Origin of the sequence: Glutamicibacter sp. BW78 (assembly GCF_002332245.1) — a bacterium.
Classification (GTDB): domain Bacteria; phylum Actinomycetota; class Actinomycetes; order Actinomycetales; family Micrococcaceae; genus Arthrobacter_H; species Arthrobacter_H rhombi_A.
This window is the reverse complement of sequence record NZ_NRGU01000006.1, coordinates 55,986-113,310: the sequence shown is the minus strand read 5'-3', so window position 1 is coordinate 113,310 and position 57,325 is coordinate 55,986. Positions and strand designations below refer to the sequence as shown.

Sequence of the window (57,325 nt, the reverse complement as noted above, 5' to 3'; positions counted from 1 at the left end):
TGCGCATCGAGTGCTACGACATCTCCCACGTCTCGGGCACCAACGTCGTCGCCTCCATGGTGGTGGTCGAGGACGGCATGCCCAAGAAGTCCGAATACCGCAAGTTCTCCATCAGCGGTGAAGCGGCCCGGGATGACACGGCATCGATGTATGACGTCATCACCCGCAGATTCCGCCACTACCTCGAGGACCAGGCGGCCATGGCCCCGGTGATTTCCGGAGAGATCAGCATCGAGGAACAGGGCGAGAAGGCCCCGCCGAAAAAATTTGCCTACCCTCCGTCCCTCGTCGTGGTCGACGGCGGTCCGCCACAGGTTGCAGCTGCCGTCCGGGCGCTCGAAGACCTGGGAATCGATGACGTCTATGTCGCCGGTTTGGCGAAGCGCCTCGAGGAGCTGTGGCTGCCCGAGGATCCCTTCCCGGTGGTCTTGCCACGGGCATCCCACGGGCTGTATCTGCTCCAACGCATCCGCGATGAGGCCCACCGTTTCGCGATCACCTTCCACCGGCAGAAACGCAGTTCCTCGATGATCTCCTCCCTGCTGGACCAAGTGCCCGGCTTGGGGCCGGCCAAACGCCAAGCGGTGATCAAACATTTCGGTTCGCTGAAGCGTATGCGGGCTGCGACCGTCGAAGATTTCACCGAGGTGAAGGGCGTCGGGGCAGTACTGGCCGGACACCTCGTCGAAGCGTTGGCCCCGCCTCAGGACCCCGACAACACCCCGGAGGACGACGACGGGGCCACCCCGGCGGTGAACACCACCACCGGCGAGCTGCTCGACTGAGAACGAGCGTGTCGGAACACGACTAGACTGGAACCATGAGTATCGAGCTGAGCCCCGTCAAGCCCGAAGAATCAGAAATGCTGGTCGTGACCGGCATGTCAGGTGCCGGCCGCACCACGGCAGCACACGCCTTGGAGGACCAAGGCTGGTACGTGGTGGAGAACCTCCCGCCGCAGCTGTTGGGAACCCTCACCGACCTGGTGGCCCGCAACCCCGGGTCCATCCCGAAGCTCGCCGTTGTCATGGACGTGCGAAGTCGGGAACTGTTTGCCGCACTGCGGGAGAACCTGGGCCAACTCCGTGCCGCAGGCGTTGAATACCGGGTGTTGTTCCTCGACGCCAGCGATGAGCTGCTCATCCGCCGCTTCGAACAGGGACGTCGACCCCACCCGTTGCAAGGCGACGGACGGATTTCAGACGGCATTGCCGCAGAGCGCGAGGTCTTGAAGGAAATCAAGGACCACGCAGAGATCGTCATCGACACCACACCCTTGAACGTTCATGCCCTCGGGCGGTCGATCATCGAACTCTTCTCCGATTCGGGACCGGTGGTCCTGCGCCTGAACGTCATGAGCTTTGGTTTCAAATACGGGCTGCCGACCGACGCGAACTTCCTGGCAGATGTCAGGTTCATCCCGAACCCGCATTGGGTGCCCGCACTGCGCCCGCATACCGGCCAGGAGAAGGTCGTCAGCGACTACGTCCTCGAAGCCGACGGCACCGCAGATTTCATCTTCCACTATCTTGAAGCGCTCGAGCCGGTCCTCGAGGGGTACCGCCGGGAGAATAAGCACTACGCCACGATTGCCATCGGGTGCACGGGCGGTAAACACCGCTCGGTGGCCGTGACCGAAGAAATGGCCCGCCGACTCCGACAGGTCCCCAACGTCACGGTCATGGTCAACCACCGCGACTTGGGCCGGGAGTAAGGCCATGACGTTCCTCACGGGACAGATGCCGATGCTCCCACCCCGCCCGGTAGGGGCGGGAGACGAGATGACGACCATGCGAGTCGCCGCCCTCGGGGGAGGCCATGGACTTTCAGCTTCCCTATCGGCTCTCCGACGACTGACGAACGACATCACAGCGATCGTCACCGTGGCCGACGACGGGGGATCCTCCGGCCGGCTCCGCCGCGAGCTCGGCGTGTTGCCGCCCGGGGACCTCCGGATGGCCCTGGCCGCCCTGTGTGACGAATCAGATTGGGGCCGTACCTGGCGCGACGTCATGCAACACCGTTTCGTCGGCTCCGAAGGAGTCGAAACGTCGCTGGAAAACCATGCGGTGGGAAACTTGCTGATCGTGACCCTCTGGGAGCTGTTGGGCAATGCCGTGGCGGGACTGCGCTGGGCTGGTGCCTTGCTCGGCGCTCGGGGCGCCGTGCTGCCGATGAGCACCGTGCCACTAAATATTTCGGGAGAAGTCCTCACCACTACCGAAGGCGGAAGCCTATCGCGGCGGCGGATCCACGGTCAGGCGGCGTTGGCCGAAGCCGGGAACGACACCCTGGTCAGCAATGTTGCACTGTCGCCCTCCGACGCACCGGCCTGTCCCGAGGCGCTGGACGCCATTGAATTGGCTGACTGGGTCATCCTGGGGCCCGGCTCCTGGTACACCTCGGTCCTTCCGCATCTGCTGCTGCCCGAAATGCGCGATGCACTGCAGAACACCCCCGCTCGGCGACTCTTGACGATGAACCTGGTCACTGACACCCAAGAGACCTCGGGAATGACCGCTGCCGCTCATCTGGACGTGATTGCGCGGTACGCTCCCGACCTGAGAATTGACGCTGTTCTGGCCGATCCTTCATCCGTCGACGACGAACAGGCCTTCAGGGCGGCAGCCCGCAGACTGGGTGCCGAGTGCTTTTTCGGTAAGGTGGCTACTGGGCATGACCGTGCCGTCCACGAGCCCCTGCGGCTCGCGGCGGAGTATCAGGATGTCTTTGAGGCGTTTGCCCGCAATACAACGCGACGTGAGGAAGAATAGCCATGGCACTGACCGCTTCGGTCAAGGACGAGCTGTCCCGGCTGGACGTCAAGAAGTCCTCCGTACGTAAAGCCGAAGTGTCGGCGACCCTACGTTTCGCCGGGGGACTGCACATCATTTCGGGGCGCATCGTCATCGAGGCGGAAGTCGATCTAGCTGCGACCGCACGCCGCCTGCGTCAGGCCATTTCAGAGGTCTACGGGCATACCGCAGAAATCATCGTCGTCTCCGCTGGGGGACTGCGCCGGGGAAGCCGGTACGTCGTCCGGGTGGTTCGCGACGGGGAATCGCTGGCACGCCAGACCGGTTTGCTGGATGGTCGAGGACGCCCCGTGCGAGGCCTGCCGTCAGTGATCGTCAATGGTTCCACCGCCGACGCGGAAGCCGTCTGGCGCGGGGCCTTCCTCGCCCATGGTTCGCTGACCGAGCCCGGCCGTTCCTCGGCCCTGGAAGTGACCTGCCCGGGACCCGAGGCGGCCCTGGCCCTCGTGGGGGCGGCCCGACGGCTGGATATCGTTGCCAAGGCACGGGAAGTACGCGGAGTGGACCGCGTCGTCATCCGGGACGGCGATTCCATCGCTGCGTTGCTGACCCGTATGGGAGCCCACGACACCTTATTGGTGTGGGAGGAACGCCGCATGCGCAAGGAGGTCAGGGCAACCGCCAATCGTTTGGCGAACTTCGACGACGCCAACCTTCGCCGCTCCGCCCAAGCCGCGGTGGCTGCGGGCGCCCGAGTTGAACGGGCCTTGGAGATTTTGGGGGACGATGTCCCGGACCATCTGCAATACGCAGGTGCACTGCGGGTGGCCCATAAACAGGCCAGCCTGGACGAGCTCGGCCATCTGGCCGACCCGCCGATGACCAAGGACGCCATTGCCGGACGGATCCGTCGGTTGTTGGCGATGGCTGACCGCCGTGCCGCCGAGCTGGGAATACCCGGCACGGAGGCCAGCGTTACCGCAGATATGCTCGACGGCTGATCAAGCCGCTGGATTTCCGTCGCCGCGAGGCACGGGAAGCACTACCCACCATCATGCCCGTTGAACGGGCATGTGAGAGATAAATGGAGGAGATCATGGCGAAGTACGAACTTCCTGACCTGCCGTATGACTACGCGGCGCTGGAGCCGAACATTTCCGCGCGCATCATGGAGCTGCACCACAGCAAGCACCACGCGACTTATGTTGCAGGAGCCAACACCGCGCTGGATAAGCTGGCTGAGGCCCGCGAGAAGGGCGAGTACGGCAACATCCCCAAGCTGTCCAAGGATCTGGCGTTCCACCTCGGTGGGCACACCAACCACTCGATCTTTTGGCAGAACCTGTCCCCAGAAGGCGGAGACAAGCCCGAGGGCGAGCTCGCAGCAGCCATCGACGACGCCTTCGGCTCGTTTGATGCCTTCCGCAACCACTTCACCAACGCCGCGCTGAGCCTGCAGGGCTCGGGTTGGGCGCTGCTGGCCTTCGAGGGCCTCGGCGAAAACCTGGTCATCGAGCAGCTCTACGACCAGCAGGGCAACGTCCCGGTGGGTACCACCCCGTTGCTGATGCTGGATATGTGGGAGCACGCCTTCTACCTGGACTACGTCAACGTCAAGGCCGATTACGTCAAGGCGTTCTGGAACATCGTGAACTGGGCCGACGTATCGGCTCGGTTCGCGGCTGCGCGCTCCGGCGCGAAGTCACTGATCGTTCCGGGAAAGTAGCAGGTTTTCCCCGGGTCCGCGGACCCGGGGAAACGAGCAGGTAACTTTCCTCACACATCGGACGCCTCATGGCGTAAGATGTTACCAACGGCTCGAGCGGGCCCCGTATCCGGTTTTCCCCGGGACGGGAGCCCGCTGAACCGGCCGGCCCACAGGCCGAAGACACAACGGGGTGTCGCAAAATTTCCATTGCCATCCCCGCGTCTTGATCTCCTTAACCCGGAGCACGGTGATGGCTACCTTCCGGCAAGGAGAATATTCACGTGACTACCCGTGTTGGCATCAATGGCTTCGGACGTATTGGCCGCAACTACTTGCGCGCCGCGCTCATGAACCAGGCAGATATCGAGATCGTCGCCATTAACGACCTGGCAGATATCGACAGCCTGGCCATGCTCTTGAAATACGATTCGGTCCTCGGCCGACTCTCCGAAGACGTTTCCGTCGATGGTGAAGACCTCGTCGTCGGTGAACACCACATCCGCATCCTCGCCGAGAAGGATCCTGCCAACCTGGGCTGGGGCGAACTCGGAGCAGACGTCGTCATCGAATCGACCGGCCGCTTCACCAAGGCCGAAGGCGCCCGCAAGCACCTCGAAGCCGGAGCCAAAAAGGTCATCATCTCCGCACCGGCCAAGGGCGAAGACATCACGATCGTGATGGGTGTCAACGACCACCTCTACGAGCCGGCGAACCACGACATCATCTCCAATGCCTCCTGCACCACCAACTGCCTCGGCCCCATGGTCAAGGTCCTCAACGACCAGTTCGGCATCGTCGACGGGCTCATGACCACCATCCACGCCTACACCGCCGATCAGAACCTGCAGGACGGCCCCCATAAGGACCCACGCCGGGCCCGGGCCGCAGCGCTGAACATGATCCCCACCTCGACCGGTGCCGCCAAGGCCATCGGCCGGGTCCTGCCCGAGCTCAAGGGCAAGCTCGACGGCTACGCCATGCGCGTTCCGGTCCCGACCGGATCCTCCACCGACCTGACGGTCACGTTGGCCCGCGAAACCACCGTCGAGGAAGTCAACGCGGCCTTCCGCGCTGCTGCCGAGGAGGGGACGCTGGCCCCCTACCTGAAGTACAACGAAGATCCGATTGTTTCCAGCGATATCGTCACCGACCCGCATTCGACGATCTTCGACGCACCGCTGACCAAGGTCATCGGCAGCACCGTGAAGGTCATCGGCTGGTACGACAACGAATTCGGATACTCCAGCCGTCTGGTGGACCTGACCGAATACGTCGGATCGAAGCTGGCATAGTCACGACGATCCGATAGCCTGAAGTCATGACTTCCAACACTCTCGACGATCTGCTCGCCGATGGTGTCCGTGGGCGGCACGTTCTGGTCCGTAGCGACCTGAACGTGCCGCTTGATGGCTCCACCGTCACCGACGACGGACGCGTCCGCGCGTCCCTTCCCGTCCTCGCGAAACTCTCCGAGGCCGGTGCCCGGGTCTTGGTGATGGCCCATCTGGGTCGTCCGAAGGGCGCCCCGGATCCGAAGTACTCCATCCGGCCTGCGGCGGACCGGCTGGCCGAGCTCGCCGATTTCGACGTCGAGGTCGCCCAGGACGTCGTGGGTAGCAGCGCCCGCGAACTCGCTGCCGGGTTGCAGGACGGGGCCGTTCTGATCTTGGAGAACGTCCGGTTCGATCCTCGCGAGACCAGCAAAAACGACGACGAACGGGCCTCCTTCGCTCGTGAACTGGCCGATTTGACCGGTGCTCATGGCGCCTACGTGGATGATGCCTTCGGTGCCGTGCACCGCAAGCACGCCTCCGTGGTCGATATTGCCCAGCTACTGCCCGCGTATCAGGGAGATCTGGTCAGGACCGAGATGGAAGTCCTCCGCCAGCTCACCGAAGCTCCACAGCGGCCCTACGTCGTCGTCCTGGGCGGTTCTAAGGTCTCTGACAAACTCGCGGTGATCGACCAGCTCCTCGGGCGCGCCGACCACCTGCTCATCGGTGGGGGCATGGCCTTCACCTTCCTCGCGGCCATGGGCTACCCGGTCGGGAAATCCCTGCTGGAGGAAGACCAACTGGAAACCGTGCGTGGATACCTGGCGCGGTCCAAGGAAACCGGCTGCGACATCATCCTGCCCACCGACGTGGTCGTCGCCTCTAAATTCGGCCCGGATGCCGAACACGAGGTACTTCCCGCCGATGCAATCGACAGCGGACGATTCGGTGCCAGCGGACTGGGCCTCGATATAGGCCCGGCCTCGGGTGAGGCATTCGTCAGCTACATCCGCTCCGCGAACACCGTTTTTTGGAACGGCCCCATGGGCGTCTTCGAACTCGAGGCCTTCTCCGGGGGAACCCGTGCCGTGGCTCAGGCTTTGGCCGATTCCGAAGCCTTCTCCGTCATCGGCGGAGGGGACTCCGCTGCGGCCGTACGTACGCTGGGCTTCAGCGACGATGACTTCGGCCATATCTCCACCGGAGGCGGGGCCAGCCTCGAATACTTGGAGGGCAAGGAATTGCCCGGACTTACTGCGCTCGAAGGGAACTAGCCACCTATGACCACCTCCACCAACGGCCAATTCGACCGAAAGCCGCTGATTGCCGGCAACTGGAAGATGAACATGGACCATGTTCAAGGCATCACGCTGCTGCAGAAACTGGCGTGGACGCTCGAGGACGCCAAACACGACTTCAACCGGGTCGAGGTCGCCGTCTTCCCTCCCTTCACCGATCTGCGCGGCGTCCAGACCCTGGTCGCCGGCGACGACCTGCCGGTCGTCTACGGGGGCCAAGATCTTTCACCCGAAGATTCCGGAGCCTTCACCGGGGATATCTCAGGGGCTTTCCTCTCCAAACTCGGGGCACGGTATGTCCTGGTCGGGCATAGCGAACGCCGGGCCATCCACGGCGAAACCGATGAGCTGTTGTCCCGCAAGGTTGCGGCAGCCTACAGGCATTCGATGGTGCCGGTGCTCTGCGTCGGTGAGGGGCTTGAGGTCAGGCAGGCCGGACGCCATGTCGAGCACACGCTCGAGCAGTTGCGTTCATCCCTGGCCGGGCTGGATGCCGCCCAGGCCGCCCACCTCGTCGTGGCCTACGAACCGGTGTGGGCCATCGGTACCGGAGAAGTCGCCGGTCCCGAGGATGCCCAGGAGATGGCCTCCGCGCTCCGCGCCGAGCTCGTCAAGATCTACGACGCCGACACGGCAGCAGGTATCCGCCTGCTCTATGGTGGCTCAGTCAAGGCCGCGAATGCCGCCGCAATCATGCGTGGCGCCGATGTCGACGGGCTGCTCGTGGGGGGTGCCAGCCTGGACGCCGCGGAATTTGCTAACATTATTAGGTTCGAGCATCATCTGGTGACGGACTAACCGGCTGCGGCCGTTCTCGACCGAAAGGTAGTAGTGGACACACTCAAGATTGTCCTGCAGGTGGTGTTGGGTCTCGTGAGCCTGTTGCTGGTCATGCTGATCCTGCTCCACAAAGGGCGCGGAGGCGGCATGTCGGACATGTTCGGCGGCGGTATGACCACCAGTCTCGGGTCCTCAGGCGTGGCCGAAAAGAACCTCAACCGGATCACTGTTGTCCTTGGCGTGTCCTGGGGTGCCGTCATCATTGCTCTGGGCATCATCATGCGCTTCAGCTCGGAGCTCTAGGACACCGAGTCCCTGCGGTGGCATCCCGTCCCCAGGACCGGTGCTGAGCGCCATAAAAACCATGAAGAGGCGGCTTCCCCACGGGGAAGCCGCCTCTTCGGCATTCTCTGGTTCGCCGTCCCGCTCAGCGTTCGCTGGCGGTCACGGAGCGTAGGTTGGTTTGGGCCAGGCCTTCACGCAGGACCTCGCCGAGGACTTCATCGGGGTCCAGACGACGGAGTTCTTCCGAGAGGCAGGCGGAGGTATTGCGCCGCGGCAGGGAGACCCGCTGGACCGCTTGTCCCGGCTGATACAGCTCAGCCACGTCGTCATGCGGGCGGGTCAGCACGACGTCGCCGTCGTCCCGCGAGAAACGTACGCTGCGCACTCCTGTCCCGTTGGACGAGGAGGCGATCGTGACCGGAATATCCAGGCGGAGCGTCAACCAGGCGGCCAGGAGCAGGACGCTGGGACTCGACGAGGAACCCTTGACCGTGGCGGCCGTCAGCTGTCCGGCGTCGAGTTGATCCAGCACCGCCGCCAACTGGGCCCGCCAGAGGGTTAACCGGGTCCACGCCAAATCGGTATCGCCGGCCACATGGCTTTTCGCCAACGCGAAGAGTGCCTTTTGGGGCTCATCCGCTGTCCGGCTATCGGTGATCCTGCGGTGGGCGATTTTACCGATGGCCGTTTCCGACGCGCATTCGGGCATCCCATGGGGCCACCAGGCGACGATGGGGGCGTCGGGCAGCAGGAGTGCGTTGACCAGTGATTCGTTGGCCGTGGCCAGTTCGCCGTCGGCATGGAGGACGATGACCTCCGAAGCGCCGGCATCTCCACCGACCCGAATCTGGGCGCTGAGGCTGGTGGGCGCACCCGTGGCACCCTCGACCACGACAATAATGCGGCACGGGTGTTCACGGCTGGCCAAATTGGCCGCGGCGATGGCCTCCTCCTCGAACCCCGACTGGGTCACGACCACCAGCGTCAACACCCGGCTTAAGGCGACGACGCCGCCGGTTTCACGCAGGTTCATGACCTTCTTGGCCACCTTCGAAGTGGTGGTGTTCGGCAGGTCTACGATCATGGCCGCCGCCACGTCCTTCCATCTCGTGCCAGCAGTTCATCGGCCGAACTCGGCCCCCAGCTTCCGGGGGCATAGGGTTCGGGTTGTTCATTCAGCCCGGCCCAGTATTCCTCGAACGGGTCGAGGATCTTCCAGGACAGCTCGACCTCCTGGTGCCGCGGGAACAGGGGCGGCTCGCCCAGGAGCACGTCAAGGATCAGGCGCTCATAGGCTTCGGGGCTCGACTCCGTGAAGGAGTGTCCGTAGCCGAAGTCCATGGTGACATCCCTGACCTCCATCTGGGTGCCCGGAACCTTCGAACCGAATCGGATGGTGGCGCCTTCGTCGGGCTGCACACGGATGACCACTGCGTTCTGACCGAATTCTTCCGAAGCATTGTCCCGGAAGAGCAGGTTGGGGGCACGTTTGAAGACGACGGCGATTTCGGTCACCCGTCGGCCCAGACGCTTGCCAGCCCGGAGGTAGAAGGGCACTCCCGACCAGCGGCGGGTGTTGATGTCCACACGGATGGCCGCATAGGTTTCCGTTTGCGAGTCAGGGTTGAAACCCTCCTCGTCGAGGAATCCGGTGACTTCTTCGCCCCCCTGCCAACCGCCGGTGTATTGCCCGCGGGCGGAATGACGTGAGAGATCCTCGGGAAGTTTGACGGCTGCGAGGACCTTTTCCTTTTCGGCCCGCAGATGTTCGGCGTTGAAGGAGATCGGCTCTTCCATGGCGGTCAGGGCCAGGAGTTGGAGCAGGTGGTTCTGGATGACATCGCGGGCGGCACCGACGCCGTCGTAGTAGCCTGCCCGGCCCCCGATACCGATGTCTTCGGCCATGGTGATCTGCACATGGTCGACGTAGTTCGCGTTCCACAGCGGTTCGAACAGTTGGTTGGCGAAACGAAGTGCCAACAGGTTCTGGACGGTTTCCTTGCCCAAGTAGTGGTCGATGCGGAAGACAGCATCGGGCGGAAAGACCGACTCCACGATGGTGTTCAGTTCGCGAGCCGATTCGAGATCATGACCGAAGGGCTTTTCGATGACCACGCGGCGCCAGGGGGCCTGCTCCTCGGCTGAGTCCGTGAGGATTTGCTCGTCCTGGGCCAGACCATGGCGGGAGAGCTGTTCGCAGACCTGCTCGAAGGAGTTCGGGGGGATCGAAAGGTAGAAGACGTGGTTCCCACGGGTCCCGCGCGAAACCTTGAGCTCATCCAGGGTTTCCCCGAGACGTTCGTAGGCCTCTTCATCTCCGAAACCACCGGTGACGAAGCGGAAACCTCCGGAGAGCTGAGCCCAGACCGTTTCGTTGAAAGGGGTCCTGGCGCTGGCCACAACCCATTCCCTGGCCTGGGCGACGAAGTCTTCGGGTGACCAGTCGCGGCGACCGAAACCGACGACGGCGAAGCTGGGCGGGAGGAGCCCGCGGTTGGCAAGGTCGTAGACGGCGGGGATGAGCTTCTTGCGGGCGAGGTCGCCGGTGACACCGAAGAATACGAGGGCAGATGGCCCGGCAATTCGGTTCAGGCGGCGGTCCCGACGATCGCGCAGGGGGTTATGCGCGCTGGTATCTGCCATGGGGTGCTTTCTGTGGTGAAAGAGCGGGGGAGCGGGCGGCCCTCAGGGGCCGCCCGCTGTCCCGATGCTACTGGTGGATTCCGGGCAGTGCGCTGATCGCGGCACGCAACTGGCGGATTCCTTCGTCCCGGGACCCCAAATGCAGGCGCAGGACCGGACGGCCGTTGTCAGCGAGCACTTGGGCGTCACCGGTGGCCTGGGCGGCGATCAACTCACCGAACGTAAACGGACGATCGGGAATGCTGATATCGGTATCCGAGTCGGCGGTGATCTGCAGGTACACCCCGATGCGGGGTCCTCCCTTATGGAACTGTCCGGTGGAGTGCAGGAAACGTGGTCCCCAGCCGAACGTCGTCGGACGGTTCGATGCCACCGCCAGGTCCTCACGCAGGGTCGCCAGATCGGCGTGACCGATGCGATCCACATACGCTTGGATGCTCAGGTAGCCATCGGCAGGCAGTGCGGCGAGCAGGTTAGCCACGGCATCGGTGACACCTGCCGCCCCTTCGAGCAGGCCCTCGGTAGCCCGAAGCTCGATATCGCCATCGACCAGCTGGGCGGCCTCCGGTTCGGGGGTAGCGTCGAGCAACCCACGGGCAGCGATCTTCGCCGCCTCCACATCGGGCTGGTCGAAGGGGTCAATACCCAACAGTTTGCCGGCGACGACCGTGGCATACTCCCACAACAGAATCTGGCTTCCCAACGAACCAGCAACATACACATGGTGTCCTTGGGTCGCGATGACCGGGTCTTCATCGTCGGAGACCAGATGGACGAGCAATACGTCGTCGGCCTGGTGGACTGTCTCCTCGGCGCCGGGTTCCACGACAACCGGCAGCAGCCCGGTCCCGTGCTTGCCGGTGGACTCGGCAATGAGCTGTTCGGCCCAATCGGCGAAGCCGACGATTCCGGAGCCCTCGTCGACGAAGACGATCTTATTGCGCAGCGGCGTGGTTCCGGCCAAGGCGGCACCCAGTGCTAGACCCAGATTGTCTTCGTCGTCGTCCGCCAGGAACTCCGCGGCTTCCTCCGCCTCGTCGAGCAGGGTCGCGATGTCGACACCGGCCAGCCCCGAAGGAACGAGTCCGAACGCCGTCAGCGCGGAATACCGTCCACCCACGTTGGGATCGGCGTTGAAGACCGCACGGTAGCCAGCCTTGCGGGAGGCTTCGTCCATCGGCGAACCCGGGTCGGTGACCACGATGATGCGCGATGCCGGATCGATGCCGGCGTCCTCGAACGCCTGCGAGAAGACACGGCGCTGGGAATCTGTTTCGACGGTCGAACCGGATTTGGAGGAGACCACCAGGGCCGTGGTCGCCAGCCGATCGGTCAGCGCATTCCCGACCATCTCGGGGTCGGTGCTATCCAAGACGATCAGTTCCACGTCGGCGGTGGCGGTGATGACCTCTGGTGCCAAGGAAGAGCCGCCCATGCCCGCCAAGACGATGCGGTCGATCCCGTCGGCCTGCAATTCTCGGCGCAAGTCCAGGATCGGCTCAACCAGGGGACGAGAGGTCTCGGCCAGATCGACCCAACCGAGGCGTTTGGACGCCTCGGACTGGGCATCGGGACCCCAGAGGGTGTCGTCCTTGGCTGCGATCCGAGAAGCGACCTTCTCGGCGACCAGGCCCGGCACATGGGCCTGGATGGCAGCTTGGGCGGCTCCGGTGGCCGTGAACCCTAGGGCGCTCATGCCGATGCCTTTCCTGCTGCTTCCAGTGCGTGGCGGACATCAGCGAGCAATTCAATCCAGGCCGCCTCGAACTTTTCCACTCCTTCGTTCTCCAGCAGGAGCACCACATCGTTGTAGTCGATGCCCAGGCCCGCGAGGGAATCCAAGACCTGGTTCGACTCGTCGTAGGTGCCGGTGATCGTGTCGCCGGTGACCTCGGCGTGGTCCGATGCGGCGTTCAAGGTCTTCTCTGGCATCGTGTTCACGACTTGCGGTGCCACCAGCCCGGTCACATACAACGTGTCCGGCAGCGAAGGATCCTTCACCCCGGTGGAGGCCCACAGCGGCCGCTGCGGCCTTGCACCGGAAGCAGCCAGGACGCTCCAGCGTTCGGAGGAGAAGTCCTCTTCGAAGACCTGGTAAGCCAGCCGGGCGTTGGCCAAACCGGCCTTGCCTTTGAGCGCGGTGGCCTCCTCGGTTCCGATGGCGTCGAGACGCTTATCGATTTCGGTGTCGACACGCGAGACGAAGAAGGAAGCAACGGAGTGGAGTTTGGAGAGATCGTGGCCGTTCTCCTTCGCCTGCTCCATGCCCGAGAGGAAGGCGTTGATGACTGCACGGTACCGTTCGAGCGAGAAGATCAGCGTGACGTTGACGCTGATGCCGGCGGCCAGCGTTGCCGTGATGGCCTCAAGTCCTTCGAGCGTGGCAGGAATCTTGATGAAGACGTTCTCGCGATCCACCTTGGCGGAGAGCTTTTTGGCTTCGGCAATGGTGGCTGCCGCGTCATGCGCCGAACGCGGGTCGACCTCGATCGAGACCCGCCCATCGATGCCCTTGCTGGCGGTGGCCACCGGGGCAAAGAGATCGCAGGCTTGGGTGACGTCCTGGGTGGTGATCTGGAAGACGGCTTCCTCGACGTCGGCGCCCGCAGCGGCGAGTTCGGCCACCTGCTCGGTGTAATCGGCATCGCCCTTGGACAGGGCAGCGGCGAAAATCGAGGGGTTCGTGGTCACGCCGACCACATTCTGTTCGCCAATGAGCTTCTGCAGCGATCCCGAGGTCAGGCGGGAGCGGGAGAGGTCATCGAGCCAGATGGAGACTCCGGCGTCGGAGAGGGCCTGGGTGTTGGGGTTGCTCATGAGATGGATCCTTCCAGGAGGGAAATGAGGTTTTGGGCCGTTCCTGCGGGTTCGGGTCACGGGAACGGAAACCGGTCGGCCACTTTTTCGTGACCGACCGGCATCGGGTTATTTCGCTGCGCTGATCGAGTCGCGGGCAGCCTGTGCCACCGCCTCGGCGGTGATACCGAACTCGGTGTAGAGGCGCTTATAGTCGGCGGAGGCACCGAAGTGTTCCAGCGAGACCATCCGGCCGGCGTCGCCGACCAGTTCGCGCCAGCCCTGGGCCACGCCTGCCTCGACACTGACTCGGGCCTTCACCGATGGCGGGAGGACCGAATCGCGGTAGGACTGATCCGTACGGTTGAACCACTCCACACAGGGCAACGAGACCACGCGGGCGGCGATGCCTTCTTCGGCCAGCGCCTCGCGGGCATTGACGGCGAGCTGGACTTCGGATCCGGTGCCCATCAGCACCACATCCGGGTCCACGACCTGACCGTCGCGCATGGCGTCAACGAACACGTACCCTCCCTGTGCAACGCCGGAAGCCGGGGCGAATCCTGGCTGGCTCCTGTCGTAGACCGGCAGTCCTTGACGTGAGAGCACCAGTCCTGCGGGGTTGGAGGTGTTCTCCAGAACCGTCTTCCAAGCCCAAGACACTTCGTTGGCATCTGCCGGACGGACCACGTCGAGGTTCGGGATGGCCCGCAGGGAGGCCAGTTGCTCGACCGGCTGGTGGGTCGGCCCGTCTTCGCCCAGACCGATGGAATCGTGGGTCCACACGTAGATGGACGGCACGCCCATCAGTGCCGAGAGACGGATGGCCGGACGCTGGTAGTCGGAGAAGATCAGGAATGTCCCGGAGAACGCGCGGGTCGGCGAGGCCAGGGTGATCCCGTTGACGATCGCTGCTGCGGCGTGCTCGCGGATGCCGAAGTGAAGGACACGTCCGTAGGGGTCGCCCTTCCATGAATCGGTCTGCTTGGTTTCGGGAATGAACGACGGCGCGGATTCGATGGTCGTGTTGTTCGAGCCGGCCAAGTCGGCCGAACCGCCCCAGAGCTCCGGCAGGACATCGGCGATGGCATTGATGACCTTGCCCGACGCTGCTCGGGTGGCCAGATCCTTACCTGCTTCGAACTCCGGGAGGTTCGCGTCCCACCCTTCGGGTAGTTTCCCTGCCTGGATGCGCTCGAGCAACGCGGCATTCTCCGGGTTGTCTGCCTTCCACGCGTCGAAGCCCTTCTGCCATTCGGCGTGGGCGGTGGCGCCGCGATCGGCGACCTCTCGGGCGTGGGCGAGCACCTTGTCGTCGAGGGCGAAGTGGGCGGCCGGGTCGAATCCCAGTTCCTTCTTCAGCGCTTCGAGCTCCTCGGTGCCCAGCTTTGAACCGTGGATGCCGCCGGTGTTCTTCTTCGTCGGCGCCGGCCAACCGATGATGGTGCGTAGCGAAATGATCGACGGGCGACTCGTTTCAGCCTTGGCCTCGTTGATGGCCAGATGCAGGGCTTCGATGTCTTCGACGTAGTTACCGGTCCGGGTCCAATCCACCCGCTGGGTGTGCCAGCCGTACGCGGAGTAACGGCCAAGCACGTCCTCGGTGAAGGAGACGTCCGTGTCGTCCTCGATCGAAATGTGGTTTTCGTCATAGATGACGACCAGGTTACCCAGTTCTTGGTGTCCGGCCAGTGAGGAAGCCTCGGAAGTGACACCCTCCTGCAAGTCGCCGTCGGAGGCGATCGCGAAGATGGAGTGGTCGAACGGGCTGGTACCAGCTGCCGCCTGCGGGTCGAGCATGCCGCGCATGCGACGCTGGGCATAGGCGAAACCGATGGCGGAGGACAGGCCCTGCCCCAACGGTCCGGTGGTGATCTCCACGCCGGCGGTGTGGCCGACCTCGGGGTGGCCGGGGGTGAGCGAACCCCACGTGCGCAGCGACTCGATGTCCTTCATTTCCAGCCCGTAACCGGAGAGGAAAAGCTGGAGGTAGAGCGTCAACGAGGTGTGGCCGGGGGAGAGGACGAACCGGTCACGGCCGATCCACTGCGGGTCGGCCGGGTCATGGCGCAGGTGTTGCTGGAAGAGGAGATAGGCCGCCGGGGCCAAGCTCATCGCCGTACCGGGGTGGCCGCTTCCGACCTTTTCCACCGCATCGGCCGCCAGGACGCGGATGCTGTCCACCGCCTGCTGATCCGATTCCGTCCACGACAATTCCCGAACATCTGACTGTGGCGCCACGAGGCGGCCCCTCTCTCTGGTCCTGTATTGGCGGTCGGTGCCGAAGAGTGGAGTCGGAGGAAGCGCAGATGCTGCACGCCCACGTAAGAATACTGAGCTCCAGCGCTCCGGCACATCGCTTCAACCATAACGCTTCACGGGTGTCCGTGGCCTGTTTGTTCCGATAATTTCGGGTCCGTTCGCGGCTGGGGGAATGATCTCTGATTTCTACAGCCGGTAAAAGGGTAGGATAGGACTTGTCTGTGTAATTCCCGCGAAGAACTGAGTGGCATGTCCGTGAAGACCGTACCGACCGACGTAGAGCTCGCACCTCGTGCGTCACGTCAAACCGATGAACCCCTGGGTGGTTTCATCGGACGCAAGGCCCGGGCCTATGTGGCCCTGACCAAGCCGCGAGTCATCGAACTGCTTCTGGTCACCACGCTGCCGACCATGATTTTCGCGCAGCGTGGATTCCCCGATCTGGTGACCATCGTGGCCACCCTTGTCGGTGGTGCACTGGCCGCCGGGAGCGCCGGTGCCTTCAACTGCTATTTCGACCGGGATATGGACCGGCTCATGCACCGGACCTCGAAGCGGCCCCTGGTGACCGGCGAGGCCACTCCGCGCGAAGCTTTGATCTTCTCCTTCGTGATCGGCCTGGCCTCGATAGCGATCCTGTGGGCTGGAGCCAACCTCTTCACTGCGGTCCTGGGGCTGGCAGCAATTCTGCTGTACGTCGTCTTCTACACGCTGATCCTCAAGCGCCGCACCTCGCAGAACATCGTCTGGGGCGGTATTGCCGGGTGTATGCCCGTGCTCATCGGTTGGGCTGCCGTGACTGGCACCTTGGCGTGGCCGGCCATCATCCTGTTCTTGATCATCTTCCTCTGGACACCCCCGCACTACTGGCCGTTGTCGATGAAGTACGCCGACGACTACAACAACGCCCATGTTCCGATGCTCGGTGCCATCGCCGGTGCCCGGACCGTTTCCGTCCAAGTTGTCTTATACGCCTGGGCTACCGTCGCCTGCTCCTTGCTGCTGGTTCCGATGGGCGACGCCGGCATCGTCTACACGGTCTTGGCAGCAGTTTCCGGTGGTTGGTTCATTTTCGAATCGCATGTGCTCTACCGCGAAGCACAACGTGAACACCTTCCCCGTGACATGAACCGCAAGGCGATGAAGGTCTTCCACATCTCCATCAGTTATCTCACGATCCTGTTCGTTGGCCTGGCCATCGACCCGTTCGTCGGGACACCGATCTTCGGCTAAACCTTCTGCTCAAAGGCCGGCCCCCGCACTGTGGGGGTCGGCCTTTTCGACTCTGACTTGCCACGCTGGACGGCAGGCGTCGTCTTGCCCGCGGCGGTTCAGGGCGTTGGTCTGCATGTTTTCCTTGTGAACGTCGGGGGCCGTGGGCGCTGTGGCGGTTTTCGCAGACCACTGCAGGTGCTGGATCACAGTGCCACGTGTGCGCTGACGACTGTGAGCAACTCATTGTTCGAAGTCGAGCCCAGATAATGTCAGAAGTGAACAGCACAGAATGTCAGGGGTTGTCGTGGTTTGCGTTGCGCAGCTGCCCGCGTGCGATGGCCCGATAGACAGTGGAGCGACCGACGCTAAACAGCTCAGCCAGCTCGGCCTTGCTGTGTTTCCCCGCGATGTGCAGTTCGAGGAGGTGCTCTTCCTGCTTCGCTGAGAGTTTGGGCTGCTTGCCCCGAAGCCGCCCCTTGGCCTTGGCAACCTTCATTCCTTCGCGGGTGCGCATCCGAATAAGGTCAACTTCGAACTCGGAGATCATCGCCAACACGTTGAACAGCAGTTTGCCCATTGGAGCAGAAGGATCATGGACGGAACCGCCGATGCTGAGTTTGACTTCGCGCCTGGCGAGGTCATCGGCAATTTCATGAGCGTCCCGGACGGAACGGGCTAGGCGATCCAGCTTGGTAACGACGAAGGTATCCCCGCGCGGCACGCGGCCAAGGCTCCGCGTAGGCCAGCACGATTCTTATTGGTGCCGGTAAACCCGTGATCAACCTAGATGCGTTCCGGCTCGACGCCGAGGGCTACCAGGGCATCACACAGTGCGGTGAGTTCTTGCTCTTCGGCGGACACTCGTGCATAGCCGGTGATGTTCTCAGACCTGCAGATAAGCGTGTCACATGAGGGCCCCTTCATTGGACAAGGCTGCGGACGGGCCTTACGGAACGATGGCGGCTCAGTGCTCTAGGTAGCTGTCATTCTGAGCGGTGGCCTCCGGAGGGGGACCGGCTTGCGGGCACGGGATCGCCGTCCCGAGGTCTTAGGACGCTCCGTACAATAGACGATGGAAAACGATGAGCCCCTATGCTTGAGCCGAGTCGCAGACAGGAATGCAGCTCTCTAGGCCGTAGCTCAAGGTCATGAAGCATTTGTAGAATAGCCCCACAGGCGGTACCAAGTGGGCAGAAGGGCTGGGAGTAACCATGGAACGAAAAACCACTAACCCAAGGCTAAGGGTTCTAGTCGGTACCTTGGTGGGATCCGCTGTCCTTGCCCTGGTCAGCACTTGGATACCAGCAATCATTGTCGGGATCGTCATTGCCCTTGTCGCTGTCGCTTTATCGGTCCAGATTGCTGTTGTTGCAAGAACCGTGTCACGGGAGTCTGGTGCGGTCCACGCTGGCCCGACTATCCTGGGCACTGCTTGGGTTTCAGCCACGGCTTGTGTGCTTCAGATCGCGTGGTCTTCATACCAGCTCTTGGCCAACGGTGTAGTTCTGGCTGCGGTTTCTGTCTTTGCTGGATTGATCCTTGCGACGGTTCCCCTGAGCGCGCTGAAGAGTATGCCCAGAAGAGACCGTCATTCGGTCGGAACAAACTGATCCTTGCTGCTCGCCCGCTGGGGATTCGCGGATTGAACGACAAGCAGCTGAATCGAAATTGTTGGACGTGTGGCGCCCGCGAGCACCATCCCGCAGTGGGTTCCTCTTGCAGGCACGAGGTCGCAGTCCAGACGACTTTGGAGATTCTGTGCAGTCGTCTTTGACAAAGATGCGGGGAACTACGCCGTAGTCCTACTGCATGTACCATCGAATTATGTCTATTTCAATCGCTCGAATCATCGACGACGACCGGCCCCTGGCGACCGCCTTCGCTCTGATTGGGATCGGATTTCTTTTGAGTCTGGTGGTCGGGCTGGTCGTCGGGTTGCTCGCCGAGGACTTTCGGTCAGCATTCGGATGGACTGGAGCCATCGGGATGTTCATGACGGCCATCACCTTGCCTATCGTCGTGACCAAGAGCCGCAAGTAGTACATCGGCCTTCTGTCATCGCCCACCAGCATGTGGGTCAAGATGCCGCTTCGCTGTTCGGTCCCCTGAAACCGCAATCGGCAGGAGCCTCATCGGGCTGGGCCCTTGCCGTGTTCTCGCCGGCATTCATCACGATGGCCACGGACAATCCGTACCAGCAAGACGATCACGATCACGGTTGCAAGAGCTTGAAATCCGAGGCTATGGCGATCCAGGTTCCACATCACATAGGAACAGCCTGAGTGCCAGACTGATGACCATCAGGACGAGAGCAAGGCAGCTCAACATAGTTTTCGTTCGCCTGGTTGAAACGTCGGCTATGACTCACTGGAGCCATTGCTTCGGGATCAGACTTTGGTTGAGAGCATGGAAGCAGGGGAACGTTGTCAAGGTTGGCCGCCTCCTTTTGTGGACACGTTGAAAGCGTCCGCTTAAGGTTCCCTTGCGGGCGCGGAAGTGCTGGTGAAAAGCCTATCGACACTTGTGCAGTCACGTGTTGAAGGCTGACATATCTTTTGGGAAAGACGTGTATTCCCTGAGGAGCGCCGGCTCAGTTGAAGCCAGCATGAAAAGAAAAGGCCCATCGTGACGATGGGCCCTTCAATTCTTTCTATGCACTACGCTGCCTAATCGAATGGCTGACCATTGACCAGAGGACCGATCCCGTAGTGCCCCTGTAGTCTACTACTTATGCCTGAAGGATTGCCACACGTCAACATTCCCGCGCCAGAACAGGCCGTGGCGTGGCTATCGCAACACCGGTACGAAAAGTATCTGGCTTTAGCGTCCGGTGACCACTTGTTGGCTATGGAAATCTGCGCATGGAACTCTGAACTATCGTCAGCAATCCTCCGCGATCTGGCCCATGTGGAGGTCGCTGTTCGAAACGCCTTTGACGCCCAGCTGGCGCCGGACTTTCCTGGTTGGGCAGCAGAGCCAGAACCTGGTTGGTTGCACCTGGAAAACGGCGCACAGCGAGTTCGTCTCAGGCAACGGAGACTCAACAGCGACGGGTTGAAGCTGCTTCATAGCGCTCAACGCGATATCGGTGCCGCAGCTACCCACGGGATAGTCATGGCCAGACTGTCATTCGGGTTTTGGCAATTCCTGATCACACCAAGGGCACGTGAAAGTACACTCTGGACTCCTTATCTGCACAAGGCATTTCCACGCGGAACAGCCCGGGCCGATGTCGCAAAGTTTCTGGAGTCCGTGGTAAGCCTACGAAACCGGCTGGCCCACCTTGAACCTGTCGCTAGCGCCTCAACCAGCGTCACGAGCCGTCTGGCAGATATGAATTCTCTTTTCATGCTCGTTTCACCAGAAGTCCATGACTGGATCACGTAGATCAGCGACGTTACCGAAATCATCAACCACGCGCCCGTCACCGGACTGATATCCACGAGCATCACGCGAGCCCCATAGAACGGGGCGGACAAATACCGTTCAGCGTGAAAGTTCCATCGCACCCGCAGATTCCAGTTGCACCAGTGGCGAACATTGGCTGCCGTCCAGTTCAAGGTCCCCCTCGGACGGGCTCATCGATCTCTTTCACCCCATAGCGATCGGCATTCAGGCCGTCCGCCCGGAGGACCGGCTTACGGAACCTATGAGTCACAGGAATCCGGGTCACCTTGCGGTGGAATAATTGATGCATGGTTGACGATCAGGCACGTGAATTCTCATCTATCACCGCTTGTTGGAGCGATGGATACGAAGCAGTTGAGCTCGTTGTGGACGGTGCACCTGTTCCGCATCTTGTTCAGCGTCAACGACTGGTCGGCTTGTCGCCCTTCGCGCGCCGTTTCCCCAAGTCCCGCGTCAGGGAGTGGCTGGCCGGCTACCGAGATCCCGGGCTGAGGGCCAACGCAGAATTGTCGAAGGGCGAGCTTGAACTCACCGTCTGTTCGGTCGACGCGGACATTGATTGCGGTTCCTTTGCCGTTTGGCTTGAGCGTGACCACGACCGAGTGACCTGGCGCGGACCGCACTGGGCAGGGGACGATTCTGAAGACCCGCCGTCAGACGATGAGGTCTTGGATTCAGAGATCATCGAGGAAGACCCGCTCGTCTATTTCCCGGAAAAACTGGAGTTTCGAAGCGCGGACTACGACGCGGCCATGGATTCTGTCCAGCAATTGATGGATGCCCACCCTTGGCCGGTCTTTGCTCCAAATCCGACCGGCTGGTTTAGCCGGTTGATGAATCGAGCCAGGGGCAATAAAGGCGAACAACTACATTCCGACGACGATCCTGGGGGGTCATAGAGGGTTCGTTGTGCGGGACTTCTGATGCACGACCCGCGCGTAGACTCGTGGAATGTCAAGTGTGGATGTCGATGCGTTCGTATCTGGACTCGCCGTCGGCTGGCAGCGGGACGCCTGCCTAGTGCTGCTGGAGGAAATTCGTGCGCTGCCGACTCCGCTGGAAGAGAGCATCAAATGGCGCAACCCCTACTTCGACTACAACGGCGCAGTCGTGAAGTGGTACGTAGCTAAGGCGTGGATCAACGTCTACTTCTACAAGGGCTATCTGCTCGAGGACTCGGAAGGCTTGTTCGAGCAAACCGACGACCTCCGGATGAGGACGGTCAAGATTACCCAGGCCCGGCCCTTGGACCGGGTTTCCATTGCCGCGCTGCTGGATGCCGCCGTCGAGCTCAATACCCCGGGCGGGTAGATGGCGCACCGGTGGCATGGCGTCGCACCCGGCGGCCGCGGGGGGCGGATCCGCGCATTCGAAAACCTCTTGCTGAGGTAAATCTGTATCACTAGGCGTTCCCCCTCGGACGGGCTCATCGATCTCTTTCACCCCATCGCGATCGGCATTCAGGCCGTCCGCCCGGAGGACCGGCTTACAGGACAGTGAGAGGCCGCTCATGCGGGACGCCCGTTGCGGGATCAAACAGCCAATCGAGAGTCATTCTGGAAGATCTTTCCCATCCCCGTAGACCGACTGCAACGAAGCGTATCTGCGGGGATGGAAGGTTGTGCGTGATTCGCTATTGCAGAATTTCCGACAGTTCTTCCGCGCTCAACCGTCGATCTGCATAGACAAGTCGAATCGCGTTCGGATCTGGGTTTCCAGCATCGCTGTCCCGATGTATTAGGGAGAGTCCGACCTTTTCTGCCACCCGCGCTGAAGCCACATTGTGTTCGAGCAAGTACGCCACGATGGGGAGGCCGTGGTGGCTCATCTTCGCCTGCCTGACGGCTTCAAGCGAGAGTTCGGTGGCGAAACCTTGGCCCTGTGCGTCGAAGGCGAAGCGGTATCCCAGATTCCAGAAGGTATCTTGCTTGATGGAACAGCCGCCATAGCCGATAATCGTCTGGCTGGCGGGATTCCTTGCAACCCAGGTGCCCATCCCGTCGCGGTCCCACGCGGCAATCCATCGATCCAACATCACGCGGGTCTGTTCGATTTGGGTGTGGCGAAGGCTTGGAAAATGAGCCCAGACTCGCGGATCGCTACAGATCAAGTGCAAGCCAGCGGCGTCCTCGATCGTCGGGCGGTCCAGTAACAAGCGGTTCGTCTCAGCAATCATTTGGAGATTCTAGTTACAAATCTTTGAACAGTCCCACATAGCGTTCACCGGCGGACCAACGCGGGTAGCTGAACGCGGGGATGGGGGACTGGTTCTGCCTCACGTGTGGCAGCCAATCACGCCACCACCGTCTCAGCTATTCCAACGGTCTAGTGCTTCGCCGCCATCTCGTTCCTTCACGCGTTGGCCCCACCGGACCACGATGAAGGTCACGAACAGTGAAACCAAAATTGCCACAGCCCAACGAACGAGCATCGGCACGTCGGTGTAAACATCCAGCATGGCGTTCATGGCGAATGCGGCAAGCAGGCCCGGAATTCCGATCAGAGAGTCACGCATAATACCCAGCGTTTCATGCTTCACGGCGCACGGCGCACGGCGCAGGGCGCAGGGCGCACGGACACGGGGGTAGCACGCGAACTTGACCGGCTTCGCTTGATGATTCGCGCCCATGAAAAGGTCGGTAGTCCTGCTTTCCGACGAGTCAGGGGGCGTTGAGTTCCTGAACCTCCCGGGCAACATCGTCAGCAAATGCCGCATTTTCCTATACGCAAAGCGTCAGGACTCCATGGCCGGTACTTCGAGGCTTTGTGGTTCCAAGTAGACCCACGAATGAGCAGTGTGTCGCAGAGAATTCCGCAAGCGAATCGGGAGCCGGGGACGTCACGGCCGCCCGATCCGACAATGCGGGAGAATATGCATGCCGATCGCGTTCGGACATGGTCCTTGTGATTTAGATTTGGCCTCGCTCGTCCGCGACGACCTGTTCACGGAGCAAGGTCAACGCTCGCAATGCCGAACTGTGAAGCTCGACGCTGCCTTTGCTGTAGTTGTCTACTGCCTTTTTCAACTCGCCGAAGGTCTTCACGATCACTTCGTCGACTTCGATTCGGTCAATGCCGTCCATCGTCTCTATTCCTTTCGATGTTCGTTCGTTCGCCACCATCGTAGCCAGGCAGGCTGTGCCGACCGGCCTGCAGCCGCGATATCGGACAGTGCCGCCAGCGGGGTCTGTGCCACCCGCTTCGCAGACCGTTGCCAAACGGACACGGACTCGTTGCGCAGACGACTTCCGACTTCCTTGCAGTCGTCGTTGAAAAACGACATCGGGGCAATATTCGCAGTCTCATGGGGCGCCGGGGAGGAGCGGCCAACTGCAGGCCCGGGAACCCGCGGCGTGATTCCGCACCCGACCCGGGGTGGAGACCTGAAGGCCCCGTTCCTGCACCATGGGGAAGGAGCCGGGCAGTCGGCGGGGCGCCGTTATAGCGGAACGACGCCGGTGGAACGGTCCCATACATTGGTTGCGGCCGCTGTCAGGAAGGCTGTGCCGACCATATGCAGAAGCACGACGCCAATGGGCAGTCCGAGGAAGAACTGGGTGTAACCGATGGCGCCCTGTGCCAGTACGGCAACGACCAGGATCAAGTACCCGCGCTTGAGGGCCCGCGCGGCATGGGTCCGGTACACCAGATACAGCCCCAAAACGGCCGCGATGACCAGGAGATAGACGGGGACCACGTGAATACGGGTCACGAGGTAGAGATTGAACCCGTGTCGGGGCGAGGAAGGATCTCCCGCATGCGGCCCCGAACCGGTGACCACTGTTCCCAGAATCAGGGCCAGGGCAGAGGTGATGGCGATGGTCCATCCCAAGGAACGCATGGTGCCGGTGAGCGGACCTGAGGCCACCAGGTCTTCGCCACGGGATTCCCTCCCGGTGCGGTTGACCAGCAATGTCGCCACGGCCACCAACGCGATGGAGGCGAGGAAATGGAAGCTGACCACCCACGGGTTCAGGTCCGTCAAGACGGTGATCCCGCCGATGACGGCCTGAATCGGGATGAAGCACAACAGGGCGATGGACAGCCAGAACACCGTGCGATGCGTATGACGTATGCGCCACACAGAGATAATCATCGCAATCGCCACGGCAGCCAGCACGAAGGTCAGCATCCGGTTGCCGAATTCAATCAGCCCGTGGATTCCCATTTCGGGGGTCGGCGTCATGGTCCCGGGCATGCAGTTCGGCCACTGGGAACAGCCCAGACCCGAAGCTGTCAGACGGACGGCACCGCCGGAGACGATCAGGATCGACTGGGTGATCAGGGAGGCGATCGCCAAGCGGTGGATCCCCCGACCGATGGACAGTGGAAGGCGGTTGTACCCCCGCGTATAGGTGGTTGCCACCGCGCGGGCCCCGCGCCCCAACATCGGCGGTAGCCGGTCGGTCCAATGGCTGGCGATGGGGGTTGTCATAGTGTCTTTCTCCATTCGAGACGCTGGGCGAGTGGCCGTGCGCGCGTCAATTCCATTTGAACCAGCGGGTGGCGGCGAATCCTGCGGCGATCGTCCAGGCCAGCAGGATCAGGATGGCACCCAAATTCATGCTCCCACTAATGAGAGTCTCGCGGAGCGCATCCCCGAGCGCCGACGACGGCAGCACGGCAACGACGTCGGATAACACCCCTGGGAGCCGGGAGCCCGGGATCAGGATGCCACCTCCTGCTGCCAAGAGGATCCACGCCAGGTTGGTGATCGCCAAGGTCGCTTCCGGCCTCACGGTGCCGGCAATCAACAGGCCCAGGGAGGTGAAGGCCGCGGCACCGAGGATCAGCAGGACCACGCCGAGGGGGATGCCTGCCGGCTCGGGACGCCACCCCAGGAACAGTGCCACCCCGCCGATCAGGACAACCTGGACGACCAGCACTGCCAGCACTGCCAACGCCTTGCCGAAGATCAACCCGGCCCTACCCAGAGGGGTCGTGGCCAGAAAGCGCAGGACGCCGTACCGCCGATCGAAGCCGGTGGAAATGCCCTGGCCGGTAAAGGCGGTGGACATCACGCATAGTGCGAGCACGCCGGGCGTGGCTGCGTCGATACGGTGTTCGGCGACCCCGTCGAGGATGCTGGTGAACGTCAACCCGAGAAGGGCCAGCAAGGGCAGTGCCACCGCGAGGACGAGCTGCTCGCCGTTGCTGAGCATGGCGCGGGTTTCGTAACCACCGTGGCGGAAGATGCGCGTGATCAGGCTGGCGGCGTTGCCTGCGGGATGAGCGGTTGCCGGGGCCTCGGGAAGGGGTGACGAGGTTGATTCAGCCACGGTGGCCTCCTTGGGCGATATCCAGGAAGACGTCTTCGAGGTTCTTGGGTTCCATGCTGATCGAGGTCGGGAAGATTCCCTGGGCAGACCACCATGAGGTGATCTCAGCCAATCCGGCGGGGGAGTGCAACCCCTCGACCCGGTATTGGCCAGCCCCCTCCTCGATCAGGGAAACGGCGTCGTGCAGTCGGGGAGGTGTCAGCCCGGGCTCCGCAGTGAAATAGAGGGTGCGGCTATCCGTCGACGAGGTGGCCTCGGCCGTCAGCTCGGCGACCGTACCCTGGGCGACGTTGCGGCCGTTATCGATGATGTAGACGTAGTCGGAGAGGCGCTCGGCATCTTCCATCAGGTGGGTCGTCAAAACGATGCACAGCCCCCGCTCGCGCAACTCTTCAATCAGCTCGAAGACGGTTTGGCGTGATTGCGGATCCAACCCGGCGCTGGGTTCGTCCAAGAAGACGACGTCGGGGTTTCCGACCAGGGAGGCTGCCAAGGCGACACGTTGACGTTGCCCGCCGGAGAGGCGCCGGATGGTGGTGTGAGCAAAGGAGTCAATGCCGAGGCGTTCGGCCAGGGCATCGACGTTGACCGGGCGGGCATACATCCTGGCGACATGCCGCAAAAGGGCCAAGGGTTTGGCGGAGGGTGGCAGGCCGCCGTCCTGAAGCATGACGCCCACGCGGGAGCGCAGCGTGCTTCCTCCGGAGGCCGGGTCGGTCCCCAGCAGGCGAACCGTGCCGCCATCGGGGAGCAGGAGCCCCTGGGCGCAGGCGAGGGTGGTGGATTTACCTGCACCATTGGAGCCGAGCAACGTCGTCACCGCGCCACGGTGGGCCGTCAGTGAGATACCGTTGAGGACCCGGACCATGCGGCCATCTAGTGCGGCGACCGGGCCGAAGTCCTTGCGTAGAGACTCGACGACGAGACTGGGTTCTATAGCTGTCACCCGAGCATTCTACGTCACGTAGAGAAGGTCAGGGGCGTCGTCACGGCGGCACTGATTTACGCTGGACGGGAACTAAGCCACACCTTACTGGCGGAGTCGACGGGATTAGGTCATGATTGTGTTGTGTATTCATCCCAGCTGCCCTCTCAGGAAGCGACCGTAAAGCCGGTCGCACCCCCGGTGGCGCCCGAACCCGAAGAGCGGACCCGTGACCGTGTCCTGCAAGCCGTGCTTCATCAGGGGCCGGTCAGCGCCGCCGAACTAGGCGAAAGCCTCGGGTTCACCCCGGCTGCCGTCCGCCGTCACTTGGACGCCCTGAGTCGTGATGGATTGGTAGAGGTCAAACTCGTGGCCAACCAGCCGGCCGGGGCAGGGCGCCCAGCCAGACGCTATGTATTGAGCCATCGTGGGCAGTCGAAGCGTGGCAACGATTACCTCGACATCGCCACCTCGGCCTTGACCGACCTCGCCAATACGGCCGGCGAAGAAGCAGTCGCTGCCTTCGCCGAACGTCGCTTTGCGGAGATGGAGCGGCGATACCGCCCCATCGTCGAAGCGGCTGGCGACTCCTTGGAGGATCGCGCAGAAGCTCTCTCGGGGGCGCTCAGTGGCGATGGCTTCGTGGCCTCGACACGCGCCGTGGGATTCAACCAGCCGGCCGCCATGTTGCAGAGCATCCAACTCTGCCAGGGACATTGCCCCATTCAGGACCTGGCCCGGGAGTTCCCGGTGTTTTGCGATGAAGAAACCAAGGTTTTTGCCCGCCTGTTGGGTGTCGACGTCCGACGACTGTCGACACTAGCCTCGGGTGGACACGTTTGTACGACCCACATCCCGTTGGGTCGCAACCAGACTCCTCAGCAAGCTGAGAAGAGAACACGAGTCAAACTGACAAAGCAGGAAAGGCCGCGATGACGGATCAGATGGCACAGGAGACCGCCGACCCCGGTGTACTCTCCGAGATTCTGGAAAAGAATCCGGAGCTCGAGGGGATCGGAAACTACGAGTATGGCTGGTCGGATAAGAACGACGCCGGCGCAAATGCGCGCCGTGGCCTGAACGAAGACGTCGTTCGCGACATCTCCGAAAAGAAGAGCGAGCCCGAATGGATGCTGAACATGCGTCTCAAGGGCCTGAAGTACTTTGATCGCAAGCCCATGCCGACCTGGGGTGCAGACCTCTCGGGCATCGACTTCGACCACATCAAGTACTTCGTGCGCTCGACCGAGAAACAGGCCACGAGCTGGGAAGACCTCCCGGAGGACATCCGGAACACGTACGACAAGCTGGGCATCCCGGAGGCGGAAAAGAACCGCCTCGTCTCGGGTGTCGCCGCACAGTACGAGTCCGAGGTGGTGTACCACCAGCTCCGTGAGGATCTCGAAAAGCAGGGTGTCATCTTCTTGGACACCGACACTGCCCTGAGGGAGCACGAAGACGTCTTCAAGGAGTACTTCGGCTCCGTCATTCCCGTGGGCGACAACAAGTTCGGTTCGCTGAACACTGCCGTCTGGTCGGGCGGTTCCTTCGTGTACGTGCCCAAGGGCGTTCACGTTGATATCCCGTTGCAGGCCTACTTCCGCATCAACACGGAAAACATGGGTCAGTTTGAGCGCACGTTGATCATTGCCGACGAGGACTCCTACGTCCACTACATCGAAGGCTGCACGGCCCCGATCTACGATTCGGATTCCCTGCACTCGGCGGTCGTGGAGATCATCGTGAAGAAGGGCGCCCGCGTCCGCTACACGACGATCCAGAACTGGTCCAACAACGTGTACAACTTGGTCACCAAGCGCGCGATCTGTGAAGAGGGCGCCACCATGGAGTGGATCGATGGCAACATCGGCTCCAAGGTCACCATGAAGTACCCGGCCGTCTACCTGGTGGGCGAGCACGCCAAGGGTGAGACGCTTTCGATCGCCTTCGCCGGCGAGGGACAGCACCAGGACACGGGGTCGAAGATGGTGCACATTGCACCGAATACCTCCTCGTCGATCGTGGCGAAGTCGGTTGCCCGTAACGGTGGCCGTTCGGGCTACCGCGGTCTGGTCCAGGTTCGCGAAGGTGCCAAGGGTTCGCGCAACTCGGTCGTCTGTGACGCCCTGTTGGTCGACCAGATCTCGCGTTCGGACACGTACCCCTACATTGACGTCCGCGAAGACGATGTGACCATGGGCCACGAGGCAACTGTCTCGCGTGTTTCCGAGGAGCAGCTGTTCTACCTCATGTCCCGCGGCATGGCCGAGGACGAGGCCATGGCGATGATCGTGCGCGGCTTCGTCGAGCCGATCTCCCGCGAACTTCCGATGGAATATGCGCTCGAACTTAACCGCCTCATTGAACTGCAGATGGAAGGATCCGTCGGTTAATCATGACTGATACCGCAACAGAAACCACCGGTAAGGAACCACGTTACGGCGTGCCCGCCATCGCCGGATTCACGGAAGAGGGCGAGAACCTCTCGCCGCTGAATGAGGACAGTTCCCCGCTGGGCGGCGACGCCAGCAAGGAGCACAGCCACGGTGGTGGAGCGGGCATTCCCGATTCATCACGGGCTGGCCGCCTGACCAGCTACAAGCTGGAGGACTTCAAGCCCCTGACGGGCCGCGAGGAAGACTGGCGCTTCACCCCGCTCAAGCGTTTGGGCGGACTGCATAAGAAGGCTCCAACGGGCACGGCGCCGACGCTGGGTACTGAGCTCAGCGAAGGTGCGACCGTAGAGACCGTCGGCATGGACGACGCCCGCGTCGGTTCCGCCGGAATCCCCGAGGACCGCGTGTCCGCCAACGCGTGGAACGCGGCTGCAGAGGCTTCGGTGCTGACCATCGGTGCCAATGCGGAAAACGTCAAGGCCACCCTCACCTACACCGGTGCGGGCATGGAAGCCTCGGCCCAGCACCTGGTCATCGTCGCGGAGCCGAACTCCCGCGGTCTCGTCGTCATCGACCACGTCGGCAGCGCCGTCGTGGGCGAGAACATCGAGATCGATGTCCAGGAAGGTGCAGAACTGACAGTGGTCAGTGTGCAAGCCTGGGAAGACGACGCCATCCACACTGGTTCGCAGCAGGCCAATGTGGCCAAGGACGCGAAGCTCAAGCACATTGTGGTCACCTTCGGTGGCGATCTGGTTCGCCTGACGCCATCGGCCCGCTTTGTTGGAACCGGCGCGACTGCCGAGATGTTTGGACTGTACTTCGGTGACGCGGGCCAGCACCTGGAGCACCGTTTGTTCGTGGATCACGCCCAGCCTCATTGCACCTCCAACGTCCTCTACAAGGGTGCGTTGCAGGGCAAGGACGCACACACCGTGTGGGTGGGCGACGTGCTCATCCGCGCTCTAGCAGAGGGCACGGACTCCTACGAGGCCAACCGGAACCTGGTCCTCACCGATGGTGCCCGGGCCGATTCGGTCCCGAACCTGGAGATCGAAACCGGCAACATCGCCGGTGCCGGACACGCCAGCACCACCGGTCGCTTCGACGACGAGCACTTGTTCTACCTTCAGTCCCGCGGCATCGACGAAAAAACGGCCCGCCGTCTCGTCGTCCGTGGCTTCCTCAACGAGATCATTCAGCAGATCGGTGTCGAGGAGCTGCAGGACCGCCTGAACGAAACGGTCGAGGCAGAACTCGCCGCCACCGATAACTAGGCCTTTGGCCTTTCCCACCCAGTGAACCTCGCCGGTCAGCCCGGCATGTCAGAGAACGGACACCAATGTCTACCCTGGAAATCAAGGACCTGCACGTATCGATCGATACCGAGCAGGGAAGCAAGGAAATCCTCAAGGGCGTGAGCCTCACCATCAAGACCGGTGAAACACATGCCATCATGGGACCCAACGGCTCGGGCAAATCGACCCTGGCCTCCACGATCGCGGGTCACCCGCGCTACAACGTCACCTCGGGGTCAATCACCCTCGACGGCGACGACGTGTTGGCGATGAGCGTTGATAAGCGCGCACGCGCTGGTCTCTTCCTGGCCATGCAGTACCCGGTCGAGGTACCCGGCGTGACCATGACGAACTTCCTCCGGACCGCCAAGACGGCCATCGAGGGCGAAGCCCCGAGCCTGCGTCACTGGACCAAGGACGTCAAGGCGGCCATGGCCAACCTGAAGATCGACCCGGAGTTCGCCAGTCGTAACGTCAACGAAGGCTTCTCCGGTGGTGAGAAGAAGCGCGTCGAGATCCTGCAGCTCGAGCTCTTCAAGCCCAAGTTCGCCATCCTCGATGAGACCGACTCCGGACTCGACGTCGACGCACTGAAGGTCGTCGCCGACGGCGTCAACCGCGCCGCCGAGGGCAACGAGATGGGCACCATGCTCATCACCCACTACACGCGGATCCTGCGGTACATCAAGCCGGACTTCGTCCACGTGTTCGTCGATGGCCACATCGCCGAACAGGGCGGCCCGGATCTTGCCGACCGTCTCGAGGAAGAGGGCTACGACCGCTTCCTCCCCGTCGGGGCCTAGTCATGAGCACCACCGACGAAGCAAACGGCTCGACCCACACTCCGCTGGAGGACGTCGAGGAGGCACTCAAAGACGTGATTGACCCCGAACTCGGGGTGAATATCGTTGATCTGGGCTTGCTCTACGGACTCAAGTATGCCGACGACGGTGCGTTGCTGATTGACATGACGCTGACGTCCGCGGCCTGCCCGCTCACCGACATCATCGAGGAGCAGGTTGGCCAAGCGATGAGCAGCGTCGTTGACGAGCACCGCCTGACATGGGTCTGGATGCCGCCGTGGGGACCTGAGAAGATCACCGACGATGGACGAGACCAGATGCGAGCCCTCGGCTTCAACATCTAGTTTGTTCATTGGATCCGGTTGAAGGCCTCTGAGGAAGCCTTCGACAGGACGCCTCACCGATGCTCCCACCGCCTTGAGCGGTGGGAGCATCGGTGTTTAATCTGCCGCTGCCCTCGGGCTGTGAAGAGCAGGGTCTGGGCGCGGTTGATGGCGGGAGAGGGGCCACGCAAACCAGACGATAAGTCCTTCGATGACCATCCTGCATCGGTAGCCGGGAATCGGGCGGCCACCCCATACCCGACGGGAGGCCTTAGTTCGCCGTGTTGGCCTTCCGGAAAGCCTCGCCCATCTGTCGTACGGCACGTTCGAGCAGCGGCGTTGGCATGGCGAGGTTGAATCGAAGATGCCCAGCACCGTTGTCTCCAAAGGTGGCGCCGTCGGAGCAGGCCACTGCCGCCTTCTCGAGAAAGAACTCAGCGGGGTGGTCGCCAAGCTCCAGTTCCCGACAGTCCAGCCAGGCAAGGTAGGTACCTTCCGGGGCGCTGTAGCTGACCCCTGGGAGCTGCTCGGCGAGCAGTTCGGCCAGAAGACGTCTGTTTCGATCCAGGTACGTCATCACCTCATCGAGCCACGGCTTGCCTTCGCGGTACGCCGCTGTCGTCGCCAGGATGCCCAAATGCCCGACGCCGTGTTCGGCCATAAAGCTCACCGAGGACCAGGTTTCCTGATCTGCTGTATTGCTGAAGATGATCTGTGCACATTTGAGGCCCGACATGTTCCAGGCTTTGGTGGCAGACGTCAGGGTGATTGTATGGCCGGCGGCCGCCGCTGAAATAGATGCGTACGGTATGTGGCGACTACTCGAGAAGACCAGTGGGGCATGAATCTCGTCGGAACAGACTCGTACGCCGTGTTTTTCCACGATCTCGGCTAATTCCAGCATCTCGGAACGCGAATAAACCTTCCCGATCGGGTTATGCGGGTTGCAAAAGATCAGTAGGCCGCCGCCCGCGGCGAAGGCGGCGTCGATCCCCTCCAGGTCGAGCTTCCAGTTGTTGCCGTCGAAAGTCATCGGCACCTGGATGACTCGACGATTCAGACTGGCTGGAATTTTCAGGAAGGGCATGTGGGCGGGGGTCGGAAGGACGACCGCGGAGCCGGGGGCCGAGAAGTGGGTGATCGCGAGGACAATGCCGGCCAGTACATCCGATATGGGACGAATATCAGCAGCTGGGACGTTCCAGCCGTAGGCGCTTTCGAGCCAGTCCGAACAGGCCAGTGTCATATCCTCCACTGCGGTCACCGGAACGTATCCGAGCGCGGCGGTCCCTACCGGTTTTTGAAGCGCCGCCTGGACCTGTGGGGCCGTACCGAAGTCCATTTCGGCAATGAACGCCCCTATTGCCTCCGGGTACGTCGTCCACTTCCTACTGCCGGCTTGACGTAGTTTTGGCTCCGAGAGGCCATCGAAGTCGTCGGCATGGCTCATCTGGGTCCCTCGCTGAATCTTTAGAAAATAGGGGTAACTCTGGTTCCCAAGGTACACGTAAAAAGTACGTACATTTAGGCGTGGGGGAGGTGCTCGGCTTCTTCTGCTGCAGAGCCTTGCTCAAGAATCCCGCGAGCGGCCAGCACGTCCCCGGTCTGGTGGGCGAAGACGTCGGCCGAGATCACGACGGGCCCGGCCAGGACGATGGGATTCCGGCCCAAGCCCCGGGCACGGGCAGCAACGCAAACGTCGGTGATGCAGCCCAGGATCGCGGGGATACTAGGCAGCATGAGCCCGCCTGCCAATGCCGCGAGTTCGAGGTTGAGGCTCCCACCCGGCGTAGTGGGAGGCCCGGAGGGCCAGGAACCGCGTCCCCGGCGACGGCATAGGGCAGCACGCTGACAGAGCCTCGTGGACCGCCGAGGCAGAGTGCCTCGAGGCAGAGAGCCAGGGGCTGCAAGGTGCTGGGAACGCCCTGTGGCCCGAGGGGGATCGCAGGAATAAGGTTCAGGGTGGCCGCGCGGGCGACGAAAACGGAGATCAGACCCACGTCGCGGAGACCCCACCTGCTGCGGTCGGTGGACTGCCGCTGGGTGTCGAGCGAGGGATTAGTCATGAACGGCATGGTGCTTGATCACTGTTCAAGCCAGCCTTGAGGGGTGAGATGGCACTCGTGGGATGCTCTGGCCTTAGGTGGTCATCGTTCGCACGCGTACACTGGAAAGGTTGCGTGTCAGCGCATCACATTCCATTTGAGAGGTTCCCATTGATTTCCGTTGCCGACCTTGAGCTCCGCGCCGGTGCTCGACTCCTGATGGAGGGTGTCAACTTCCGCATCGATCAGGGAGATAAGATCGGCTTGGTCGGACGCAATGGCGCCGGCAAGACGACGATGACTCGCGTTCTGGCAGGCGAAGCGGAGCCCACCGGAGGGACCGTGGCGCGTAACGGATCCATTGGGTACCTCCCACAGGATCCCCGGACACCGAATATGGGCCAGCTGGCCCGGGACCGAATCCTTTCGGCTCGTGGCATGGATGAGATCGTGACCAAGCTGCGCAAATGCACCGATGAGATGGGCAGCGAAGACGAGGCTGTTCGGACCAAGGCGATGAACCGGTACGACCGGTTGGATGCAGAATTCATCTCGCGTGGTGGCTATGCCGCCGAAGCGGAAGCCTCGGCCATCTGTAATAACCTGGCCTTGCCCGAGCGACTCCTCGATCAGACACTGGACACTCTCTCCGGCGGTCAGCGCCGACGTGTTGAACTGGCCCGGATCCTCTATGCCGATGCCCAGACACTCTTGCTTGACGAACCCACCAACCACCTCGATGCGGATTCGGTGGCGTGGCTGCGGGAGTTCCTGCGTAATCACCAGGGTGGGCTGATGGTGATCTCCCACGACACCGACCTGCTCGAAGCGACCGTCAATAAGGTGATCCATCTTGACGCCAACCGCGCGACGATGGACCTCTACAACCTCGGGTGGAAGCGCTACCTCGAGCAGCGCGAAACCGACGAACGTTCCCGTAAGCGTGAACGCGCGAGCACGGAGAAGAAGGCCGGAGCATTGCTGGCCCAGGCGAATAAGATGAAGGCCAGGGCCTCCGGCGCCTCCGCCGCGCAGAGCATGCTCAAGCGCGTGGATCGCCTCATGGGTGGCCTGGAGGAAGCTCGTGCCCAGGAGAAGGTCGCCGCGTTGCGATTCCCGGAACCGGATCCTTGTGGCAAGACACCCATGATGGCCAAGAACCTGAGTAAGTCCTACGGGTCCCTGGAAATCTTCATGGACGTGGATTTGGCCATCGACCGCGGCTCCAAGGTAGTGATCTTGGGACTGAACGGTGCCGGCAAGACGACCCTGCTGCGTATGCTCGCCGGGGTCGCCGAACCCGATACCGGTGAAGTCATTCCCGGTCACGGACTCAAGGTCGGTTACTACGCCCAGGAGCATGACACGCTCGACGTCGAGCGCACCGTCCTGGAAAACATGCGCTCATCCGCACCGGATAAACTCGGCGACGCCGAAGTGCGCGGAATCCTTGGTTCCTTCATGTTCAGCGGCGACGACGTCAATAAGCCGGCCGGGGTCCTCTCCGGCGGCGAAAAGACGCGTCTCGCCCTAGCCACCATCGTTGCTTCCAGCGCCAACGTGCTGCTCCTCGACGAACCGACCAACAACCTGGACCCGGCCAGCCGCGCCGAGATCCTGAACGCGCTGAGCAACTACAGCGGCGCCGTGGTCATGGTCAGTCACGATGAAGGTGCTGTGGCCGCCCTGAATCCCGAACGTGTGGTCTTGTTGCCGGATGGCGACGAGGACCTGTGGAACGAAGGGTATCTGGACCTGGTCACCTTGGCCTGAGTTAGTCTGGCCTCAAGGTCTGCAAGCCCCGTCGGTGAATCCGGCGGGGCTGCTTCCTTTAAGCTCGGCCCGCTAGTGGTGAGCCTGGTCCTCGAACCGGTCGAGGTAGGCATCTTCGAGCTCTTCATCGGTGGGCTCATTGCCCTTCCTGCGGTGGGTACGTTGACGGGGCGCCCGGTAGGCGGAGTGAACGACGTCGGTACCGGCCGCGGCGGCTTCGGCCGCCTCCTGCGCATCCTCACGATTAAGCCGGGCCTGCTGACGAGCGGCGTAGCCCAGCCCGATGAAGGACAGCACTCCGAAGGCGAACCACTGCAAGGAATAGGACAGGTGGTTTCCCTCATCGATCGAGGGGCGTTCCAAGGCGGTGGGCGCCGTGGCCGGGGACGGCTTCTCGTCGGCGATCACTCCGTAGGCGCCAGTGGCGATCGGGTACCCGAGATCCTCTTCCAACGCGGGAAGTTCGATCGAGGCGACCTGCCCTTTCGGGGCCGAACGGCGGACCGCTGGCTCGCCGACCTTGAGCCGGGCAGTGATGTCCACCTGGCCCTTGGGCGGAGCAGGAATCACATCCGGCCTGCCGGCGGAGTCGTCCCCAATGGGCAACCATCCGCGATCGATGATCACCCGGGTTCCTTCATCGGTCTGGAACGGAACCAAGACCTCATAACCTGGCTGCCCATTGGTCGTGCGGTTACGCACGATGCGGGTGTCCTCGGGGAGGTAGCTGCCCTTCATGTCGACCGGGGTCCAGGCCCGATCCTCCGGAAGCGTGCTGAAGAACGGGCGCGCCTGCTGGAAGTCCAGTGCCGGGGCATCGTAGTTGGCTTTGACCAGGTCGTTGGCGGCGCGGGCCTCGTCGAGCCGGTTCATTTGCCATTTGCCCAAGCCCACGCAGGCCGCAGCGAAGATGCAGACCAGCAGCAGCCAGCCAAGCCAGCGTGTGCTGGCCAGGAATCTGTACACGGATTCAGCCCTCCTGGGCGTCGTCGGGGAGCGGTTGTGATTCCTTGAACAAACCGCGCTCCGTGAGGTAGGTGGTCAACCACTCACGGTGGTCGGTACATGCCAGCCAGATCTTCCGGCGCTCCGGGGTGTGAATGCGGGGGTTGTTCCAGAGCAGTTGCCACTGCGCCGGCAGCCGGCATCCCTTTCGCGAGCACTTCGGTACAGCGGGTCCCTCCACGCCGGAGAGTTGGTCAAAGATGCTCATCCATGCTCCCTTTCGTTGCCGGAGCGGCTGTGGTGGTTCCGGTGCGGGGGACCTTCTGGTGGCTCGTCCGCATCGGCTTCGGGGTCGTACCAGTGTCCGGACAGCAGGTCCGGTTCGTCCACATCGTCTGAGCCATCCGGCGTCTCCCGGCGGTCTTCGGCCGAGGGCCTCTGGGCATCGTCGTCGCCCACGGTGGCTGCCGGTGCCCCGTCCAGCATGGCGGGTTCGCCCGGGCCGCCCTCGTAGTAGTTCGTCTCGGTGCGTTTGGCCAAGTCCGCGCCACTGGCGTTGGCGACGACCACAGCGAAATACGGGAGGACGACCGCCAAAATCAACATGACCACTTGAATCCAGCCGTGGACGAAAAAGGCAGTAATGAAACAGGCCATGCGCACTGACATCGAAATTGTGTACTTGACGGTGCGGGAATGCCTGTCCGCCGAGCGCGACTCATCGGCGTCGGTGATCCGCTGCGGGTGGCCGGCGGGGACAGGCTGGTTCAAAGGGTGCGAATGCTGGCTCATGTCTCTTCCATGGTGTTCCCCTCCATTGTGTCACCGTCACGACGATCCGCCGAACCTTCCACGGCTAGAATGGTGCGGAATCGTTGACCCACCGACTTGGAGGACCCATGACCGAAACCGCCCAGCCCACTCCGCGCAGCGTACTGATCACCGGGGGCAACCGGGGGATTGGCCTGGCGATCGCCCGGGCATTCGAAGCGAACGGCGATCAGGTGGCCATCACCTACCGCAGCGGCGAGGTGCCCGAGGGGCTGCTGGGGGTCAAAGCCGATGTGACCGACACCGCGTCCATCGACGCCGCCTTCACCGAGGTCGAGCAGGCTCACGGCCCCGTCGAAGTTCTGGTCGCCAACGCCGGCATGACCAAGGACATGCTGTTGCTGCGGATGAACGAGGATGACTTCAGCTCGGTGATCGACACCAACCTCACCGGCGCTTTCCGCGTGATCAAACGCGCTTCCAAGGGCATGATCAAGAAGCGTCAGGGACGAGTGGTTTTGATCTCCTCCGTCGTGGGCCTGCTGGGTTCAGCCGGCCAAATCAATTACGCCGCGTCGAAGGCAGGCCTGGTGGGCATGGCCCGTTCCCTGACCCGTGAGCTGGGGTCCCGCGGTATCACCGCCAACGTGGTCGCTCCGGGGTTCGTGAACACCGATATGACGGCCGCGCTGCCTGAAAAGACGCAGAAGGAGTACCTCTCGGGGATTCCCGCGGCACGATTCGCGGAGCCCGCCGAAGTGGCAGGGGTCGTCCGTTGGCTGGCCAGCGACGAAGCCGCCTATATCTCAGGTGCCGTCATTCCCGTCGACGGAGGATTGGGTATGGGCCACTAAGGTCACCCAACGGTTCGTCTTTGGAGCATTCCCACAACGGTACGACGCCGGATGGGCTGGCAAGATGGAAGAAAGCGCCCGTGCACGCGGGCACCCCTTGCCGTAACCGCGCCATCCCGCGTGAACCCCAACTAGGAGAATTCATGTCAAAACTCAACGGAAAAACAGCCATAGTCACCGGGTCCTCCCGGGGAATCGGCGCTGAGGTGGCGAAGAACCTCGCAGCAGACGGTGCCTCCGTCGTGGTGAACTACCGGCAGAAGGCGCCGCGCGCCCAGAAGATCGTCCAGAGCATCATCGATGCCGGGGGCCAGGCCGTGGCCGTCGGCGCCGATCTGACGGCAGAAGGCGGCGCCCAGTCGCTGGTTGATGCAGCGCAGGAGAACTTTGGTTCGGTGGACGTGCTGGTACTGAACGCCTCGGGTGGCATGGAAGCCGATCTCGGTGAGGACTACGCACTGCGCCTGAACCGTGACGCCCAGGTCAACATGCTCAGCACCGCGGCCGCCGTCATGCCCGAAGGATCACGGGTGGTGTTCGTGACGAGCCACCAGGCCCATTTCATCGATCAGACGGCGACCCTGGACGCCTACGAGCCCGTGGCCCGTTCGAAGCGCGCCGGGGAATTGGCGTTGCGTGAGCAGATCCCCGCGCTGGACGCCCAGGGGATCTCGCTGGTGGTGATTTCCGGGGACATGATCGAAGGGACCGTCACCGCCACGCTGCTGGACCGCGCCCAGCCGGGGGCCATCGAGGAGCGTCGGCAGGCGGCCGGCAAACTGCTGACCGTCCAGGAATTCGGGGTCGAGGTGGCCGGGATGGCCACCGCAGACGTCCCGACCGGTCATACGCAATACGCCGGGGGAGCGGGACACTTCCTCGACTAATACCGGCTCGACCCCTCGCGTGTAGATCGCAAAAGGCGGCGGCACCACCTTTCACCAGGTGGTGCCGCCGCCTTCTGTCGCTTCGGGGGCTACGGCTTCTTGCCGCAGACGACCTTATTCCACGGCTGGTAGGTCCAGTGCAGGCTGTCCTTCAGGGTTTCAGCACCCGCAGTCCGGGTCCGGTGGACGTCAACGGAGAAGCCCTTTTGGCCGCCGGACTCCGAGACGCACTTCTCGGCGTCGTTATAAACGGTTTTCGGGTTGGTCCGGTCGTAGTGCTCGGAGGTCTTGGAGGTGACCTTGTACTTCTTCGTTCCCCAGAGGCGGGTGTTGACGTGGCTGTCGGTCACCCATGCCTGGATCATCACGGCGTGACCGGTGTTGTTCTTCCACGCCATGTCGATCTGACCCTCCCACAGGGTGGACTCACGGCCGGCCGGGTAGCGGTCGAACCAGCGGCTATGGGGGCGGTGGGTCACGTCTTCCATCCCACCGAGCCATCCGACGTTGAACAACTGGGTGGAGATCTGCGACAGGCCACCACCGATGGCTTCGGAAGAGAAACCGTTCTCCACCACGCCGGATTTGAAGTAGCCGTTGGCCTCCGTGATGGGTGCCAGGGCCTTGGTGAGCGAGAACGTGTCACCGGGCATGACCAAGACACCGTTGAGCTTTGAGGCGCCGGCACGCAGGTTCTTCGTCCTGACGGTGTCGTAGGTGGGGTACGGGGTGGAGAACTTGACGATCTCTTCCTTGACGCCCAGTTTCTTCGCCTTGGCCGTGGTCAGTTCCGGCTCGGTCACGGAGACGTTGATCTTCGCGGTCCGCGAATCGGACGTCGCGGCGGTGAGGATCTTCTGGTTCAGATCCTTGGTGTCGACGCCGTGGCCCTTGACCGCCGGAATGATCTTCGGCTTGCCGTCCTTCAGCACGATGCGGGCATCCTTCGCCGTGGAGGCCATCTTGGGGTTGGCCTTCAGGAGCCGGTCGGCAAGTTTCTTTTGATCCAGGGACATCGTGACGGCGCCGTCCGCGACCTTGAAGGAGGCCGCCTCAGCCAACTGGTTCGGCTTCAACGTGGCTTTCAAATCATCGGCGGCCACGGTGACGTTCCCGGCGACCAGGGGCTTGGCCTGTTCGTCACGGACCTTCTCGAAGGCCGAAGCTGGGGTCTTGGGGTCAACCGTCGAGGTGGGCACCTCGATGGGTTCGCTGGCGCCGAACCAGGAATTCTCGATGTTCTCCACCGCCTGATCCGCCTCGACCGTTTGGCCGGTCGTCGGCTTCTGGTAATCGACGGTGGCATCCTTGAAGGCGATCTCGCCTTCGCTAGCTTTTTTGTCGAGCTGCGGGCGAAGCTTTTCAACGGCTGCGTGCAGTTCGTCGTCATCCTGGGTCAGAACCGGTTCGATGGCGGCGCCACCGGTGAGCCGCTGGAAGAGGACCACCGGGTTCAGGGTGTACCCGGTCTTGCCCTGCAGGGTGGCATCGATGTCCAGCCCCAATCCGGACTGGTCGGGGGTCAGGGAGGTGGACTGCTCCCCGGCGGTGATCTTGATCGGGCCTGAAGCCAACGGGTCCAGTTTCTGGTGCAGACGTGCGGCAGCATCTGAACTGCTGAGACCGCCGATCTCTACCCCGTGAACCGTGGCTCCCTGGGGTATCTGGTCGTCAAGCAGCGAGGCCCCGCCTGCGTAGGCTGCAGCCACGATGATGACGGCACCCCCGCCCATCAGCCAGCCCTTTTTCTTCTTGCTCATGCCTTGCTTGTCCCGCATCATTACCCGCGAATGCTCCATGTTCATCGACGCGGTGCGCCCGTCGGAACGCGCACCACAGAAAATCCTAGCGCCGCGGACACGCGCTATAGTGCTGCACGTGCCCCCCGGGTCAGGTAGTTATGCAATCGTCATGATCAAATACCCGCCAGATGCCGGACGATGTCCAGGCGCGGCAGGTCAATGACGGCATCGGCGGCCGCTCGTAAGGCAGGCTTCGCGCCATAGGCGATTCCGAGTCCCGCGGCACGGACCATGTGCACGTCATTGGCACCGTCACCAGCTGCGATGGTGTGTTCGAGGGGGATGCCAGCCTCGGCGGCCCACGCCCTGAGGGATGACTCCTTGGCGGCTGCATCGACGACGGCTCCGTGGACGGTTCCGGTGAGCCGGCCCGCCGTGACGCCCAGATCGTTGGCCAAGGCGAAATCCAGGCCCAATTCCTCGGCCAGGGGCCGGAGGATCTGGAGGAAGCCGCCGGAGACGACGCCCACCAGGTGGCCGCCGGCATGGCAGGCTTCGATCAGTTCCCGGGCTCCAGGTGAAAGGACGACGGAGGCGCGCACCTGTTCGACGACCCCGGCATCCAGCCCAGCCAGGGTGGCGACCCGGGCGTGGAGGCTCTCGGCGAAGTCCAATTCCCCGCGCATGGCCGCCTCGGTGACAGCGGCGACTTCAGACTCACGTCCAGCATGGGCGGCCAGCAGTTCGATGACCTCTTGTTGGATCAACGTGGAATCGACATCCATCACCAGCAGTTTGCGGGGGGCCTCAAAGAGCGTGGCGGGCACCACGGCGTGCCAGGCAACGTCATCAACAAGCCGTTCCAGCAAGGCCTTCGTTTGTGCGCCGGGGGAATCTTCCGGCGTCCTCCGAGCCAGAGCCCTGCGTGTTCCTCGGTAACCGGGCCCCGAGAAGCCAGTGGAGGAAACCACCGTGAACCCGTGGGCCTCCAGCAGGGCCTCGAGCTGGGATGGGTCCAGTGCGTTGGCCTGCCGCCCGTCGGATGCCGCGCGGTTCTCCACGCTGTGGTCAGGGGAGGGGGCGAGGCGCTGATGCGAGATGAGGTACCTGCTGATCTTCATGGAACGATTCTTATCTGCTGGGACTCCTCAGCGCTACTTCGCGACGCGGTGAGGCGGCGCACCGGTAGCATTTGGCCGATCACCTAGGTATTGCCTTAGTGTTTTGATCATGAATGATGTGCTCTCCTTTACCGGTATCGACGTGGTCCGGGGTCAAAAGAACCTCTTGACGAGCATCGACTGGCAGGTGAAGGAGGACGAACGGTGGGTCGTTCTGGGTCCCAACGGGGCCGGGAAAACCACCCTGTTGCAGATCGCCGCCGCCCGGATGCACCCCACACGTGGTACCGCTGAGATTCTTGACGAAACCCTCGGACGCGTCGATGTCTTCGAACTGCGTCCACGGATCGGCCTGTCCTCGGGTGCGCTGGCCACCCATATCCCCGCCCACGAAACGGTGCTCAACGCCGTGGTTACCGCCTCCTACGGCACCACCGGCCGCTGGCGCGAACAGTATGAGCCCATGGACGAGCGCCGGGCCTTCTCCTTGCTGCACGACTGGGGCATGTCCACCCTGATCAACAGAAAATTCGGTTCCTTGTCCGACGGCGAACGCAAGCGCGTCCAGATTGCCCGGGCGCTGATGACCGACCCGGAGCTGTTGCTCCTGGACGAACCCGGCGCCGGACTGGACTTGGCAGGACGCGAAGATCTGGTGGCCCGCCTCTCGGAGCTCGCCGCCGACGAAGAGGCCCCGGCCATGGTCCTGGTCACCCACCACCTCGAAGAAATCCCTCCGGGCTTCACCCACGCGATGCTGCTCCACGAGGGCAAGATCGTCTCGGCCGGGCCCATCGCCACGACACTGACCGAAGCCAACCTCTCGGAGACTTTCGAGCTGGACCTGCGCTTGCGCGTTGACGAGGGCCGTTACACGGCCGTCGCCCGACACGGCGCCTAGGACCAACCCAGCGTATGGAATTTTGGAGAGAACTCCTCGTCCTTTTTGCCGGGCTCTGGGCGGGAACGATCAACACGATCGTCGGCTCCGGCTCGCTGGTGACGTTCCCGGTCCTGGTTGCCTTGGGCTTCGCCCCGGTCAACTCCATCATCTCCAACGCCATGGGACTGGTAGCCGGCGGCTTCTCCGGTGCCTGGGGGTACCGACAGGAAGCGCGCACCGTCCCCAAGACGATGCTGAAACTGGTTCCAGCCTCGCTTGTGGGCGGCATTCTGGGCGCTTTTCTGTTGCTGCACCTTCCCGAGACGGTCTTCGGCTACGTCGCCCCAGTGCTCATTGCGATCGCGATCCTGCTGGTGATCTTCCAGCCACGGTTGGCGCGGTGGGTGCGCGAACGACAAAGTGGCGACCCGCTGCGCCCGACCCACGTTGACGAGCAGAAACTCTCCCCGCTGGTCTACATCCTGGTGTTCCTCATCGGTGTCTACGGCGGCTACTTCACCGCAGCCCAGGGCATCCTGCTCATGGCCGTACTGGGAATCTTCTTCCACGGTTCCCTCCAGCAGTCCAACGCGATCAAGGTCATCCTCTCGCTGGTGGTGAACCTGGTCGCCGCCGTGTCCTATCTGCTCTTTGCCTTCGACCGGATCAACTGGCTGATCGTCCTGCTCATCGCCGGCGGTTCACTGGTCGGCGGATTCATCGGGGCCCGGGTCGGCCGGAAGCTCTCACCACTGCTGCTGCGATCCTTTATCGTGGTGCTCGGGCTCGTGGCCCTGGTGACCATGATCGGCAAGCTGGTCGCCTGATGCCGATCATTCGGCTCGAATCAGCGGCAGACCCCCGCGTCGCAGATTATGTGGCGCTCTCGGACGCGGCCCTGCGCCAACGCACCGATCCGGGGCGTGGACTCTATATCGCCGAAAGTTCCAAGGTCCTGCGTCGCGCCCTGACGGCCGGGCATGTGCCACGCTCCTTCTTCCTGGCCGATAAATGGCTTGAGGGGCTCTCCGATGTCCTCCAAGCCCATCCCGACGTCCCGGCCTTCGTTGGCGCCCCGGGGGTGCTGGAAGAAATCACCGGCTTCCACCTGCACCGTGGGGCGCTGGCCGCCATGAACCGGCCACAACCGGTTCCGGTGAGCGACGTCCTGGCCGGGGCACGCCGGGTGCTATTGCTCGAGGACATCGTGGATCACACCAACCTCGGGGCGATCTTCCGTTCGGCAGCTGCCTTGGGGGTGGACGCGGTACTGGTCTCCCCTCGCTGTGCCGATCCGTTGTATCGCCGGTCGATCCGGGTCAGCATGGGCGGGGTCTTCCAGATTCCGTGGGCCCGACTCGAGGATTGGGGCCACGGGTTGGAGGGGATACGCCGGGCAGGGTTCACCCTCGCCGCTCTGGAGGTCACCGAATCGTCGCGCCCCATCGATGAGGTAGCCGCAGAGAAGATTGACCGGTTGGCCCTGGTGCTGGGCACCGAAGGGGCCGGCGTTTCGCCCGAGACCCTCGCCGCCGTGGACCTGGCAGTGGTGATCCCCATGCGTGACGGTGTGGACTCACTGAATGTTGCTGCCGCCTCGACCGTTGCCATGTGGGAACTGCGCGCGCGATAGGCGCGGCGATTTTTCTCGACATCTGCCGGTGAGCTACAGTAAGTAGTCGGTTCCGTGTCGAACGGAACGGCTTTACCCGTATGGTTGCTGGCAAAATCCAGTGGCTCGAACAAAGGTTTTCCTCATGAAGTCCAACACCCACCCGAAGTACGAGGCAGTCGTGTTCAACGACCTCGCCTCCGGCGAAAAGGTCCTGACCCGCTCCACCCGTTCGTCGAACAAGACGATCGAGTGGGAAGACGGCAAGACGTACCCGGTGATCGACGTCGAAATCTCGGCAGCATCACACCCGTTCTACACGGGTAAGCAGCGCATCATGGACTCGGCCGGCCGCGTCGAGCGCTTCAACGCCCGCTTCAAGAACTTCGGCAAGAAGTAAGCGGACACTTCATGTGGCAAAAGGACCCTTCGGGGTCCTTTTGTCGTTAACGGTTCGATGGCTTCCCCGCATCTCCGGACCGTCGGGTGATCGGCAACGGGTGGAGGGGTCATTAGGATGGAATCATGCCAGTCGAAGATCTTCCCCAGCTAGATAGCACGCCCTATACCCATCACGGCGAATTCAAGGTCCACGGAGGAAAGCTCGTGGTCGCGGATCTGGAAGTCGCCGGAGAGGGAGCGGCAGCACGGATTGTTCGCGCCAACATCAACGGGGACTTCTTCCTTGAACCCGATGAGGCCCTCGATGACATCAACGCCGCCTTGGTGGGGATGGAAACCTCGGCCCCGCATGCGGTGATCAGTGGAGCCGTCGGCACGGCGGTGGGCCACGACGCCGTCATGTTCGGATTCGACCCGTCGGCCGTGGCCACCGCGGTCCGCAGGGCGCTGGGACTGGCCACCACCTGGGCCGATCACGACTGGGAGGTCATCGGACCACGCTCACTACCCATCGCCGTGAATGTCTCGCTTGACGAAGTGATGACCCGCGAAGTCATGGAGGGAACCCGGAAGCCGACCCTGCGGATCTGGGACTGGAACGAACCGGCAGTGGCGATCGGCAGTTTCCAGTCGGTCCGCAACGAGATCAACCCCGCAGGAGCTCAACGCCATGGAGTGACCGTGGTGCGACGCATCAGCGGTGGCGGGGCCATGTTCATGGAAGCCGGCAACTGTGTCACCTATTCGCTCTATCTTCCGGCCTCGTTGGTGGACGGCATGAGCTTCGCCGATTCCTACCCCTTCCTGGACGCCTGGGTGATGGACTCCTTGCAGCGGCTGGGGGTGGAGGCCTTCTATAAGCCGCTGAACGATATCGCGACCCCGCAGGGAAAAATCGGTGGTGCCGCACAAAAGCGTTTCGCCGGCGGTGCGATCCTGCATCACGTGACCATGAGCTACGATATCGACGCCGAAAAAATGACCGAGGTTCTGCGCATCGGCCAGGAGAAGATTTCAGATAAGGGCATCGCCAGCGCGAAGAAGCGGGTGGACCCGCTCAAACGTCAGGCCGGTATCCCGCGGCACGAGATCATCGAGACGATGATCTCCACGTTTATTCAGCGTTATGGCGCCACCCGGACCGAACTCGATGAGAACACCTTGGCCCGGGCCGAGCGCCTCGCGGATGAGAAGTTCCGCACCGACGAATGGTTGAACCGGGTCCCCTGACCCGTCGAGCGCCGGGGGTTGCCCCGGCGCTCGACGATTCTGGTCCTGATCAGGGCCGTGAAGCCATGACGGCCGCCTGCCCGCGCAGGGTGCGGACCAGCTGGTCACGCTGTTCGATGATGATCCGACGCAGTGCCCGTGGGGCCTGGGCGTTCTCGATCAGCCAGCTGTCCGCGTTGCGGACGACACGATGCTGCTCCGGTGTCTCGGTGCCCAGGTCTTGGTCCAGGGGGAAGAGGCCCTGGACGATCCGGGTGGCCAGACCAATACTCTTTTGCTCCCAAATATCGGCCAGGGCCGGCCAGTAGCGTGTGTAGTAGTCATCGATCAGTTCATGGCCACCGATGAGGAAACCATTGACCGTGGCGCTGAGGACATCGTTGGACAGGACCGCGCCCTCGGCGTCGGTCCCCGACAGGGCGGCGTCGAAGGCCGCCTGCTTGACCTGCGCCTCCGGACGGGCTGCCCAGGCCAGGGCCTGTCCCACGGTGGCGACCGCCGACGGGTTGGCTTGGCGTTCGGCTTCCAGCGTGGAGGTCGTGATCTGACCGCGGGCCGCTCCGGCCTGCAAAAGGGCCCAACGTAGTTGTTCGTCGACCCGGAGCCCTTCCACCGTGAGACTGCCCTCCAGCAGCCCGGCCACTACCTGGTCGAGCTCACCGGCACGGGCCAACTCGGCCAGTGCCCGGGCAAAGGCGAGTTGGGCATCGGAGCCCGGCTCGGCGGCGAGCAGGAAATCGTGCAAAGCCTGAGCCAGCTTCCGGTGCTCGGCATCCCTGATATGGGGCGGGCAATAGCGCTGCACCGCGGTTTCGGCCTGGCCGAGAATCATCGACAGGACCCCGACATCGCTGATCGTGGCCACGTGGCGCCGCACGGCAGCCAGGAAGACCGGCGCCGGGAGCAGACCGTCGCGGACCATGGACCACAGGGCTGCCCAGGCGGTCGCCCGGGCCAGCGGCTCGGTCAACGTTCCCAGGTGTTCGAGCAGGACCCCCAGGGTGGCCTCGTCGAATCTGACCTTGGCATAGGTCAGGTCCCCGTCATTCGGGAGCACGACGCCGGGGCGGGGCCGGCCGAGGAGTTCGGGCACCTCGGTGCTGGAACCGGTGACATCGAGTCTGAAGCCTCCGGTGCGCTGCAGGACGCCCTCACGCAGTTCGAAGGTTCCCACCCCCAGGGTGTGCGGGCGGATGGCGGGGGAGCCGGTGGTGGGATCCGCCCCGTCCTGGACAATGACCGCCGAGGTGACAACGCCGTCGTGCTCGGTCAGTTCGACCTGCAGCGAACCGACACCTGCGGTGCGCAGCCATGCTTCGGACCAGGCCCCCATATCCCGGCCCGATGCCTCCTCAAGGACGGCCAAGAAGTCCGCGAGCGTGGTGTTGCCGTATTCGTGGCGACGGAAGTAGGTGCGGGCGGCCGAGATGAAGGCGTCGCGTCCCACGTAGGCGTCCAGTTGCTTCAGAACCGAGGCCCCCTTGGCGTAGGTGATGCCATCGAAGTTCTGCCGGGCCGCTTCCAGATCGGGGATGTCCGCGACGATCGGGTGGGTGGTCGGCAGCTGGTCCTGGACGTAGGCCCAGGCCTTCCGCCGGTTCGCGAAGGTTACCCAGGCGGTGTTGAAATCGGTGGCTTCGGCCACGGCGAGGGTTCCGATGAAGTCGGCGAAGGATTCCTTCAGCCACAGGTCATCCCACCAGCGCATCGTCACCAGGTCCCCGAACCACATATGCGCCATCTCGTGCATGATCGTATTTGCGCGCCCCTCGTACTGGGCCTCGGTGGCCCGCGAGGTGAAGACGTAGTTCTCGGTGAAGGTCACCAGACCGGGGTTCTCCATGGCGCCGAGATTATATTCGGGGACGAAGGCCTGATCGTATTTGCCCCAGGGGTAGGGGTAGTCGAAGAGGTCGTGGAAGAAGTCCAGTCCCTGTCGTGTGGTGGTGAAAAGTGCGTCGGCGTCGAAGTTTCCGGCCAGTGAGGCGCGGCAGCTCAGACCCAAGGGCACGGTCAGCGTGCTGCCGTCCTCGAGACGCCGGGACCAGCTGTCGGTGACGTAGTGGTACGGCCCGGCGAGGATCGTGGTGATGTAGGTCGAGATGGGCAGCGTCGGGGCGAAGAGCGAGGTTGCCATCCCGTTGCCGTGTTCGCTGCGTTCGGCCACCGACTGGTTGGAGGCGACATGCCAGTGTGCGGGCGCCGTTACGGTGAAGGTGAAGGGGGCCTTGAGGTCGGGTTGTTCGAAGTTCGCAAAGACGCGACGGGCATCGGCCGGCTCGTACTGGGTGTACAGGTAGGTCTGGCCGTCCACCGGGTCAACGAACCGGTGCATGCCCTCTCCGGAGGTCGAGTAGAGGGCCGTGCCGTCGACCTCAACGAGGTTGTGGCCTTCCGTGGGGGTGAAGTGGATCCGGGAACCACGGACCGCCGTGGCGGGATCCAAGGACTTGCCGTTATGGACCACCGAGGCCACGCCACCATGGATGAAGTCCAGGAAGGTCTCTTCGCCGGCGACATGGGCGGTGAGCGCGATCCGCGTCCGGGATCGGTAGCCGGAGACCGCGGGATCCGGGGCGCCGGTCAGATCGAGATCGACTTCATAGGAGTCGACACAGAGGATCCGGGCGCGCTCGGCGGCCTCATCGCGGGACAGGTTCTGGTTTCTGGGCTGCTGATTCTCCACGGGGCCATTCAACCATGAAACAGGTGTTGAAGATCACCGTTGGGTCGTTCTTTCGCTGGTTACCAGGGGGAGGGGCGGTAGTCCTTGATGAAGCAGCCCCGCAGATCGGTGCCCTCCTCCCCGGCGACGATCGGATGGTAGACCCGGGCCGCCCCGTCGATCAGATCCAAGGGGGCGTGCCAGCCTCCGGCGGCGTGTCGGATCTTGGATTCGTGTGGGCGTTCGTCGGTGATCCAGCCGGTATCCACCGCCGTCATGAGGATGCCATCGGTCTCGAACAGTTCCTCTGCCGAGGTGCGGGTCAGCATGTTCAACGAGGCTTTCGCCATATTGGTATGAGGGTGTCCCGGCCCCTTATAGACCCGGGAGAACTGCCCCTCCATCGCCGAGACGTTCACGATGTACTTGCGTTTGAAGGAGGAGGCGGCCATTGCCGGACGCAACAGGCTCGCCAGCAGGAACGGGGCCGTGACATTGCACAGCTGGACCTCCAGCAGTTCCAGCGCCTCCACCTGACCCAGCGTGTGGGTCCAGCTGTTCACGCTGACCAAGTCCGGGACCAACCCTCCGGCATCGATGGCGGTTCCGGCGGCCACACGGTCCCAGGAGGCCGAGCCTGCGGTCATCGCCAATTCGGCCAGCCGCCCTGGAGCCAACGCCGCCGCCGATTCCACGGCCCCGGTGTCCAAGTCAAAGGCAGCTGCCAATGCCTGGGGGTGGGCTTGTGGTGCTTGTCCTGCGCCCCAGATCTCGGGGCCGCCTTGGGCATAGGTTAGCTCGGGGGCTAGCGGTTGTGCCTCGGATTCAATCAGGTGACGGTAGGCCTCGCCGGAACGACGAACCGTTTGTGCGGCATTATTGATCAGGATGTCCAGGGGGCCGGCGGCGATGAGCTGTTCCGTTAGCGAGACCACCTGCGAGGGATCACGGAGGTCGATCCCGACGATACGCAACCGGTGCAACCAGTCGGCACTGTCATCCAGTGCCGCGAAGCGTCGGGCCGCGTCGGCCGGGAAGCGGGTGGTGATGGTGGTGTGGGCGCCGTCGCGCAGGAGCCGCAAGGCGATATGCATGCCAATTTTGGCGCGCCCGCCGGTGAGTAGGGCTCGGCGTCCACTCAGGTCCACCCGGGCTTCGCGCCAATGCCTGCCCCCGGCGGCGCAATCGGGGCATAACAGATGGTGGAAGGCGTCAACCTTCGTGAAGGGCTGTTTGCAGACGTAGCATTTGCGCGGTTGCTGGTATTCCCCGGCGCTGGAGCCCGCCGAGCTGGTGGAAAGGTCCAGCCCTTCGGTTTCGTCATCCAGACGGTTGGCGGCTCCGGTGGCGGTGCGTTCCATGACTTTCCTGTCGGCCTCCACCACCGCTTGGCGGGCGTCGGTCCGGCGGGCGCGTTTGACCTCCTTGAACATCTTCGCGGTGGCGCGGCGCACGGCGATGAATTGTTCGTTGTCGTCGGGGAGTTCGTGGATGCGCTCGAGGACGCTCAGGCAGGCGGCCAGATCGTCGGCGGCGATGGGGAAGGAATGTTCAGTCATGACGGGAGAACTCTACCGCCCCCACGCCGCGTCCACCGAGTCGGTCTAGGCGTCGATCTGCTGGCCCTTGGACAAGACGGTCAATCCGGATTCGGTGACCAGGAATCCACGCGCCCGATCCACCTCATGGTCCACCCCGATACGGGCCCCGGCAGGGACCACCACGTTCTTGTCGATGATGGCGTGCTTCACCGTGGCTCCGGCGCCGATGACGACGTTGTCGAGCAGGACCGAATCGGTGACCTGGGCCCCGTGTTCGACCCGTGCGTCCGTGGAGATCACGGAGCGGGTGACCGTGCCTCCGGTGATCACCACCCCGGCGGCCAGCAGCGAGTCATGGGCTTCGCCGGGGGTTCCGTTCTTGGAGCGCACGAGTTTGGAGGGAGGTGAGCTGTGGTGGCGGGTGTGGATCGGCCACTCCTGGTTGTACAGATTGAACTGCGGGATCGGGGCGACGAGATCCATATGCGCTTCATAATAGGAATCCAATGTTCCCACGTCGCGCCAATAGCGTATGAGGGAGGCGTCCTCGCCCGGGACCGGATTGGCCGAGAAGTCATAGACCCCGCAATCCCCGCTTTCCACGAAGGCGGGGATGATGTCGGCACCCATATCGTGTTTGGTGTCATCCCGGACGTTATCCGACTCCAGCGCCTCCAGCAGGGCATCCGTCGAGAAGACGTAGTTGCCCATCGACGCCAGGAAGCTGCTCGGATCATCGGGGAGGCCAGGAGTCGAATCGGGTTTCTCGCGGAAGGCGGCGATCCTGCCGGGGGTCTGCGCATCGACCTCGATGACGCCGAACTGGTTCACCTGCTCCAGCGGCTGGCGCACGGCGGCCACGGTGGCGGAAACGCCGGCGGCGACATGGGCGTCGATCATTGCCGAGAAGTCCATCCGATACACGTGGTCGGCGCCGACGACGAGCACGTATTCGGGTTTGGCGTCGTGGATCAGGTTCAGGGACTGGTAGATCGCGTTCGCCGAGCCCAGGAACCAGTCCTTGCCCAGACGCTGCTGGGCCGGAACCGAAGCGACATAGTTGCCCAGTTGGGTGGACATGCGCCAGGTTTCGGAAACATGGCGGTCCAGGCTGTGCGATTTATATTGCGTGAGCACCACGACCCGCAGGTAGCCCGAGTTCACGACATTAGACAACGCGAAGTCGATCAGCCGATAGCTTCCCCCGAACGGCACCGCCGGTTTGGCGCGGTCGGCCGTCAACGGCATCAACCGCTTGCCTTCCCCACCAGCCAGAACCACGACGAGGACTTTTCTTTGGGGCATGCCGACTCCCTAGTGATCGTTCCCTCCCGGCGGAGGTGGCCGCCGGGCTGCACCTTCTGGGATCAGACTATGGCAGAAGTCACTTATGCGGCTACGTTGGTGCTGTGAGAGTAGACATTGTGACCAAGGAATTCCCGCCGGCCATCTATGGCGGGGCGGGTGTGCACGTCGCGGAGCTGGCTCGTGTGCTGGCCCCGCAGACGGAACTGCATGTCCATGCCTTCGGTGCCGAACGCCCGGGGGACTACCACGGGGCGCAGGTGGCCAGCTATGCCGAGCCAGAGGACCTGGCCACCGCGAATCCGGCCGTGGCGACGCTGGGGACCGATCTGCGCATCGTCCCTGCCCTGGCGGGAACGGACATCATCCATTCCCATACCTGGTACGCCAATTTCGCCGGCCACCTGGGATCAATGATGCACGGGGTCCCCCACGTCCTGAGCGCCCACTCCCTGGAGCCGCTGCGCCCGTGGAAGGCCGAACAACTCGGTGGCGGCTATGCGGTCAGCTCCTGGGCCGAATCCACGGCCTATCACGGGGCCGATGCCGTCATCGCGGTTTCCGCGGGAATGCGCCGCGATATCTTGAACGCCTACCCCGGAGTCGACCCGGAACGGGTGCACGTGGTGCATAACGGGGTCGACGTCGACGCCTGGCATCCGGCACCGGACCTGGAGGCCCTGCCGGGGCTTGGCATCGACCCCGAAAAACGCACCGTGGCCTTCGTCGGGCGGATCACCCGGCAGAAGGGGGTGCCCTATTTATTGCGGGCAGCAGCCCTGCTGCCACCGGACGTCCAGCTGGTGCTGTGTGCCGGTGCCGCCGACACCCCGGAATTGGCGGCCGAAGTGGCCGAGCTGATTGCCCGGCTCCGGGCTACCCGCGAAGCCGTCGTCGTGATCGAACGCATGCTCCCGCGTGACGAACTGATTCAGGTTCTCAGCCAAGCGACCGTGTTCGCCTGCCCGTCCATCTATGAGCCGTTGGGGATCGTGAACCTCGAAGCCATGGCCTGCGGCACAGCAGTGGTCGCCAGCGCCGTCGGCGGCATCCCCGAGGTGGTCGCCGATGGCGAGACCGGCCTGCTGGTTCCGCTGGAACAACTCGACGACGCTTCGGGCACCCCGGTGGACGTCGAAGGTTTCGTTGCGGATTTCGGCGCGGCGTTGAACCGTGCCTTGGAGGACCCGGTAGGCACCCAGGCCATGGGAGTGGCCGGGCGGCAGCGGGCCGCGGACCACTTCAGCTGGGACGCGATCGCCGTGCGGACCCTCGAGGTCTACCGCAACGCGATCGACGGGTACCGGCGCTAGGAACACCGGACAGAACGGTTCAGAAAACAGCGGACGACGGCGGTGCTCCCGGAACCCGGGAACACCGCCGTCGTCCGCTGCATCGGTAGGGGCTAGGCGCCGACCTTCTTGCCCTTCGTCGCCGCGGACTTCGCGGCCTTGCGCTTGGCCTTCTCAGCGGCCTTGCGCCGCGCGACCAGGACCTTTTCGTCGATGGGGGCATCGGCCATCGCCCGCTCCCGACGCAGGTACTCCGCCGCCTCGTCCTGACGTTCCGCCTCGATACCCGAGGAGATGTCGGCCCGCAGGTGTTCGGGGCCGTAGCCGAAGGCATCGACCAGATCCTGGGCGTGCGGACGCAGCCGGGCGAGCAGACGGTTGATGTACGGGCCCAACGTGCGGGCCCGCTGGTTGGACAGGCGTCCGTGCATCACGTACCAGGACAGGTCCTTCTCGATGAGCTGCAGGCCGTACAGGTCACGGACCCAGGTCATGATCTGGAGGGTGCCCTCGTCCTCGATTTTGCCGAGGGCCGTGGTGAAGGACTCCCAGAGCAGCAGTTCGGCGTGGGCGCGAGCGGCCTCGATGATCTCGTTCTGGTGCTCGTTGAATACCTTGGCGCCCTCGGCCTGAGGGAGCTTGGCGGCCCCGCGCATGGCATCGGCGACTTCGCCCACGGCAGTGCCGACCCGGTCGGTCAGCAGACCGCGCTGGGTTTCGGCGTCCTTGAGGAAATTCGCCGAGCGCTTTTCCGAACCGGTATCCGAGAAAGTCTGGGCCAGCTGGCGCAGCCCGGAACGGTTGATGGCCACGTTGCCTGCCTGACGGACCACATAGCGAGCCAGGACCCCGGCGTCGAGATGACGGAACTCCTGGGCGTAGTCGGTGAGCAGGCGCTTGGCGACCAGCTGCAGCAGCACCGTGTTATCGCCTTCAAAGGTCACATAGACATCGAGGTCTGCGTAAAGCGAGGTGAAGCGGTTCTTCGTCATGTAACCGGAACCGCCGGTGGCCTCGCGGCACTCCTGAACGATGTCGAGCGCGTTCCACGTGGAGGTCGGCTTCAACGCGGCAGCCAAGGTTTCCAGGTCCTGCCGGTCCTCGTCGGAATCCGCGGTGCCGGAGAACACGCCGTCGAACTTCTCCAATAGTTCCTCATGGGCGAAGGACATCGCGTAGGTGGTCGCGATCCTGGGGATGAGGCGACGCTGGTGGCGCTGGTAGTCCAGCAAGGTCTCCTCCTGCACGGTGGAGGTCGCGTTGAACTGGCGGCGCTGGTGGGCGTAGGTCGTGGCGATCTGCAGAGCCACCTTGGAAGCTGCCACCGCCGCACCGTCGAGGGAGACCCGCCCCTGGACCAGGGTGCCGAGCATCGTGAAGAACCGGCGGCCCGGGCTGGAAATGGGGGAGGTGTAGGTGCCGTCGACGGCGACATCGCCATAGCGGTTGAGCAGGTTGGTCCGTGGGATGCGCACCTGGGTGAAGTGCAGACGGCCGTTGTCGATGCCGTTGAGTCCACCCTTCAAGCCATCATCCTCACCACCGACACCGGGCAGGAAGCCGTTGTCATCACGGATGGGCACAAAGAAGGCGTGGACACCGTGCTTGACCCCGTTGGTGATCAGTTGGGCGAAGACCACTGCTGCGCGACCGTGCTTCGCGGCGTTACCCAAAAACTCCTTCCACGCGGCCCTGAACGGCGTGTGGATGACGAATTCTTCGGTGTCCGGGTCGTAGGTGGCGGTGGTGTTGATGCTGGCCACATCCGAACCGTGTCCGATCTCCGTCATCGCGAAGGCCCCGGGGATGTCCAGGTTCATGATCCCGGGAAGCCACTTCTCGTGGTGTTCCGTGCTGCCCAGGTGTTGGACCGCAGAGCCGAAGAGGCCCCACTGCACACCGGCCTTGATCTGCAGCGATGGGTCGGCGACCACGAGTTCCTCGAAGGCGGCGATGTTTCCGCCGTGGTTATTCGCCCCACCCATCGCCTCGGGGAAGGCGCGCTGGATGGCGCCTTCGTCCACGAGGATGGAGAGCTGGTTGAAGACGCGTTCGCGGTGCTCGTCCATGGACTGGCCCTCGATGCGCTGGAGATCCTCGCGGCCAGCGAGCCGGCGCGAAGTGCGGCGATCTTGCGCCCACTTGCCCAAAAGCTGCTCTCCGAGTGCGGCGACGTCGATGCGGGGTTCTGTCCGGCCGGAGCCTGCGGTGTTCTGCTGGGTCACGTCGTGTGCCTTTCCAATTCAATAGCTTCATTGCTGGGGTGTTGAGACTGTTCGGGGGCACCGGGTGGATGCCCAGTGATTCCGGAAACCAGCCAGGTGGTGATGGTCTCGGTCAATTCAAGTTCGTCGGGTTTGAGGGGGGAGGCGGCGGTTCGTAGCCAGGCTTCGCCGGCGGCTCTGACCATGCCGATCGAGGCCGTCGGCCACAATTCGAGCGCCGGGCTGGTGATTCCGGTGGTGCCGTGGCGGTCGTTGAGATAGGCGTGCATCCGGTCCTTCATCATGGAAGTGATTTCCGCAAAGAAATCATCCAAGGGTGCGTCGCCGGTCTTCTCCGGAACCGGGCGGAAGGGGTCCCTCGCGGTGTCGGTGACGAAGAAGTAGACGTTCGGGGAGGTCTGAGCCATCTGCAGGTAGGCCTTCACCATGGCCCGGAGGCCTGATTCCTCGGTGGTGGCTCGACGGGCGGCATCAACGACTTTGGCGCGCATCTGGCCGATGGCCATTTCGCCCATGGCCTGACGTAGACCGTCCTTATCGCGGAAGTACCGGTAGAAGACCGATTTCGAGGTTCCTGCTGCTGCGGCGAAGTCGTCCATCGAGGCGGAGGGGCCGATGCGGTGGATGACCGAACGGGCTGCTTTGACCAATTCGGTGCGCCGCGATTGACGGTGGGCATCCCAACGGGCGGAGCGCCCGTCGCCGGTGGCGCCCGGTCCGCTGGTTGCGGGGGGCTCTGAAGTGTTCACGATACCCAGCGTATCAGGTACGCTAGGTATCGGTAATCAACTTCACATCGTCAGGAGTCATTCCATGGCCGCACCGGCTTCCCCCGCCCAGTCCCCGCAGACCGGCACCACCGGTCTGCGTCCCGCCGTCGTGATCGGCGGCAACCGCATCCCCTTCGCCCGGTCCAACGGCAAATACTCCACGGCCTCGAACCAGGAGATGCTCACCGCCGCCCTGGACGGTCTGGTGGCTCGCTTCGGGCTGCAGGGTCAGCGCATCGGCGCTGTCGCCGGCGGCGCCGTCCTGAAGCACTCCAAGGATTTCAACCTGGTCCGTGAATCGGTTCTGGGCACTGCGCTCTCTCCGACAACGCCTGCCTACGACGTGCAGATGGCTTGTGCCACCGGCATGGAGGCCATCGGATCCTTGGCCAATAAAATCCGACTCGGACAGCTCGAATCAGGAATCGGCGGCGGAGTGGACACCACCTCCGATGCGCCGATCGCCGTCAGCGAGGGACTGCGTGCCGTCTTGCTGGAACTGACCCGGGCCCGCACTTTGCAGCAGCGTCTGACGGCCCTGTCGAAGTTCCGTCCCAAGGATCTTTCCCCCGCAGCGCCGGGTACCGGGGAGCCCCGCACCGGACTATCGATGGGCGACCATCAGGCGGTCACCACGGCTGCTTGGGGCATCACCCGCCAGGCCCAGGACGAACTCGCCCTGGCCAGCCACAAGAACATGGCGGCAGCCTACGACCGGCACTTCTTCGATGACCTCATCACCCCGTTCCGTGGCGTGACCCGGGATACGAACCTGCGTGCTGACAGCACCTTGGAGAAGCTGGGTAGCCTCAAGCCTGCCTTCGGCAAGAACCTGGGAGACCGGGCCACGATGACTGCAGCGAACTCCACCCCGCTGACCGATGGAGCTGCCGCCGTGCTGATTGGCTCGGAGGACTACGCCCGCGAACACGATTTGCCGATGCTGGCCAACTTTGTGGACTTCGAAGCGGGCGCCGTGGACTTCGTCAACGGCGAGGAAGGCCTGCTGATGGCCCCCGCCTACGCGGTACCCCGCCTGCTGGCCCGCAACGGCCTGACACTGCAAGACTTCGACTTCTACGAGATCCACGAGGCCTTCGCCGGTACGGTCCTGAGCACCCTCGCCGCCTGGGAGGATCCGGACTTCTGCCGGGAAAAGCTGGGCCTCGACGCCCCCCTGGGGTCGATTGACCGCAGCCGATTGAACGTCAACGGTTCCTCGCTGGCGGCCGGCCACCCGTTCGCCGCCACCGGCGGACGCATCGTGGCCACCCTGGCCAAGATGCTGCATGAGAAGGGTTCGGGCCGTGGCCTGATCTCCGTCTGCGCAGCCGGCGGTCAAGGCGTCGTCGCGATTTTGGAGGCACGCTAATTATGGCCGACAACTACTTGAAGCTCGTCAACACCGGCATCACTCAGCAGCTAGCCAAGACGCTGGGGCTTCCACGGCCCTCGATCTTGCGCCGCTATCAGCCCGGCAAGCCGCTGGTCCCCGGTCCGGTCGTCGTCCTGGGCGCCGGCTCTGCCGCTCACGACCTGACGGAGACGCTGCTGGGCTGGGGACTCGATGTCCGCCGCCATGCGGGAGGGCCCGAAAAACTCGGTGCGCTGATTCTGGCCTTGGACGCCGTGGAAGCCCCCGGCGATCTTTCGGCCGTCGCCCTGGAGGCAGGAGCCGCGTTGCGTAGCCTGCTGCCCGGTGGGCGGGTGGTCTCCATATCACGTCCCCCCGTCACCGCCGACGAACCGGCACGTTCGGCAGCGCGGATGGGCGTGACCGGCTTATTGCGATCCTTGGGCCGTGAAATGCGTG

53 protein-coding genes and 1 pseudogene (2 of these 54 only partly in view) are annotated in these 57,325 nt (G+C 63.2%); 30 read left to right on the top strand and 24 right to left on the bottom strand.

Translation table 11 applies throughout. The features are described from left to right. The 9 genes from uvrC to secG form a co-directional block, all read left to right on the top strand. A protein-coding gene (gene uvrC, locus CIK75_RS00625; RefSeq protein ID WP_087000977.1) for an excinuclease ABC subunit UvrC crosses the window boundary here: on the top strand, positions 1–785 show its 3' end. The gene continues 1,207 nt to the left of window position 1, outside the view; 785 of the gene's 1,992 nt are visible here — the last part of the coding sequence; its start codon lies off the left edge, out of view; the stop codon is at positions 783–785. Positions 786–820: 35 nt separating this feature from the next. After that, a complete protein-coding gene (gene rapZ, locus CIK75_RS00620; protein WP_087000979.1) occupies positions 821–1,714 on the top strand; it encodes an RNase adapter RapZ in 894 nt (297 codons plus the stop codon). Positions 1,715–1,718: 4 nt separating this feature from the next. Further along, positions 1,719–2,774 carry a gluconeogenesis factor YvcK family protein gene (locus CIK75_RS00615; protein WP_087000980.1) on the top strand — a complete coding sequence of 352 codons (1,056 nt, stop codon included), beginning with the start codon at positions 1,719–1,721 and terminating at the stop codon, positions 2,772–2,774. Positions 2,775–2,776: 2 nt separating this feature from the next. Beyond that, positions 2,777–3,757 (top strand): DNA-binding protein WhiA, encoded by a 981-nt coding sequence (whiA, locus tag CIK75_RS00610; RefSeq protein ID WP_087000982.1) that lies wholly within the window; start codon positions 2,777–2,779, stop codon positions 3,755–3,757. Between the two features lie 95 nt (positions 3,758–3,852). Continuing rightward, positions 3,853–4,482: a superoxide dismutase gene (locus CIK75_RS00605; protein ID WP_087000984.1), complete on the top strand. Its 630-nt coding sequence runs from the start codon at positions 3,853–3,855 to the stop codon at positions 4,480–4,482. 263 nt (positions 4,483–4,745) lie between these two features. Further along, entirely contained in the window at positions 4,746–5,756 is a 1,011-nt protein-coding gene (gene gap, locus CIK75_RS00600) for a type I glyceraldehyde-3-phosphate dehydrogenase (RefSeq protein WP_087000986.1), read from the top strand. Between the two features lie 26 nt (positions 5,757–5,782). Further along, positions 5,783–7,012 carry a phosphoglycerate kinase gene (locus CIK75_RS00595; RefSeq protein ID WP_087000988.1) on the top strand — a complete coding sequence of 410 codons (1,230 nt, stop codon included), beginning with the start codon at positions 5,783–5,785 and terminating at the stop codon, positions 7,010–7,012. A 6-nt stretch (positions 7,013–7,018) separates the two neighbouring features. Further along, entirely contained in the window at positions 7,019–7,834 is an 816-nt protein-coding gene (gene tpiA / locus CIK75_RS00590) for a triose-phosphate isomerase (protein ID WP_087000990.1), read from the top strand. Positions 7,835–7,867: 33 nt separating this feature from the next. Next, on the top strand, positions 7,868–8,119 hold the full coding sequence (gene secG, locus CIK75_RS00585; protein ID WP_087000992.1) for a preprotein translocase subunit SecG: 252 nt from the start codon (positions 7,868–7,870) through the stop codon (positions 8,117–8,119). Between the two features lie 124 nt (positions 8,120–8,243). Here the strand turns inward: secG and CIK75_RS00580 are convergent, their stop codons facing one another. The 5 genes from CIK75_RS00580 to tkt form a co-directional block, all read right to left on the bottom strand. Continuing rightward, complete coding sequence (locus tag CIK75_RS00580) at positions 8,244–9,185, bottom strand: glucose-6-phosphate dehydrogenase assembly protein OpcA (protein WP_087001176.1); 942 nt, start codon at positions 9,183–9,185, stop codon at positions 8,244–8,246. Beyond that, positions 9,182–10,744 carry a glucose-6-phosphate dehydrogenase gene (gene zwf / locus CIK75_RS00575; protein ID WP_087000994.1) on the bottom strand — a complete coding sequence of 521 codons (1,563 nt, stop codon included), beginning with the start codon at positions 10,742–10,744 and terminating at the stop codon, positions 9,182–9,184. The genes CIK75_RS00580 and zwf overlap by 4 nt, the downstream gene beginning before the upstream one ends. A 67-nt stretch (positions 10,745–10,811) precedes the next feature. Further along, positions 10,812–12,440 (bottom strand): hypothetical protein, encoded by a 1,629-nt coding sequence (locus CIK75_RS00570; RefSeq protein ID WP_087000996.1) that lies wholly within the window; start codon positions 12,438–12,440, stop codon positions 10,812–10,814. After that, positions 12,437–13,561, bottom strand: coding sequence for a transaldolase (gene tal, locus CIK75_RS00565; protein WP_087000998.1), 1,125 nt, complete (start codon positions 13,559–13,561; stop codon positions 12,437–12,439). The genes CIK75_RS00570 and tal overlap by 4 nt, the downstream gene beginning before the upstream one ends. Before the next feature lie 108 nt (positions 13,562–13,669). Beyond that, entirely contained in the window at positions 13,670–15,781 is a 2,112-nt protein-coding gene (gene tkt / locus CIK75_RS00560) for a transketolase (protein ID WP_087001000.1), read from the bottom strand. Between the two features lie 270 nt (positions 15,782–16,051). On the opposite strand from tkt, the gene CIK75_RS00555 reads away from it, so the two are divergent. Then, positions 16,052–17,035: a heme o synthase gene (locus CIK75_RS00555; protein WP_087001002.1), complete on the top strand. Its 984-nt coding sequence runs from the start codon at positions 16,052–16,054 to the stop codon at positions 17,033–17,035. Positions 17,036–17,309: 274 nt separating this feature from the next. Here the strand turns inward: CIK75_RS00555 and CIK75_RS00550 are convergent. Continuing rightward, a pseudogene (locus CIK75_RS00550) lies at positions 17,310–17,941 on the bottom strand (recombinase family protein). 900 nt (positions 17,942–18,841) lie between these two features. Between CIK75_RS00550 and CIK75_RS00545 the strand changes: the two are divergent. The 4 genes from CIK75_RS00545 (at position 18,842) to CIK75_RS00530 (ending at position 21,736) form a co-directional block, all read left to right on the top strand. After that, entirely contained in the window at positions 18,842–19,057 is a 216-nt protein-coding gene (locus CIK75_RS00545; protein WP_143269303.1) for a hypothetical protein, read from the top strand. Between the two features lie 690 nt (positions 19,058–19,747). Then, entirely contained in the window at positions 19,748–20,404 is a 657-nt protein-coding gene (locus CIK75_RS15955; protein WP_143269304.1) for a DNA-binding protein, read from the top strand. Between the two features lie 308 nt (positions 20,405–20,712). Further along, positions 20,713–21,324 carry a hypothetical protein gene (locus CIK75_RS00535; protein ID WP_087001008.1) on the top strand — a complete coding sequence of 204 codons (612 nt, stop codon included), beginning with the start codon at positions 20,713–20,715 and terminating at the stop codon, positions 21,322–21,324. A gap of 52 nt (positions 21,325–21,376) precedes the next feature. Then, positions 21,377–21,736, top strand: a complete 360-nt coding sequence (locus CIK75_RS00530; protein WP_087001010.1) for a DUF1801 domain-containing protein — start codon at positions 21,377–21,379, stop codon at positions 21,734–21,736. Between the two features lie 322 nt (positions 21,737–22,058). Here CIK75_RS00530 and CIK75_RS00525 read toward each other — a convergent pair whose 3' ends face one another. From CIK75_RS00525 to CIK75_RS00505, 6 genes are all read right to left on the bottom strand, one after another. Next, complete coding sequence (locus CIK75_RS00525) at positions 22,059–22,601, bottom strand: GNAT family N-acetyltransferase (RefSeq protein WP_087001012.1); 543 nt, start codon at positions 22,599–22,601, stop codon at positions 22,059–22,061. Between the two features lie 132 nt (positions 22,602–22,733). Next, positions 22,734–23,054 carry a hypothetical protein gene (locus tag CIK75_RS15950; protein ID WP_143269305.1) on the bottom strand — a complete coding sequence of 107 codons (321 nt, stop codon included), beginning with the start codon at positions 23,052–23,054 and terminating at the stop codon, positions 22,734–22,736. 280 nt (positions 23,055–23,334) lie between these two features. Continuing rightward, the gene (locus CIK75_RS16105; protein WP_158225840.1) at positions 23,335–23,508 is read right to left on the bottom strand and encodes a hypothetical protein; all 174 of its coding nucleotides are present in this window, start codon (positions 23,506–23,508) and stop codon (positions 23,335–23,337) included. 356 nt (positions 23,509–23,864) lie between these two features. After that, entirely contained in the window at positions 23,865–24,860 is a 996-nt protein-coding gene (locus CIK75_RS00515) for a COX15/CtaA family protein (protein WP_241895168.1), read from the bottom strand. Positions 24,861–24,906: 46 nt separating this feature from the next. Further along, entirely contained in the window at positions 24,907–25,632 is a 726-nt protein-coding gene (locus tag CIK75_RS00510) for an ABC transporter permease (protein WP_241895173.1), read from the bottom strand. Positions 25,633–25,696: 64 nt separating this feature from the next. Further along, on the bottom strand, positions 25,697–26,650 hold the full coding sequence (locus CIK75_RS00505; RefSeq protein ID WP_241895167.1) for an ABC transporter ATP-binding protein: 954 nt from the start codon (positions 26,648–26,650) through the stop codon (positions 25,697–25,699). 138 nt (positions 26,651–26,788) lie between these two features. Between CIK75_RS00505 and CIK75_RS00500 the strand changes: the two genes are divergently transcribed. From CIK75_RS00500 to CIK75_RS00480, 5 genes are all read left to right on the top strand, one after another. After that, positions 26,789–27,565: a metalloregulator ArsR/SmtB family transcription factor gene (locus CIK75_RS00500; protein WP_179204348.1), complete on the top strand. Its 777-nt coding sequence runs from the start codon at positions 26,789–26,791 to the stop codon at positions 27,563–27,565. Then, on the top strand, positions 27,562–29,022 hold the full coding sequence (gene sufB / locus CIK75_RS00495; RefSeq protein ID WP_087001020.1) for a Fe-S cluster assembly protein SufB: 1,461 nt from the start codon (positions 27,562–27,564) through the stop codon (positions 29,020–29,022). Before CIK75_RS00500 ends, sufB begins: the two co-directional genes overlap by 4 nt. 2 nt (positions 29,023–29,024) lie before the next feature. Then, the gene (sufD, locus tag CIK75_RS00490) at positions 29,025–30,302 is read left to right on the top strand and encodes a Fe-S cluster assembly protein SufD (protein WP_087001022.1); all 1,278 of its coding nucleotides are present in this window, start codon (positions 29,025–29,027) and stop codon (positions 30,300–30,302) included. 65 nt (positions 30,303–30,367) lie between these two features. Further along, a complete protein-coding gene (gene sufC / locus CIK75_RS00485) occupies positions 30,368–31,126 on the top strand; it encodes a Fe-S cluster assembly ATPase SufC (RefSeq protein ID WP_087001024.1) in 759 nt (252 codons plus the stop codon). Positions 31,127–31,128: 2 nt separating this feature from the next. Beyond that, entirely contained in the window at positions 31,129–31,470 is a 342-nt protein-coding gene (locus CIK75_RS00480; RefSeq protein WP_087001026.1) for a metal-sulfur cluster assembly factor, read from the top strand. 250 nt (positions 31,471–31,720) lie between these two features. On the opposite strand, the gene CIK75_RS00475 is transcribed toward CIK75_RS00480, so the two are convergent. Together CIK75_RS00475 and CIK75_RS00470 are read right to left on the bottom strand one after the other, a co-directional pair. After that, positions 31,721–32,899 carry an aminotransferase class I/II-fold pyridoxal phosphate-dependent enzyme gene (locus tag CIK75_RS00475; protein WP_087001028.1) on the bottom strand — a complete coding sequence of 393 codons (1,179 nt, stop codon included), beginning with the start codon at positions 32,897–32,899 and terminating at the stop codon, positions 31,721–31,723. Between the two features lie 74 nt (positions 32,900–32,973). Continuing rightward, positions 32,974–33,189 carry a hypothetical protein gene (locus CIK75_RS00470; RefSeq protein WP_087001029.1) on the bottom strand — a complete coding sequence of 72 codons (216 nt, stop codon included), beginning with the start codon at positions 33,187–33,189 and terminating at the stop codon, positions 32,974–32,976. Positions 33,190–33,665: 476 nt separating this feature from the next. On the opposite strand from CIK75_RS00470, the gene CIK75_RS00465 reads away from it, so the two are divergent. Beyond that, complete coding sequence (locus tag CIK75_RS00465; RefSeq protein WP_087001031.1) at positions 33,666–35,267, top strand: ABC-F family ATP-binding cassette domain-containing protein; 1,602 nt, start codon at positions 33,666–33,668, stop codon at positions 35,265–35,267. A gap of 72 nt (positions 35,268–35,339) precedes the next feature. Here the strand turns inward: CIK75_RS00465 and CIK75_RS00460 are convergent, their stop codons facing one another. The 3 genes from CIK75_RS00460 to CIK75_RS00450 are packed head-to-tail and all read right to left on the bottom strand — an operon-like array spanning position 35,340 to position 37,004. Then, positions 35,340–36,233 carry an SURF1 family protein gene (locus CIK75_RS00460; protein ID WP_087001033.1) on the bottom strand — a complete coding sequence of 298 codons (894 nt, stop codon included), beginning with the start codon at positions 36,231–36,233 and terminating at the stop codon, positions 35,340–35,342. A 4-nt stretch (positions 36,234–36,237) separates the two neighbouring features. Further along, positions 36,238–36,480: a hypothetical protein gene (locus CIK75_RS00455; RefSeq protein ID WP_087001035.1), complete on the bottom strand. Its 243-nt coding sequence runs from the start codon at positions 36,478–36,480 to the stop codon at positions 36,238–36,240. Continuing rightward, the gene (locus tag CIK75_RS00450) at positions 36,477–37,004 is read right to left on the bottom strand and encodes a DUF3099 domain-containing protein (protein ID WP_087001037.1); all 528 of its coding nucleotides are present in this window, start codon (positions 37,002–37,004) and stop codon (positions 36,477–36,479) included. Before CIK75_RS00450 ends, CIK75_RS00455 begins: the two co-directional genes overlap by 4 nt. A 107-nt stretch (positions 37,005–37,111) precedes the next feature. On the opposite strand from CIK75_RS00450, the gene CIK75_RS00445 reads away from it, so the two are divergent. Both CIK75_RS00445 and CIK75_RS00440 read left to right on the top strand, forming a co-directional pair. Next, positions 37,112–37,837 carry a beta-ketoacyl-ACP reductase gene (locus CIK75_RS00445; RefSeq protein WP_087001039.1) on the top strand — a complete coding sequence of 242 codons (726 nt, stop codon included), beginning with the start codon at positions 37,112–37,114 and terminating at the stop codon, positions 37,835–37,837. 143 nt (positions 37,838–37,980) lie between these two features. Next, positions 37,981–38,724, top strand: coding sequence for an SDR family oxidoreductase (locus CIK75_RS00440; protein WP_087001041.1), 744 nt, complete (start codon positions 37,981–37,983; stop codon positions 38,722–38,724). A gap of 89 nt (positions 38,725–38,813) precedes the next feature. Here the strand turns inward: CIK75_RS00440 and CIK75_RS00435 are convergent, their stop codons facing one another. Together CIK75_RS00435 and serB are read right to left on the bottom strand one after the other, a co-directional pair. Further along, positions 38,814–40,484, bottom strand: coding sequence for a VanW family protein (locus tag CIK75_RS00435; protein ID WP_241895166.1), 1,671 nt, complete (start codon positions 40,482–40,484; stop codon positions 38,814–38,816). 155 nt (positions 40,485–40,639) lie between these two features. Further along, complete coding sequence (serB, locus tag CIK75_RS00430) at positions 40,640–41,587, bottom strand: phosphoserine phosphatase SerB (RefSeq protein ID WP_087001045.1); 948 nt, start codon at positions 41,585–41,587, stop codon at positions 40,640–40,642. 109 nt (positions 41,588–41,696) lie between these two features. Here serB and CIK75_RS00425 point away from each other — a divergent pair, with 109 nt between their 5' ends. From CIK75_RS00425 to CIK75_RS00405, 5 genes are all read left to right on the top strand, one after another. Then, positions 41,697–42,488: an ABC transporter ATP-binding protein gene (locus CIK75_RS00425; RefSeq protein ID WP_087001182.1), complete on the top strand. Its 792-nt coding sequence runs from the start codon at positions 41,697–41,699 to the stop codon at positions 42,486–42,488. Between the two features lie 14 nt (positions 42,489–42,502). Then, positions 42,503–43,297: a sulfite exporter TauE/SafE family protein gene (locus CIK75_RS00420; protein WP_087001046.1), complete on the top strand. Its 795-nt coding sequence runs from the start codon at positions 42,503–42,505 to the stop codon at positions 43,295–43,297. Beyond that, a complete protein-coding gene (locus tag CIK75_RS00415) occupies positions 43,297–44,103 on the top strand; it encodes an RNA methyltransferase (protein WP_087001048.1) in 807 nt (268 codons plus the stop codon). The genes CIK75_RS00420 and CIK75_RS00415 overlap by 1 nt, the downstream gene beginning before the upstream one ends. 124 nt (positions 44,104–44,227) lie before the next feature. Continuing rightward, a complete protein-coding gene (locus CIK75_RS00410) occupies positions 44,228–44,482 on the top strand; it encodes a type B 50S ribosomal protein L31 (protein WP_087001050.1) in 255 nt (84 codons plus the stop codon). Positions 44,483–44,607: 125 nt separating this feature from the next. Continuing rightward, positions 44,608–45,714: a biotin/lipoate A/B protein ligase family protein gene (locus CIK75_RS00405; protein ID WP_087001052.1), complete on the top strand. Its 1,107-nt coding sequence runs from the start codon at positions 44,608–44,610 to the stop codon at positions 45,712–45,714. Positions 45,715–45,763: 49 nt separating this feature from the next. Here CIK75_RS00405 and pepN read toward each other — a convergent pair whose 3' ends face one another. The 3 genes from pepN to glgC are packed head-to-tail and all read right to left on the bottom strand — an operon-like array spanning position 45,764 to position 51,225. Continuing rightward, positions 45,764–48,400: an aminopeptidase N gene (gene pepN / locus CIK75_RS00400; protein ID WP_087001054.1), complete on the bottom strand. Its 2,637-nt coding sequence runs from the start codon at positions 48,398–48,400 to the stop codon at positions 45,764–45,766. Between the two features lie 59 nt (positions 48,401–48,459). Further along, positions 48,460–49,938, bottom strand: coding sequence for an SDR family oxidoreductase (locus CIK75_RS00395; protein ID WP_087001056.1), 1,479 nt, complete (start codon positions 49,936–49,938; stop codon positions 48,460–48,462). A gap of 45 nt (positions 49,939–49,983) precedes the next feature. Next, entirely contained in the window at positions 49,984–51,225 is a 1,242-nt protein-coding gene (gene glgC / locus CIK75_RS00390; protein WP_087001058.1) for a glucose-1-phosphate adenylyltransferase, read from the bottom strand. A 104-nt stretch (positions 51,226–51,329) separates the two neighbouring features. Here glgC and glgA point away from each other — a divergent pair, with 104 nt between their 5' ends. Continuing rightward, positions 51,330–52,538, top strand: a complete 1,209-nt coding sequence (gene glgA / locus CIK75_RS00385) for a glycogen synthase (protein WP_087001060.1) — start codon at positions 51,330–51,332, stop codon at positions 52,536–52,538. Between the two features lie 92 nt (positions 52,539–52,630). Here glgA and CIK75_RS00380 read toward each other — a convergent pair whose 3' ends face one another. Together CIK75_RS00380 and CIK75_RS00375 are read right to left on the bottom strand one after the other, a co-directional pair. Beyond that, entirely contained in the window at positions 52,631–54,742 is a 2,112-nt protein-coding gene (locus CIK75_RS00380; RefSeq protein ID WP_241895165.1) for an acyl-CoA dehydrogenase, read from the bottom strand. Beyond that, complete coding sequence (locus CIK75_RS00375) at positions 54,739–55,491, bottom strand: TetR/AcrR family transcriptional regulator (RefSeq protein ID WP_087001064.1); 753 nt, start codon at positions 55,489–55,491, stop codon at positions 54,739–54,741. Before CIK75_RS00375 ends, CIK75_RS00380 begins: the two co-directional genes overlap by 4 nt. A 64-nt stretch (positions 55,492–55,555) precedes the next feature. Between CIK75_RS00375 and CIK75_RS00370 the strand changes: the two genes are divergently transcribed. Together CIK75_RS00370 and CIK75_RS00365 are read left to right on the top strand one after the other, a co-directional pair. Next, positions 55,556–56,884, top strand: coding sequence for an acetyl-CoA C-acetyltransferase (locus CIK75_RS00370; RefSeq protein ID WP_087001066.1), 1,329 nt, complete (start codon positions 55,556–55,558; stop codon positions 56,882–56,884). A 2-nt stretch (positions 56,885–56,886) separates the two neighbouring features. Next, positions 56,887–57,325, top strand: the beginning of a protein-coding gene (locus CIK75_RS00365; RefSeq protein WP_087001068.1) for a 3-oxoacyl-ACP reductase. It continues 899 nt past the right edge of the window; the window shows 439 of its 1,338 coding nt (coding positions 1–439); its start codon is at positions 56,887–56,889; the stop codon falls past the right edge of the window.

What these genes read in the sequence shown, in the direction of transcription:
- serB (WP_087001045.1), bottom strand. Translation starts at nt 41,587, where the DNA reads ATGAAGATCAGCAGGTACCTCATCTCGCATCAGCGCCTCGCCCCCTCC.
- CIK75_RS00455 (WP_087001035.1), bottom strand. Translation starts at nt 36,480, where the DNA reads ATGAGCATCTTTGACCAACTCTCCGGCGTGGAGGGACCCGCTGTACCG.
- CIK75_RS00435 (WP_241895166.1), bottom strand. Translation starts at nt 40,484, where the DNA reads ATGAGCAAGAAGAAAAAGGGCTGGCTGATGGGCGGGGGTGCCGTCATC.
- CIK75_RS00570 (WP_087000996.1), bottom strand. Translation starts at nt 12,440, where the DNA reads ATGAGCGCCCTAGGGTTCACGGCCACCGGAGCCGCCCAAGCTGCCATC.
- CIK75_RS00615 (WP_087000980.1), top strand. Translation starts at nt 1,719, where the DNA reads ATGACGTTCCTCACGGGACAGATGCCGATGCTCCCACCCCGCCCGGTA.
- tal (WP_087000998.1), bottom strand. Translation starts at nt 13,561, where the DNA reads ATGAGCAACCCCAACACCCAGGCCCTCTCCGACGCCGGAGTCTCCATC.
- CIK75_RS00370 (WP_087001066.1), top strand. Translation starts at nt 55,556, where the DNA reads ATGGCCGCACCGGCTTCCCCCGCCCAGTCCCCGCAGACCGGCACCACC.
- CIK75_RS00445 (WP_087001039.1), top strand. Translation starts at nt 37,112, where the DNA reads ATGACCGAAACCGCCCAGCCCACTCCGCGCAGCGTACTGATCACCGGG.
- CIK75_RS00480 (WP_087001026.1), top strand. Translation starts at nt 31,129, where the DNA reads ATGAGCACCACCGACGAAGCAAACGGCTCGACCCACACTCCGCTGGAG.
- CIK75_RS15955 (WP_143269304.1), top strand. Translation starts at nt 19,748, where the DNA reads ATGCCTGAAGGATTGCCACACGTCAACATTCCCGCGCCAGAACAGGCC.
- CIK75_RS00440 (WP_087001041.1), top strand. Translation starts at nt 37,981, where the DNA reads ATGTCAAAACTCAACGGAAAAACAGCCATAGTCACCGGGTCCTCCCGG.
- CIK75_RS00525 (WP_087001012.1), bottom strand. Translation starts at nt 22,601, where the DNA reads ATGATTGCTGAGACGAACCGCTTGTTACTGGACCGCCCGACGATCGAG.
- CIK75_RS00410 (WP_087001050.1), top strand. Translation starts at nt 44,228, where the DNA reads ATGAAGTCCAACACCCACCCGAAGTACGAGGCAGTCGTGTTCAACGAC.
- CIK75_RS00605 (WP_087000984.1), top strand. Translation starts at nt 3,853, where the DNA reads ATGGCGAAGTACGAACTTCCTGACCTGCCGTATGACTACGCGGCGCTG.
- CIK75_RS00530 (WP_087001010.1), top strand. Translation starts at nt 21,377, where the DNA reads ATGTCAAGTGTGGATGTCGATGCGTTCGTATCTGGACTCGCCGTCGGC.
- CIK75_RS00595 (WP_087000988.1), top strand. Translation starts at nt 5,783, where the DNA reads ATGACTTCCAACACTCTCGACGATCTGCTCGCCGATGGTGTCCGTGGG.
- zwf (WP_087000994.1), bottom strand. Translation starts at nt 10,744, where the DNA reads ATGGCAGATACCAGCGCGCATAACCCCCTGCGCGATCGTCGGGACCGC.
- CIK75_RS00425 (WP_087001182.1), top strand. Translation starts at nt 41,697, where the DNA reads ATGAATGATGTGCTCTCCTTTACCGGTATCGACGTGGTCCGGGGTCAA.
- CIK75_RS00405 (WP_087001052.1), top strand. Translation starts at nt 44,608, where the DNA reads ATGCCAGTCGAAGATCTTCCCCAGCTAGATAGCACGCCCTATACCCAT.
- CIK75_RS15950 (WP_143269305.1), bottom strand. Translation starts at nt 23,054, where the DNA reads ATGGGCGCGAATCATCAAGCGAAGCCGGTCAAGTTCGCGTGCTACCCC.
- CIK75_RS00395 (WP_087001056.1), bottom strand. Translation starts at nt 49,938, where the DNA reads ATGACTGAACATTCCTTCCCCATCGCCGCCGACGATCTGGCCGCCTGC.
- CIK75_RS00545 (WP_143269303.1), top strand. Translation starts at nt 18,842, where the DNA reads ATGTCTATTTCAATCGCTCGAATCATCGACGACGACCGGCCCCTGGCG.
- sufC (WP_087001024.1), top strand. Translation starts at nt 30,368, where the DNA reads ATGTCTACCCTGGAAATCAAGGACCTGCACGTATCGATCGATACCGAG.
- CIK75_RS16105 (WP_158225840.1), bottom strand. Translation starts at nt 23,508, where the DNA reads ATGGACGGCATTGACCGAATCGAAGTCGACGAAGTGATCGTGAAGACC.
- CIK75_RS00535 (WP_087001008.1), top strand. Translation starts at nt 20,713, where the DNA reads ATGGTTGACGATCAGGCACGTGAATTCTCATCTATCACCGCTTGTTGG.
- CIK75_RS00580 (WP_087001176.1), bottom strand. Translation starts at nt 9,185, where the DNA reads ATGATCGTAGACCTGCCGAACACCACCACTTCGAAGGTGGCCAAGAAG.
- CIK75_RS00415 (WP_087001048.1), top strand. Translation starts at nt 43,297, where the DNA reads ATGCCGATCATTCGGCTCGAATCAGCGGCAGACCCCCGCGTCGCAGAT.
- glgC (WP_087001058.1), bottom strand. Translation starts at nt 51,225, where the DNA reads ATGCCCCAAAGAAAAGTCCTCGTCGTGGTTCTGGCTGGTGGGGAAGGC.
- CIK75_RS00470 (WP_087001029.1), bottom strand. Translation starts at nt 33,189, where the DNA reads ATGCTGCCTAGTATCCCCGCGATCCTGGGCTGCATCACCGACGTTTGC.
- CIK75_RS00450 (WP_087001037.1), bottom strand. Translation starts at nt 37,004, where the DNA reads ATGAGCCAGCATTCGCACCCTTTGAACCAGCCTGTCCCCGCCGGCCAC.
- whiA (WP_087000982.1), top strand. Translation starts at nt 2,777, where the DNA reads ATGGCACTGACCGCTTCGGTCAAGGACGAGCTGTCCCGGCTGGACGTC.
- CIK75_RS00515 (WP_241895168.1), bottom strand. Translation starts at nt 24,860, where the DNA reads ATGACAACCCCCATCGCCAGCCATTGGACCGACCGGCTACCGCCGATG.
- sufB (WP_087001020.1), top strand. Translation starts at nt 27,562, where the DNA reads ATGACGGATCAGATGGCACAGGAGACCGCCGACCCCGGTGTACTCTCC.
- tpiA (WP_087000990.1), top strand. Translation starts at nt 7,019, where the DNA reads ATGACCACCTCCACCAACGGCCAATTCGACCGAAAGCCGCTGATTGCC.
- CIK75_RS00555 (WP_087001002.1), top strand. Translation starts at nt 16,052, where the DNA reads ATGTCCGTGAAGACCGTACCGACCGACGTAGAGCTCGCACCTCGTGCG.
- sufD (WP_087001022.1), top strand. Translation starts at nt 29,025, where the DNA reads ATGACTGATACCGCAACAGAAACCACCGGTAAGGAACCACGTTACGGC.
- CIK75_RS00475 (WP_087001028.1), bottom strand. Translation starts at nt 32,899, where the DNA reads ATGAGCCATGCCGACGACTTCGATGGCCTCTCGGAGCCAAAACTACGT.
- CIK75_RS00420 (WP_087001046.1), top strand. Translation starts at nt 42,503, where the DNA reads ATGGAATTTTGGAGAGAACTCCTCGTCCTTTTTGCCGGGCTCTGGGCG.
- rapZ (WP_087000979.1), top strand. Translation starts at nt 821, where the DNA reads ATGAGTATCGAGCTGAGCCCCGTCAAGCCCGAAGAATCAGAAATGCTG.